31 protein-coding genes, 2 tRNA genes and 1 pseudogene (2 of these 34 running past the window's edge) are annotated in these 57,671 nt (G+C 66.0%); 20 read left to right on the top strand and 14 right to left on the bottom strand.

The features are described from left to right. Positions 1-5,746, bottom strand: a pseudogene (locus tag OHA42_RS12435) (non-ribosomal peptide synthase/polyketide synthase); its annotated part reaches 18,524 nt to the left of the window's first position; the annotation flags it as partial. A 1,228-nt stretch (positions 5,747-6,974) separates the two neighbouring features. On the opposite strand from OHA42_RS12435, the gene OHA42_RS12430 reads away from it, so the two are divergent. Continuing rightward, positions 6,975-7,241, top strand: coding sequence for an MbtH family protein (locus tag OHA42_RS12430; RefSeq protein WP_406236915.1), 267 nt, complete (start codon positions 6,975-6,977; stop codon positions 7,239-7,241). 53 nt (positions 7,242-7,294) lie between these two features. After that, positions 7,295-7,822, top strand: a complete 528-nt coding sequence (locus tag OHA42_RS12425; RefSeq protein ID WP_406236913.1) for an acyl-CoA dehydrogenase family protein — start codon at positions 7,295-7,297, stop codon at positions 7,820-7,822. 728 nt (positions 7,823-8,550) lie between these two features. On the opposite strand, the gene OHA42_RS12420 is transcribed toward OHA42_RS12425, so the two are convergent. Next, a complete protein-coding gene (locus tag OHA42_RS12420; protein WP_406236911.1) occupies positions 8,551-10,209 on the bottom strand; it encodes a cutinase family protein in 1,659 nt (552 codons plus the stop codon). A 955-nt stretch (positions 10,210-11,164) separates the two neighbouring features. On the opposite strand from OHA42_RS12420, the gene OHA42_RS12415 reads away from it, so the two are divergent. From OHA42_RS12415 to OHA42_RS12400, 4 genes are all read left to right on the top strand, one after another. Further along, positions 11,165-12,376 (top strand): ice-binding family protein, encoded by a 1,212-nt coding sequence (locus OHA42_RS12415; protein WP_406236909.1) that lies wholly within the window; start codon positions 11,165-11,167, stop codon positions 12,374-12,376. Positions 12,377-14,540: 2,164 nt separating this feature from the next. Beyond that, positions 14,541-15,056, top strand: a complete 516-nt coding sequence (locus OHA42_RS12410) for a class F sortase (RefSeq protein WP_406236907.1) — start codon at positions 14,541-14,543, stop codon at positions 15,054-15,056. 1,565 nt (positions 15,057-16,621) lie between these two features. Further along, positions 16,622-17,458, top strand: a complete 837-nt coding sequence (locus OHA42_RS12405) for an alpha/beta fold hydrolase (RefSeq protein WP_406236905.1) — start codon at positions 16,622-16,624, stop codon at positions 17,456-17,458. Positions 17,459-17,708: 250 nt separating this feature from the next. Then, the gene (locus OHA42_RS12400; RefSeq protein WP_406236903.1) at positions 17,709-17,858 is read left to right on the top strand and encodes a hypothetical protein; all 150 of its coding nucleotides are present in this window, start codon (positions 17,709-17,711) and stop codon (positions 17,856-17,858) included. Positions 17,859-18,139: 281 nt separating this feature from the next. Here the strand turns inward: OHA42_RS12400 and OHA42_RS12395 are convergent, their stop codons facing one another. The 3 genes from OHA42_RS12395 to OHA42_RS12385 are packed head-to-tail and all read right to left on the bottom strand — an operon-like array spanning position 18,140 to position 28,955. Then, complete coding sequence (locus tag OHA42_RS12395) at positions 18,140-26,233, bottom strand: SDR family NAD(P)-dependent oxidoreductase (protein WP_406236901.1); 8,094 nt, start codon at positions 26,231-26,233, stop codon at positions 18,140-18,142. Between the two features lie 32 nt (positions 26,234-26,265). Beyond that, the gene (locus OHA42_RS12390) at positions 26,266-27,822 is read right to left on the bottom strand and encodes an AMP-binding protein (protein WP_406236899.1); all 1,557 of its coding nucleotides are present in this window, start codon (positions 27,820-27,822) and stop codon (positions 26,266-26,268) included. Then, complete coding sequence (locus OHA42_RS12385; RefSeq protein ID WP_406236897.1) at positions 27,819-28,955, bottom strand: 3-oxoacyl-[acyl-carrier-protein] synthase III C-terminal domain-containing protein; 1,137 nt, start codon at positions 28,953-28,955, stop codon at positions 27,819-27,821. The genes OHA42_RS12390 and OHA42_RS12385 overlap by 4 nt, the downstream gene beginning before the upstream one ends. Before the next feature lie 351 nt (positions 28,956-29,306). On the opposite strand from OHA42_RS12385, the gene OHA42_RS12380 reads away from it, so the two are divergent. From OHA42_RS12380 to OHA42_RS12370, 3 genes are all read left to right on the top strand, one after another. Continuing rightward, complete coding sequence (locus OHA42_RS12380; protein ID WP_406236895.1) at positions 29,307-31,061, top strand: 3-deoxy-7-phosphoheptulonate synthase; 1,755 nt, start codon at positions 29,307-29,309, stop codon at positions 31,059-31,061. Between the two features lie 24 nt (positions 31,062-31,085). After that, entirely contained in the window at positions 31,086-31,460 is a 375-nt protein-coding gene (locus OHA42_RS12375) for a MoaF-related domain-containing protein (protein ID WP_406236893.1), read from the top strand. 173 nt (positions 31,461-31,633) lie between these two features. After that, on the top strand, positions 31,634-31,939 hold the full coding sequence (locus OHA42_RS12370) for a hypothetical protein (RefSeq protein ID WP_406236891.1): 306 nt from the start codon (positions 31,634-31,636) through the stop codon (positions 31,937-31,939). Between the two features lie 29 nt (positions 31,940-31,968). On the opposite strand, the gene OHA42_RS12365 is transcribed toward OHA42_RS12370, so the two are convergent. Then, a complete protein-coding gene (locus OHA42_RS12365) occupies positions 31,969-33,180 on the bottom strand; it encodes an Ig-like domain-containing protein (protein ID WP_406236889.1) in 1,212 nt (403 codons plus the stop codon). A 307-nt stretch (positions 33,181-33,487) separates the two neighbouring features. Here OHA42_RS12365 and OHA42_RS12360 point away from each other — a divergent pair. Both OHA42_RS12360 and OHA42_RS12355 read left to right on the top strand, forming a co-directional pair. Continuing rightward, positions 33,488-33,560: transfer RNA gene (locus tag OHA42_RS12360), tRNA-Lys, on the top strand. A gap of 507 nt (positions 33,561-34,067) precedes the next feature. Next, positions 34,068-34,355 carry an antibiotic biosynthesis monooxygenase gene (locus tag OHA42_RS12355; protein WP_328410234.1) on the top strand — a complete coding sequence of 96 codons (288 nt, stop codon included), beginning with the start codon at positions 34,068-34,070 and terminating at the stop codon, positions 34,353-34,355. A gap of 71 nt (positions 34,356-34,426) precedes the next feature. Here the strand turns inward: OHA42_RS12355 and OHA42_RS12350 are convergent, their stop codons facing one another. Further along, positions 34,427-34,801, bottom strand: coding sequence for a cupin domain-containing protein (locus OHA42_RS12350; protein ID WP_406236886.1), 375 nt, complete (start codon positions 34,799-34,801; stop codon positions 34,427-34,429). A gap of 76 nt (positions 34,802-34,877) precedes the next feature. On the opposite strand from OHA42_RS12350, the gene OHA42_RS12345 reads away from it, so the two are divergent. The 3 genes from OHA42_RS12345 (at position 34,878) to OHA42_RS12335 (ending at position 36,913) form a co-directional block, all read left to right on the top strand. Then, a complete protein-coding gene (locus OHA42_RS12345) occupies positions 34,878-35,348 on the top strand; it encodes a MarR family winged helix-turn-helix transcriptional regulator (protein WP_406236884.1) in 471 nt (156 codons plus the stop codon). A 533-nt stretch (positions 35,349-35,881) separates the two neighbouring features. After that, on the top strand, positions 35,882-36,499 hold the full coding sequence (locus tag OHA42_RS12340; protein ID WP_406236882.1) for a transglycosylase SLT domain-containing protein: 618 nt from the start codon (positions 35,882-35,884) through the stop codon (positions 36,497-36,499). A 102-nt stretch (positions 36,500-36,601) separates the two neighbouring features. Next, entirely contained in the window at positions 36,602-36,913 is a 312-nt protein-coding gene (locus OHA42_RS12335; protein ID WP_328410228.1) for a hypothetical protein, read from the top strand. 7 nt (positions 36,914-36,920) lie between these two features. Here the strand turns inward: OHA42_RS12335 and OHA42_RS12330 are convergent, their stop codons facing one another. Continuing rightward, on the bottom strand, positions 36,921-37,385 hold the full coding sequence (locus tag OHA42_RS12330) for a MarR family winged helix-turn-helix transcriptional regulator (RefSeq protein ID WP_406236881.1): 465 nt from the start codon (positions 37,383-37,385) through the stop codon (positions 36,921-36,923). Positions 37,386-37,444: 59 nt separating this feature from the next. On the opposite strand from OHA42_RS12330, the gene OHA42_RS12325 reads away from it, so the two are divergent. Together OHA42_RS12325 and OHA42_RS12320 are read left to right on the top strand one after the other, a co-directional pair. Beyond that, positions 37,445-38,422, top strand: a complete 978-nt coding sequence (locus tag OHA42_RS12325; protein ID WP_406236880.1) for a pirin family protein — start codon at positions 37,445-37,447, stop codon at positions 38,420-38,422. Between the two features lie 126 nt (positions 38,423-38,548). Beyond that, positions 38,549-38,842 (top strand): excalibur calcium-binding domain-containing protein, encoded by a 294-nt coding sequence (locus OHA42_RS12320; protein ID WP_328410226.1) that lies wholly within the window; start codon positions 38,549-38,551, stop codon positions 38,840-38,842. A gap of 58 nt (positions 38,843-38,900) precedes the next feature. Here OHA42_RS12320 and OHA42_RS12315 read toward each other — a convergent pair whose 3' ends face one another. Next, on the bottom strand, positions 38,901-39,122 hold the full coding sequence (locus OHA42_RS12315) for a DUF3618 domain-containing protein (protein ID WP_406236879.1): 222 nt from the start codon (positions 39,120-39,122) through the stop codon (positions 38,901-38,903). 79 nt (positions 39,123-39,201) lie between these two features. Here OHA42_RS12315 and bcp point away from each other — a divergent pair, with 79 nt between their 5' ends. Continuing rightward, positions 39,202-39,681 carry a thioredoxin-dependent thiol peroxidase gene (gene bcp, locus OHA42_RS12310; RefSeq protein WP_406236878.1) on the top strand — a complete coding sequence of 160 codons (480 nt, stop codon included), beginning with the start codon at positions 39,202-39,204 and terminating at the stop codon, positions 39,679-39,681. A gap of 278 nt (positions 39,682-39,959) precedes the next feature. On the opposite strand, the gene OHA42_RS12305 is transcribed toward bcp, so the two are convergent. From OHA42_RS12305 to OHA42_RS12295, 3 genes are all read right to left on the bottom strand, one after another. Beyond that, positions 39,960-40,901 (bottom strand): helix-turn-helix domain-containing protein, encoded by a 942-nt coding sequence (locus OHA42_RS12305; protein ID WP_406236877.1) that lies wholly within the window; start codon positions 40,899-40,901, stop codon positions 39,960-39,962. A 96-nt stretch (positions 40,902-40,997) separates the two neighbouring features. Further along, complete coding sequence (locus OHA42_RS12300; RefSeq protein WP_406236876.1) at positions 40,998-42,203, bottom strand: cytochrome P450; 1,206 nt, start codon at positions 42,201-42,203, stop codon at positions 40,998-41,000. 305 nt (positions 42,204-42,508) lie between these two features. Beyond that, on the bottom strand, positions 42,509-43,678 hold the full coding sequence (locus OHA42_RS12295) for a hypothetical protein (protein WP_406236875.1): 1,170 nt from the start codon (positions 43,676-43,678) through the stop codon (positions 42,509-42,511). A gap of 408 nt (positions 43,679-44,086) precedes the next feature. On the opposite strand from OHA42_RS12295, the gene OHA42_RS12290 reads away from it, so the two are divergent. After that, positions 44,087-44,707: a TetR/AcrR family transcriptional regulator gene (locus OHA42_RS12290; protein WP_328412790.1), complete on the top strand. Its 621-nt coding sequence runs from the start codon at positions 44,087-44,089 to the stop codon at positions 44,705-44,707. An 18-nt stretch (positions 44,708-44,725) separates the two neighbouring features. Here the strand turns inward: OHA42_RS12290 and OHA42_RS12285 are convergent, their stop codons facing one another. Beyond that, positions 44,726-45,163, bottom strand: a complete 438-nt coding sequence (locus OHA42_RS12285; protein WP_328410217.1) for a holo-ACP synthase — start codon at positions 45,161-45,163, stop codon at positions 44,726-44,728. A gap of 11 nt (positions 45,164-45,174) precedes the next feature. Next, entirely contained in the window at positions 45,175-54,534 is a 9,360-nt protein-coding gene (locus OHA42_RS12280; RefSeq protein ID WP_406236874.1) for a fatty acid synthase subunit beta domain-containing protein, read from the bottom strand. A 388-nt stretch (positions 54,535-54,922) separates the two neighbouring features. On the opposite strand from OHA42_RS12280, the gene OHA42_RS12275 reads away from it, so the two are divergent. Next, positions 54,923-55,007 (top strand) — tRNA-Leu (locus OHA42_RS12275). A gap of 778 nt (positions 55,008-55,785) precedes the next feature. Continuing rightward, positions 55,786-57,671 carry the 5' portion of a hypothetical protein gene (locus OHA42_RS12270; protein WP_406236873.1) on the top strand. Its footprint extends 313 nt past the window's final position, so 1,886 of the gene's 2,199 nt are visible here — the first part of the coding sequence; it begins with the start codon at positions 55,786-55,788; its stop codon lies beyond the right edge, outside the window.

The raw sequence follows: 57,671 nt of genomic DNA, 5'->3' as shown, positions 1-57,671 counted from the left end.
CGATGCGTTGACCGCGGATTTTGACTTGGAAGTCGGTGCGTCCGAGGTATTCGAGGGTGCGATCGGGCGTCCAGCGGGCCAGGTCGCCGACACGGTACATGCGTGAGCCTGCCGGACCGTACGGATTTGCCACGAATGTGGTGGCTGTGGTGGCGGGTTGGTTGAGGTATCCGCGGGCCAGTTGCACACCTGCGACGTACAACTCTCCTTTCCCCCCGACCGGCAGCGGGCGCAGCCAGGCATCCAGCACGAGGGCCTCGACGCCACGGATCGGGCCACCGATTGTGACCGGGGCACCGGTCTGCAGCGGGTCGCTGATCGCGACCATGATCGTGGTCTCGGTCGGTCCGTACCCGTTGAACAACTTTCGGCCCGGCGCCCACACCGCCACGGTTTCCGGTGACACCGCTTCGCCACCGGCTATCAGCACCTGCAACGAATCCAATTCGGCAGGCGACATCGTCGCCAACACACTGGGTGTCAGGAACGCGTGCGACACCTCATGCGTCCGAATCAGTTTCGCCAACTCCACACCGGCGAACACCTCTGGTGGCGATACCACCAGTACCGCGCCATTGGCATGCGCGAGCAACAGCTCCAGCACCACCGCGTCGAAACCCGGAGCGGCTACCTGCAACACCCGTGACCGCGAATCGACCCGGTAACGTTCACACTGCTCAGCCGCGAAGTTCGCCAACCCTTCATGCGTGACCGCCACACCCTTCGGCGTCCCGGTCGACCCCGAGGTGTAGACAACATACGCCGTATCTGCGACACGACAAGTACGCACCCGATCCGCATCCGTCACAACCGCGGCCGATCGCGACATGATCGACACCTCGGTGTCCGGATCATCGAGAACCAACAAGCACACCTCACCAGGAAGCAAGCCCCGCGACGCCCCGACCGTGATCGCGACCCGCACATCGGAATCCGCGACCATATGCGCGACCCGCTCGATCGGATTCCGCGGATCGACCGGCACAAACGCGGCGCCCGCCTTCGCCACCGCCCACACCCCCACCGCGAATTCCACCGACCGCGCCATCACCAACGCGACCTGATCACCCGGACCCACACCCCATCCGATCAACTCACGCGCAACACGATTCGACCACTCATCCAATTGCGCGTAGGACACCACCAACTCACCCGACACCACCGCGACCGCAGCCGGATCCCCCATCACGCCGGCAGACAACAACTCCGCCAGCACCCGCGGCACCTCGGCACTACCACCCGAAGCCGGCACCAACTCCATCCGCTCGACCCCCGACAACAACTCCACACCACCCACGCGCATCTGCGGGTCCGACACGAACGCATCGAGGATCCGATTCAATCGCGCGGCAAGCTCCTCGATCGTCCCCCGGTCGAACAGGTCAGTCGCGTAATTGATCCGCAGTGCGACATCGCCGCCCGCGGCCGAGCTTTCGGCGACGGTGACGATGATGTCCACCTTCGCCGGTTCCGGCCCCGAATCCAGGACCTCGACGGTGAGGTCGGGCAGTTCCAAACTCGCACGGTCCATGTTCTCGAAGGCGAGATAGACCTGGCACAGCGGTGCATACGCCATCGACCGTGCGGGATCGAGTTCCTCGACGACGCGTTCGTACGGCACGTCGCTGCAGGCGAAGGCATCGACATCGATGTCTTTGACTCGCGCCAGGAATGCGGTGAACGATTCGTCATCACGCACCTCGGTGCGCAGCGGCACAGTGTTGACGAACATCCCGATGAGCGGTTCGAGCGCGCGCTCACCCCGACCCGCGACCGGCGTCCCGACGGTGATGTCGGAGGAGCCCGACAGCCGGGCGAGCAGCACGGCTAGCGCGGCATGGACGACCATGAATGTCGTGACGTTCGCGGCACGCGCCAACCGCTCGATTTCGGCGAAGGTCTCGGCCGGGATCACCGTGCTCGCGACGTCGCCGCGCATGGACTGGCGGCCAGGACGTGGACGATCGGCAGGAAGCTCCAGCACCGGCGGCATCCCCGCCAATTGCTCTGTCCAATAACCCAACTGGTGTGCGGCCAGCGAGTTCGGATCGTTCTCGTCGCCGAGCAGTCCGTGGTGCCAGATGCTGTAGTCGGCGTACTGCACCGTCAAAGGCTGCCAGTCCGGAGTTTTTCCTTCCGACCTCGCACCGTAGGCGACTGCCACATCGGCCGCGAGTGGTCGAAGAGATGAGCCGTCGCAGCAGATGTGGTGCAAGACAAGGACCAGTACGTGGCATCGGCGGTCGCCGGTCTCGAGCAGCGCGCCCCGGATCGGCGTGCGTTCGCGCACGTCGGTCCCGATCGACGCGAGCTCACGAATCCGGTTCGCGATCTCGTCGGGGTCGGTCGGCTGCGGGGTCAGATCGAGCTCCGCGACGACCTGCTCGGCCGACAGAATGACCTGTGTCCCCGCACCGTCCACAGCAGGGTAGAAGGTACGCAGCGACTCGTGCCGATCGATCACGTCCGTCAGCGACGCACGCAGTGCCGCGGTGTTGAGACGTCCGGTCAGCTGCACCACGAGCGGAATGTTGTACGCCGCGGACGCCGGGTCGGCCTGATTGACCAGCCACATCCTGTTCTGCGCAGGCGACAATGGGATCGGCTCGGTCCGCCGCGCCGTGCTCAGCGCCGGCCGACTGGCGCGGTGCCCGTCATCGATATGCGCGGCGAGTTCAGCGACGGTCGGTTTACCGAACAGGTCGCGGACCGACACGTCGCATCGGGTTATCTCAGCGATGCGCACGGCGGCGCTGATCGCGGTGAGCGAATTGCCGCCGAGTTCGAAGAAGCTGTCCAGCACGCCTACTCGCTCCGTGTCGAGAACCTCGGCGAAGACGTCTGCGATCAACTCCTCGACAACCGTGCGGGGCGCGACGTACGCTGCGGCCGAATCGAATACCGGCTCGGGCAGCGCACGGTGGTCCACCTTGCCGTTGACCGTCAGCGGCAACGCCGCCAACACGACGATCCCCACCGGGACCATGTATTCCGGCAGTCGCGCACCAACGTGCGCGCGAAGGGAATCGGCCTCACAGATGGCGTCGCCGGCGGGCACGACGTATCCGACGAGCCGGGCCGCGTCCGTGCCGGGAAAATGCACAACGACGACGGCCGCCGAGACAGTGCTATGGCTCAACAGCGCGTTGCGGATCTCGTCCAGCTCGATCCGGAACCCGCGCAACTGCACCTGCTGGTCGGCTCGGCCGCGGTATTCCAACTCGCCCTTGTGATTCCATCGTGCCACGTCGCCGCTGCGATACAGGCGTTCGCCCGACTTCCCGAACGGATCAGCAACGAAGCGTCCCGCGGTCAACGCAGGTCGGTTCAAATAGCCGCGTGCGAGTTGGGCTCCCGCGACATAGATCTCGCCCCACGCTCCCAGCGGAACCGGACGCAACCGCTCGTCCAGGACAAACGTCCGCAAACCCGGCAACGCCGGTCCGATTGCGCTCGGCGCGCCCGGCACGGCGATGTCTGGTGTCAGGCCGAGGTAGGTGACGAAGACCGTGGTCTCGGTGATCCCGTAGCTATTGGCAAGCACGGGCAAGTTCGGGTTGTGTTCATACCAGTCCGCCAACCCCGCCGGATGCAGAGCCTCACCCGAGAGAATGACCAGTCGAAGGGAAAGCTCACCGTGCGGCGCAGCTGCGATCGCGTATCGCTGTTGCGCGGCCGCGAACTGGAAGAACGCCGACGGCGTCTGGTTGAAAATGGTCACCTTCTCGCGTACCGCAAGTCGCACGACATCGTCCGGCGAACGCGTGGTGAGGCTGTCCACGACGACGACACGGCCACCGGTGACCAGCGCGCCGAATATTTCCCATACCGAGTAGTCGAACGCGATCGAGTGGAAGAAGGTCCAGACGTCCTCGGACCGGACTCCGATCTCGGCACACGCGTTCACCAAGTAGGTGGCGACGGCGCGATGGCTTATCGACACGCCCTTCGGTCGACCGGTCGATCCGGACGTGTAGATGACATAGGCGACGTGGTCGGAACACAGCGAGCCCCTCCGATCGGCATCGGTGATCGGATCCGAAGCATCGTCACGGGCAGCACCGGGAACGTCGTCGAACAGCACGACGCGGCCGGGATCACCCGGAACGTGCTCGCGCATACTCCGGTTCGTCACGACAATGATCGGATCGGCATCGCTCAGTACGTATTCGAGCCGCTCGGTCGGGTGGGCCACGTCCAACGGCAGATACCCGGCGCCCGACTTCAGCACGGCCAGCAGAACGACGATCAGATCGGCATCCCGTGGCATCGCGATGGCCACCAGTGATTCCGGCCCCGCACCGAGGGCGATAAGCCTGCGAGCGAACCGGTTGGACAGCTCGTCGAGCTCGCGGTAAGTGAGGGTGGTCTCACTCGACGTGACGGCCACCGCGGACGGCGTCGCGGCAGCCTGTCGCGCCAGCAGATCCACCAGTGTCGCGGAGGGCGATTCGCCGTCGCCGCCCGCGAGTTCACCGACGATTCGCAGCTCCTCGGCGGGGTCGACGAGCGGGATGTCGACAACGGGGGTGCCGGGAGGCGAATCGATCAGCCGATGCAGGAACTCGATGAACCGATGTGCGTGCGATTCGAGTTCATCCTGGCCATACAGGTTCGCGTTGCCGTGCAGTTCGATGAGCAGCGGCGCATCGGCCCCGGAACGGTACATGTTGAGCTGCAGGTCGTCGAGCACCCCCGAGGTCAGTGCGCGGTATCGGCCGACGGCTGACCCGAGGCGAATCTCGGAGTCGAAGAACAGGATGTTGACGATCGGACCGAACGAGTTCGCGGCCGCGTCCAGCGCGTTCGAGTCGCGGCGCAGATCCTCGAATCGGTAGAGCTGGTGCCGCATCGCCGAGACGAGTTCGGACACCGACGCACCGACCAACTCTTCCACGGTGGTCGTCGCGTCCATGGTGAATCGAATCGGCACCATGTTCGCCAACATCGCGGCGGCATTGCGCAGCCGCATCGTGACACGCCCGCTGACCGGCATCGACAACACCACATCGTCGGTGCGTGTCATCCGGCTGAGGAACGCGCCGAATGCGGCGATCACCACCTGCGCGGGCGAGGCTTTCAGGTTATCGGCGAAGCGATCGAGCATGTCGGACAACCGCAACGGAAGGTTCAGGCCGGCTACGCGGTCGTCTGCGCTCCACCGTGCGGTGCGACCGGACAGACTCGCCGGCGTCGGAAGGTCGGCAACCTTGTCGAGCCAGTATGCCTTGTCGTTCTCGAACCGCGAGCTGGCGCGATAAGCGTGCTCCGCCTCGACGATGTCGCGCAACTTGGCCGCCACCACCCGTGCGGGCGGCCTGTTTTCGAGAATGGCGTTGTAGTGCTCGGCGATTCGGGTGATGGCGTTGAACGCGCCGTAACCGTCGATCACGAGATGATGAGCGCGCCCGTACCAGAGATACCGGTCTTCGCCGAGTCGGATGAGCCGAGTCGCGGTGAGCCGGTCACGGCTCATGTCGACAGCCTTGGTGTGGTAGTCGCGGCGCATCCATTCCATCGCCGCCGCGAACGGATCGTCCTCATCACTGACATCCAGCACGGGCTCGTCGAAGGTGATGCTGCGGTCGACGAATTGATATGGGCGACCGTCGAACTCGATCACCCGTACCACCAGAGACTCGGTTTCCTGCGTGGCGCGGGTCACCGCCTGAGCGAACACATCCGCGTCTATCGGGCCTTCGATCTCGACGTACTGTGCGATGTTGACAGGCGGGCCGCCGGGCATGCTGTCTGCGAACCACATACCGTACTGCGCCCTGGACAGCGGAATCAGACCCAGATCGCCGTCGGCAGTTCCTGCTGACTTCGGATTCATTCTGTAACCCCTCGCTCAGACTCGCCGGCACCGCGGCGCGACGGAACCACGCCGTGCCACCTGTCCGAAATTTCCCCTTGTATTTACTTTTTCCAATTTCGAACCGGCACTACCCTGCTCCCGAATGCGCCGATCGCATACGGCGTGTAGCTCGCTACGCCCCTCGCTCCCAAAACAAAAACCGAAGCCAAATGTAATTCCACGCGTGCAGCAGCAGTACGGTCCTTTTCCTGCGGATCGGACCACCGGTACCCGAACAGCGCAATAGGTGACTCGAGGGCGACAGGGAGCAGTTCCGCCGCACCGGAACCTCACATTGAGGGAACTAGCGACGGGTCACGCTGGCGAGCGGACTAGCCACCAATATGCCGACAAGATTCAGCAGCATTCGATCTCCTTGCGTTGTCTATGGATTCCCCATTGTCGGTCGCTTGCCAGTCGATCAGCAGGCGGCACCAGCCCGGCCGGACCGAGAAGCACGGCCGCGATAGCGCACTCACACGGACCGCCTGCCCGTCGGTGTCACCGCCCGCGATATGGCATCACGACCTATTCGAAGCCGCGGAGATCGCGGATCGGAACAACTTTCGTAGTCTCGTTTGCCATTGCGTGCACGGTATGAGGCAAATCGGCGATTCGTCCGATTCGTGTCGAACAGGTTCCGACCCGCACACCTCGGTACTGCCGAGTAGTACTTGATGACTTCTTGTTTCACGGCGGGAGGTAGCATTTCGCTCCCATCCGCACGTCGTGCTGCCTCGAATACCGTGCAGTTCGTAACCTGCACTTGCCAGGAACGGTCGGCCACAGCATGAAGGAGAACTCGAAAGTGTTGCAGCGTATCGGTCATCTGGTCGAAGAAATCGCCGATGTGCTCGAGACTCTGCTCACCGCGTGATCGCGAATCCCCAATCCCTCGGTTGCGTGCCACCGATACAGATACACCCGGGGATTCTTCTGCTCGCTATTTCCTGCTCGTGGTGAACAAGGTCCGGTTTTTCTTCCGAGCCGAGGTAACCACCCTTTTGCAACGGTTCATTGCCAGGCCGATGCAACGCTCGGGGGATCCGATCCGGATGAGACGGACTACGAGCGCTGCCTGTCCGTGCACAATGCCAGTTTTATCCAGTGAGGTGAAATGAGCACCAATCCCTTCGACGACGAACACGGCCGGTTCTTGGTTCTGGTCAACGACGAGGAGCAGCATTCCGTCTGGCCAACCTTTGCCGAGATCCCGGACGGGTGGAGAGTCGTGTTCGGCGAAGACAGCCGGGCCGCCTGCATCGAGTACATCGACAAGAACTGGACAGATATGCGGCCGAAGAGTCTGCGCGATGAAATGGCCGCCGACAACGCGGCACGCAAGGCCGCCAGGCCCAGGTCCTTAACCGGCGATAGCAGATAGTGCGCAGCGACGGTTCGGCCTGAGATACGGCTGTGTGACGCCGCCGGCGTCACATGGCCGCCCGCACCCGCCCGCTCATTTCGGCAGCACGCTCTCCAATAAACTGCTCCCTGTCGCCCTCGAGCCACCTGTTGCTGCAAATGATCGCGACCATCGTCGGCCAGACCGACGTGCTGACACTAACTGCCGAACAAGTGCGCACCCGATATCAACTCGGGCAGCCCCCCGCACAGTTTCAGGCGATGTCCCAGCAGATCGCCGATATCTGCATCACCTCTCGCGTCTTGCACTCGATCACACTGTCGGCGAATTGGGCGCTGGCGCAGGAGGACGACAGCGCAGCGCATCGCGAGCGCGTCGACACCGACCTCGACGTGCTGGCCTATTGGGTCGCCTCGGCGCTGCCGGAAGCCATGCAGAAGTGCTATCGCATCAACAGCGACATCGGCACCGAGATCGCATATCCGCTGCACCGCTATTACTCACAAGTCGAGGACATCGCCCGCATGCTCGGCGGCACGTCGTTCCGACTGGATTGTCTCGGGGCCAGATGTCCTTCGGCTCAACTTCAATACCAGTGACTTAGCCTCGATCCGTGAACTGACGTTGGTGGTGGTGTCGCGGCCGGATTCGGCCGTGACGCGATGTTGGTGGGCTGGTTGGGGCAGGGAGTAGCCGCTGGTCTGCCCAGCTTTTCCACTTCGGTGTAGGTTCGACCCCGCGTTCGGCTTCGATATAGCCGGCGATTTCCCCGTCCACTCCGGCCGTGCATGCGCCCCTGTTGGTCCGCACCCGATCCCACGCCACCAGAAGGAACGCGGGATCGGCGACGAGATTGAACAGATCATCGAACCTGCGACGAGGATCATCACCTGCCCAACGGTGCAGCTTGGTTTGGATCCCCAGTACCCGACGCTCGGCTCTTGCGAGCTCGAACGCCAGCTCGTCGGTATTCACCAACGGCCTCCCGGCATTCCAATCTCCTCCCTGCCGACTTGCTGGCCCCCCATTCGCCATGCACGCGACTCTCGCGCGCTCGGACTACTGCAGGGCGCCGCCGCCTCGCCCCACCTCTTCGACGAACGACGCGTCTATCCTGCCCGCCCGGATGGGTCCCGGGCCGTGGGGACGGCAGCACGATCATCGGCCACCATCAACACACGGCCCGCGACCGGACCCCAACCCGGCCCCATGTTCATGCCTAACCGGGGGTCCTTCAGGCTGGCAGGCAACAGATGATTTGCCGGCCTCCTCTATAGGAGCTCGCGCACCGACACCGCGATAACCGACATGGCTCCGACTGCTGCGGCTATCGGCGGCGCACTCTTATACCCCACCAGCCGGCGCTGTTCGAGGCTGAGTTTGTGGACCCGGCAAGAAAGCTGGATCCGGCACCGGCGTCAGCGCCAGCGGTGAGCCGATGTCGAAGCAGTCGACGCAAAACCACGAACATCAGGAGCATCCAAAGGCAATCCCACATAATGATGTTGGCTGGGTCGCTAAGGGCGTTTCCGCTGTCTTTCCGCAGTGCGTGCCGTGCGGGAGCAGCCTCGGGCGCAGATTTGGCCGTAGCTGGTTGGGCGCCCTGGCTCTCCGGTGGAGACGCATCGCCTCGCGCTACAGCTTGATCTGGATCCATTGGCCGACTAGGAGCATTCGGTGCAGCGGAAGCCTTGGCGGCGGTGCCTGTCCGGGTGGCGAGACTGCGCGCCAGCGCCGCAAACCAGCCCGCGACGAATTGGGTAGACGTCTGGCCGGTTTCTGTGACGGATTCCCATACATAGGCGCCATGGCGTGCGACAACATCCTGATATCTCGCCCACGTTGCGGGTTCGAGGAGCACGGCGTTGTCTGCGACGGCAAAGGCGACCGCGTCGAACGCTTGTATCACCAGGTTCCCGGCGGCTTCGATCGGCACCGATGGGAATCGCGGGCCAGCAATCTTTTCCGTAAGGAGGGCAATGCCGTCCATAGGTTGATTCTCACCCACGCTGAGAATGTCGGCGACTTCGCTCGGTTCGAGTGTCACGCCTACTACGGCGAGCAAAATATTGAGCGCGACTGTAGCCACTTTGAGCAACGCCGCCTGCGCGTCGGGACCATGAACCGGCACCCGAGGGTCCGAGGCTTCCGCAAGGCGCTGACTGAGCGTCCTTTCGGAAGTCAGCGTCAGTGTTCCGACCGTGTTGCCGACCACATCATTGCTTACGACGGCGGCGGCGGTCTTCACAGTTGTCGCGACAACGGCTTGAATGATAGAGGACAGTACGGTAATTGGGTCGAGCGGGGACAGCAGCGCCTGGCCGATGATGTTCGTCAACGCGTGCAGTATCGGTGCGCCGGTGGGTGCGTCGCAGGCGAGGTCTTCTGCAATGCACAACGAAGCCACGCGTCCGGTGAGCGCGCCGAAGTCTGCGGCAATGTCTTGTTGCGGTCCGATGCCACCGCCCGCTGGCATCGTCTGTGCAACTGGTGGCAGCCCCGCTAATGCTGTTCGGTCGGTGCCGGGTGCGGGGGCGGGTGTGCGCTGTCCCGGCGCGCCAGGGAACACTGGCGCCCCCGGGTCACGGGTCGGGTCGGCGAAGAGGGCGGCGCCGGCTATCTTGTCCGGTGCCACCACGCCGTATCCGAGCCCTACTTCGCGAAGGAACAACGAAACAACGTGCGCCCCTTGTGAATACCCCAGCAAAGCCAGGCTGGTGTTCTCGCATCTACTTGTGATCGCGCGGGTCATGCTCCGCAGCTCGTCGAGTCCGGCGAAGACGGATTGTGCGTACGGCGGCGTGGCAGCGCCGGGCACGATCCCGCCGAACGCCGCGGGATAGGGCACGTATGCGCGATCGACCGCTCCGGGCTTCGAAACGCTGGCCAGCAATGGCGCGAAAACGCCCGACAGCATGCCGGTGTCGACGGTGGGCGATGCGCTGAGGGAGGACTGCCCTGTGCCCTGAACGCCGAGGGTGTACAAAGCCGGGCAGTCGGTCGGATCGAATTCCGGAGCGGCGGTAGAGGGTTGGGCTACGACGGCGCCTGTGGCTGCGATGACGGCACACGCGCCGGTTACGGCGACTGCTCGAGCTAGCTTCCTCGACACAACGATCCGACCTCTCTGCGACTCGAGCTTTACTTGGACTTGCCGCACTTCACGTTCATCCCGCTGGGGTTGTCATAGCCCCTAGAGCAGGCCGCCGGTCAGAAAATGGATTGTGTTTCCCGCGACGGCGAGAAGTCCTGTGACGAGGTCGATTACGGGCTGGAGGATCATTCGGACAGCCTTTCGGTTGATCGTCTTTGTATCGGTTCGGCGTAGTGAATTGTTTGCGGCCCGACCCCCGACGGACTGTTTTGAGATGTCGGGGGTCGGGCCGCAAACCAAGCATTCGTGTCAGAGCAGCGAGTGGACCAGAACGCTGACGACACCGGTGAGAAGGTTGCCTACGACCGGCAGCAGACCGCTGAGAAGACCGCCCATGTTTCTTTAACCTCTTCTTGTTTGGTGAGTGGTGGTGCCCCCGGGGACCGTCCTCGAGAGGACCGTCCTCGGGGGCGCTTGCTTGGTCGCCCGCCAGAAGAGGGATCGCCCACTAGTTGCGAACCGCTGCTACTTCCGTGGCGAGACTCGACCGTGACACCGCATGCCGCTGCAGCGGCCAACGTTGTTTGCCGCTGCAGCGGCAAACAACGCGCGCGAGCATGTCGCACCAGTCGTTTACTGCTGCAGCAGCAAACAACGCGCGCGAGCATGTCGCGCCAGTTAGATCGGCATCGGAAGGTACTTCGTAGGCCGCGCAGACCTGGATGGGTTAATTTCTGGCTTCGGACTGTCGTTGGGCTCGAGCCGGTTTGGAGTGCGGCCAAGGGGCGGATGAAATTCGCGTCTGGATCGACCCATCCACTCCTACCGATTGGATCGAAGACGGACAGTGACATTCATACGTGTGCCGTTCAACGGCGAAGGGAAACCAGTGACATTTCCGTCCAACTCGCCCCGGCGGCGTCCGATCAAACGATTGATCGTCGCCGGGGCGACGGTTGTGACCGCCACGGTCCTGCTGATATTCAATGGGGTAGCGTCAGCGGCCCAGCCCCCGGTCGGGTTAGGGACGGCCACATCGTTCGCGGTGTTGGCGGGCCAGACGGTCACGAACACGGGACCTTCGATTATCACCGGTGATCTGGGGGTCAGCCCGGGTTCCGCGGTCACCGGCTTTCCGCCGGGATCAGTGGTCGGAACCATTCACGCTGCCGACGCGGTGGCGTTGCAAGCGCAATCAGATCTGACTACGGCATATAACGATGCTGCGGGTCGCGGTCCTGCCACCGCTGCTCCCCCTGATCTCGGCGGCCTCACACTGGTTGCGGGGGTGTACAACACGGCGGGCCCCATGGGCCTAACCGGGACAGTCACCCTCGATGCACAGGGCGATCCCAACGCGGTCTGGATCTTCCAAGCGGGATCTACGTTGATCACGGCATCGAGCAGCACGGTCAGCCTCATCAACGGGGCCTCACCGTGCAACGTCTTCTGGCAGGTGGGTAGCTCCGCGACACTGGGCACCAACTCCACCTTCGTCGGAACCATCATGGCGTTGACCTCGATCTCGGTGCAGACCGGAACCATCGTGGAGGGACGGGTACTGGCACGCAACGGCCAGGTCAGCCTGGACAATAACAGGATCACCCGACCCAACTGCACTATTCCACCGACGTCCACGACGACAGCGCCGCCGACAACGACAACGACGACAGCGCCGCCGACAACGACGACAGGCCCGCCGACAACGACGACAGGCCCGCCGACAACGACGACAGGGCCGCCGACAACGTTGCCGACCATCCCCATCCCCCCTGGCGGAGTCATCCCCGGCGGCATCCCCGGCGGCGGCATCCCCGGCGGTGGCATCCCCGGCGGTGGTGGCGGAGTCGGAGTTCTCCCCATCCCGATCCCCATTCCCATTCCCATTCCGATTCCCCCTGGCGTTATTCCTGGTGGTCCCGGTGGTCCGGGTGGACCGGGCGAGCAAGGGCCCGGCGAGCAAGGGCCCGGCGAGGAAGGACCCGGCGAGGAAGGACCGGGCGGTGGCGGGGACGTGCCCGAGGGGTCTCCGGAAACGGGTGGCGGTGGTACTGCCTAGCCCGGACAATTCACCGTTTTCCGGCATTGTGTACCGGTAGAGAGCGAAAGGTGCTCTAGCAGGCGGCCGGGAGGGTTCACCTCCCGGCCCTCTCAGAGCCGTGTGTGACAGTCTCCCGTCACACGGCTCCCATCATCGAGCGTTCACGGTTGCGGGGGTTCCCGATTGCCCAGTCGGAGAAGAATTTCGGGTAGGCCTCCGCGGCCTTCGGAAGCGCTTCACGTGCTCGTTTCCAACGGCCCCGGAACCGCCTACCTTTCTGCACGAGCCACCGCACCAGGTAGTCATTGATCCGCTCGACGACCAATGGGCATACCTGTCCAGCATCGCGCGACTATCCCGAAACAGGTTGCCGCACTGGCCACCTCGCTGTAGAAAGCCGGGTGCTGGGCATTCCATGGACCGGCGACCGGCTGATAGCCGTCCACGAAGACGGCGCACCCTCCGACCCGAGTGGTGCAGCGACGAGTTCCAGCGGCTCCGTACACGGGCCGCCCTTCGGCGGATCCCCGTTGAGCATCTTCGCAATACCTCGGTGTCCCTCATGCTCGCGCGGCATTCCCCCGCACGTCGCCGCCGCCTGGCACGGCCACGACCCCGCAGTCTCACTGTCCACTCCTCGAGTCGCCGGTTCACCAGGCGCAAGGATCGGTGGGCGAACCCGGTTCAGGCGGGATGTCTCGACCGCACGGTTCAGGCAAGACCTTTCGCCTACGTGTCGCCCGCTGGGGCAGCTGGCCATCTCGCGCACAGCGGCAGTCGACTCTAGGGCTTCACCAGTGGAAACGTAAGCCCATCAGGGGTGGTTTTTAGTACTTGTCGGCCTCGAGTACGCGACCGGCCCCATATTGGTATCGGGCCCTGACGAGCCGGAATCTCACATCAGTTCGTAAGAACGGCCCATTTCGACCCGGTCATACGGCACGACTACTTCCAGAGCCCGTGCTTTATCGACCGCGCCCGCGCGGAGTTGGACTGCATTGGATGTAGGACGGGCTCCTGCTTCTCGAAGACCTCCGGGGTCTGCGTCAACCGTCCCCGCCATGCCGGATTCGGCGACCCCGTTCTGGGCCCCCTATGCCAGGAGGTCGACCGGTCGCGTCGCTCGACTTCCTTACACTGAACTATCCCGCGAAAAGTGTTGTGCCACGGGCTTGATGAGCCACGTAGTTGTGGGTGAAAAGTTGGGAGCCCGGAGGAGGAAAAGAAGAAGGAACCGGTAACCCAAAGAAATAGCCAACGAAAAATTGTCGAGCTTCAGGTGATGATTGACGTTTTGGCTTCACGGGATGTTTGACGTCACCAATTCCCGGTGGGCGGATCGGCCGCACCCGACGTCACCACCAGAAGTCCCTGATCTCGGCCCTACTCGGCTCTCTAAAACCGACCGGTCGCCTGGTCTAATGCGAGCCTGACAGAGCGGGGCCTAGCCACTTTCCCCCGATCCCCCACCCATGGCTGCTACGGCAGCCTAATAGATTCATTACATTTAGTTTCGGTACAACACTCAAACTCAAAGTTTAATTAGGAGACATAGTCTTGAAGCGTAATATCGCAGTAACACGTGTTGAGTTCAATAAGCACTTCGTTGGCTACCGAGGCAATAGACCGATCCGCTCGCATTCACGATTGCATGTGAGCCTTGTGGACGAATTCTATGTGTCGAGGAGTTCCTATGAGGTCGTCATTTTGTGCTGTGCCGGTCATTCCAGGGGTGCCCGGCGGTCCCGGCCCACCGATTCCGGAATCACCACCGCAAGACCCCGGCGGTTCAGGTGGACCCGGTGGTGGTCAGGGCGGCGCCGATACGCCCGAGACAGCACCGCCTGTGACGCCTGGCCCCGGAGTTCCGCCAAAGGGTCCGCCAGGTACCGGCGAGGGCGGCACCGCCGATAGTCCGCACCCAGTTGATGACCTTGGGTGTGCCGGCGGTACCCGGACTCAGCCTCCCGCTCGAGCGGACCACTCGCCGACGTCAGGGAGCGACCACACCGCGGGCGGAACAGCACGAGCGCGCACTCCGCGCAGTACAGAACGCAGCAGTTCACCGGTGTCGTCGAAGCACCTACGATTAGCGGCGAGCATTCTGCTATTTCTTGCGGCACTGAGCCCGATCGCTCGACTGTGCCCGGGTGGGAACCTGGTCCCGGCCACCGATGCCGCCGTGACCGCGTTCGATAGCGTGGCCCCGGCCGCGCTTCCAGAATCGCTCCCTGTGGAACTACACATCCCAGCTATCGCGGTGGATGGACCACTCTCCGAGCTCGGCCTGAATCCTGATCGCACCGTAGAACTTCCGACGGACTTTCAGGTGGCGGGCTGGTACCGAAACGGCCCCCCACCCGGAGACATGGGCTCCGCGGTCATCCTGGGACACGTAGACTCCTACACCGGACCTGCGGTCTTCTACCGACTATCGTCACTGCGCCCCGGGGACCAGGTCGACGTGACAAGAGCGGACCGATCGGTTGCTCACTTCCTCGTTCAGGAAGTAGCCACCTATCTGAAGTCAGAGTTCCCAACTCATGAGGTCTACGACTCGCGCGGATACAGCGCGCTGCAACTGGTGACGTGTGGTGGCGAATTCGACCACACCATAAGAAGCTATCTGTCCAACGTGGTGGCCTACACCGTGCTCGTGGGCATCACCCCGCAGCCTGCTGGCACACCATGGCCCTGAAGAGACCCGGGCTCGCAGCATCAACCTCGGTCGATGAGGGCGGTTTGACCGCGAATACTGCCCGCCAGGTTGTCGCGAGAGCGGGAGACGGTGTTGATCTTGTCGTGGTGGGCCCACTTTGCGCGACGGCACGCATTACGCGGATGAAAACCGCTCACATTTACCGCCTCGACGCCGACCAGCCAATGACATTCCAACAGCCCCTCACGAGCCGCTCACCGTAGAGCCGCTCACTGCTACACCCGTGACTGCCGCCGACGAGGTGGGGGTGGCGGTAGGTGTCGAATCCGTTCCAGTAGTGCGAGTGTTCAGCTCCCGCCCAGTGCACGCGGCCAACGGAACATCGCGCCAACACCCCAACACGATCTCAAATCACGTCCGGGCCGACACCCACTCGGATGGCGGATGCGAATCGGTTCCACAGATCGCGCCGGTGACTACTCCGATCGGCGCCGTGGCCGCCGCGCCGATGAGGCGGCCGACGATCAGCAACGAGCGAAAGGCCCGCAGGCCTTCCGAGTCGCCAGGCGTGGATCGTGATGACGTACCCATCGGGGTCCCGGAGCGGGCGTACAGTGGCCAGGCGCAAACGGGAGATCTGTTCTGCTGCATCATGATTCGCGCCTGGTCTGCGCCGATAGCGGGAGGGACCGCCTGGGCAGGTATTCCAGGCCGCCGAGTTCGACGTCGTGTTCCTGAGCGCGGAGATGAGTCCACGTAATCGCATCGCATCGCAGGGAAACCTGCGATGCGTTCCGTCACAGCAACGGCACCGCCCGCTCACAGCGGGTAATCGGCTGCGATCACCAACCGCCCACCCGAAACCCGCAGGTCGTCTGCATTCCCATGTTCGATGTGCCCCGCCGAAGTCACGAACCTGCGACCGGCGAACAGCGAACAAGGGATGCGCTCGGCTTCAGCATCTGACGCAACAATTGGCGCTGAACAGTCCCAACCGTCCGGATCACGATTTCCCGCCCGCTGACCAGGATTTCGCGGTTCGTATGCCGGGACGTCGGGGACCGATGTCATAGTGTGCGAACCACCCCCGGGGTGGTTCGCACACTATGACCAAACAACTCTTCGCCATCGATCGTGTCGTCCCCCGGGGTCCGGAAGACCGGCCAGCCAGTTCGAGGCAGTGACCGGTAGCCGGACTGCCAACTCCTCGATCAGTGCCTTCGTTTCATTGGGGGTCCAGCGTGAATTGAGTCGAAGAACTCTCGGCGACGATTAGTCCGATATTCTGCCAAGCCATCGTGAGCAGCCTGCTCGACCTCGACCCGGCGCGAGGTAATCAGCCGGTACGCAAAATACGTCAGGCGAAATACCGTCGGCGTACAGCGCCTCATCGAGGTCGCCGAATATCTCGAGCAATGTGTCATCCATTTCTTGCAGGCAGCTCTTCCCAGGTCTGGTCACATAAGAGCAGACCTCCCGCGATGCCTCGATGCAGACATGTCACCACGAAAGCGACTTCCCAGCCGAGGCAATAGGGAGATCGGAAACCCGAATACGCTGCCACCACATCCGAGGTCGCGCAGACCACTGCCACCTCGAGCCAAATGACCGGAAAGGACTCGGCGCATATGCTGCTCGCCCATGAAGGGGTGGACCTTTCCTACGACGTGCGCGGATCCGGAGAACCGTTGCTGCTGATCCACGGGTCCGGCGCACCGGCCGCGATCTGGGGTCGGACGGTCGATGACCTGGCGGCGGACGGGCACCGCGTCATCGCCTACGATCGCCGCGGCTACGGCGCGTCGACGCACTCGCCGGTGCGCGACTACCGCCGCCACGTGGCCGATGCGATATTCATGCTCGAGCGGGTGGCCTCGAGACCGGCCACCGTTGTCGGCTGGAGTTCGGGCGCCAATGTCGCACTGGCGCTGACCGCCGACCGTCCCGATTTGGTGCAGCGCCTGATTGTGGTGGAGCCGCCGCTGCACGGTCTGCGGCATCCGACGGCCGGTTCACTGCGCATGATCGGAAGGGCCAAATGGGCCCAGCTACGCGGGAGGCCCGAAAAGAGCGCCGAGATCTTCTTTCGCTTCGTCGCTGGAGATGAGTCGTTCCAGGCGCTGCCCGAGCACGAACAGAACATGATCTGTGCCCACGCGAGCAACATCTTGGCCGAACTCGACCCACACCCGTTCGGTGCGATGTTCGAGCACTTCCCGATCCGCAGGATCAGCGACATCGAGGTTCCCATCACCTTCCTGATCGGCGCGAACAGCGACGTCTTCTTTCATGAGGTGCATCAGCGGATCACCCTTGCCGTGCCGTCGATCCACACCGAGGTGATTTCCGATGCGGGCCACCTGGTACACATCGAGGCCCCGGATGCCTTCGCCGCCGCGATCCGCACTGCGATGTCGGATCACCACAACGGTCGGCGATAGCCAGGACCAATAATTCCCGAGGCAGGTACACCACCGCTGCAATTCCCGATCCTCGGTGCGATCTCTCTTGTTTCCAGGTGGTTTCGGACGGCACCTGAGCCATGCTCACGGCGCCGTACGCGACTCGTCGTCAACTTCGCTTTTCCCTGCCCGTGGTGGCCGCATTGGCATCGGGCACCGACGCTGCTGTGGAGTTGGCCCAGCTGTGCGACTCCGAATCCCGATGAGCCCTGCGAATATCGGTCGAGCGATGGAGTTGGTCAAGGCAGCGAATGGACGGCGCTCGGCGCAGCAGTACGCCGACCAGAAGATGGCGGAGGCGATCGGCGTACTGCGCGATCGGGGGCGCGCCGGCGATCTGATCGCATTGGCCGACGTTGTGGCACACCGGAATCGGTGAACCGGACTCGAGACCCTCAGGATGGCGTGATCCAGGCTATTGGCGCTGAACAGTCCCAACCGTCCGGATCACGATTTCCCGCCCGCTGACCAGGATTTCGTGGTTCGTATGCCGGGACGTCGGGGACCCGCTACGGGCCAGGTCAGAGCGGAAATGTTTCTGACCTGGCCCTTTTTGTCGACTCGCGAGCAACCATGGCAAGTATTCAGCCCCGCAGGCGGCGGGGCGATAGGCACATAATCATCGAGCACGTCCGTCTTATCCGGCACCTCAGCCGTCGGTCACAGACGCTCGTCGAGCCATTCGCGGACGACCTGCGCAGTGTGCTCGGAATCCCGGCCGACCAGACCGAAATGATCCGATCGCACGGTCCGGAGATCGTGGGTGTCGTGGAACGGCCGCGTCTGCCAGCGGGCCGGGTCCCCGACACCGGGGGCGAACGGCTCCGTGGCCCGAACGAACAACACCGGCACCTCGACCGGGGCGAAGTCCATGCCGGACATCACCACGAGCCAGCGGCCCATGGCCGAGAGCCGGTCACCGGTGGGTCCGGCGATACCGGTCTCGTCCACGAACATCTCGCGCAGAATCGTCTCGATCGGGACCGCCGGGTCATCGATCGGGAAGGTGTCGATCATCACCAGCGCGGCCAGCCGAGCCCCGGGGCTGCGTTCCAGACGACGCGCGGCGGCATACGCCAGCGCACCGCCCGACGAGTAGCCGAGCAGCACGAAGGGCTCGTCCGCTGCGGCACCGAGCACACCGTCCATGACCGCGGTGAGAGCGGCTTCAGCGGAAGCAGGCAGTTTCTCGCCGGACGCAAAGCCGGGCAACGGCACTGCCGAGAAACGCACTGCGTCCCGGAAATGCGCGGCGAGCCGAGCATGCTGGTGGACACCGCCATTGGCCATCGGCGAGCTGAGGGCGATGAGCCGGGTGCGATGCGGTCCCTCGGTCAAGGTAGTAGCCGCAGGTAGCGGGCCACGATCGGCGCTGTCGGTGAAGGATGTCCGCAGGTCCGCGGCCGCGCGCATCACGCTGAGGGCCGCATCCGGGTTGCCTGCGGCGACTGCGTGCTGAACGACCGCTCGGACCGACTCCTCGTATCGCGATACTGTCGCGACCGGCTCGGTCTCCGGTGTGCGCGGCGACCCGATCAGCTCATTCCACACTCGCATCGCGAGCGCACCGGAGGTCTCGGCATCGAACACGGCCATGAGCGGTAAGCGGAGGCCGGTCGCCTTGTTCACGGCGTCGTGCAACTCCTTCGCCGACAGCGAGTCGAAGCCGATCTCCAGGAACTTGCGATCCAGTGCCACCGCCGCCGCGTTTCGGTAACCGAGCAAGGCCGCGACGCGCTCCCTGACCAGGTCCTCGATGAGCCGAACCTGGTCTGCGGTGTCGAGTCCGGTGAGTTGGCGGCGAAGCGAGTCCGATGGTGTGGCGGCAGTCGCCACGGACCGGGTCGCCGGGACGGAAGACTCCGGCACGGGACGGACGAGCTCGCGCCAGATCGGCGCCGTCGGTGTCGAGCCGATCGCGGCGAGATCGACGCGCATCGCTGCCAACAGCGCCGGTCCGGCGGTGAGTGCGGCATCGAACAGCGCGAGACCGTCCGAGTCGGAGAGTGCGAGGATGCCGTTGCGCGACATTCTGGCGTGATCGGCGGGGGTCAGCGTGCTCGTCATCCCGGTGGCCTGCGGCCACAGACCCCAGGCCACCGAAACCGCGGGGAGACCCCGCGCCCGGCGATGTGCTGCCAATCCGTCCAGATAGGCGTTCGCGGCACCATAATTGGCCTGGCCGGGATTGCCGAGCAGACCGGCAATCGAGGAGAACAAGACGAATACTCGGACCGGAAAGTCCCGGGTTAGCTCGTGCAGATGCCGCGCCGCATCGGCTTTCGACCACAGCACCTTCTCGATTCGATCCGCGTTCAGCGCGCCGAGCACCCCGTCGTCGACGATCCCCGCCGCGTGTACGACACCGGTCAGCGGGTGTTGTGGATCGATGCCTGCCACTACTTCCGCGAGGGCGGCACGGTCGCCCACGTCGCAAGCAACGATGCGCACGTCGGCACCGAGATCCGCCAGTTCGGCACGCAGCGCCTGCGCACCGGGGGCATCGGATCCGTTTCGTGAGATCAACAGCAGATGCCGCACGCGGTGCCGCTCGGCCAGGTGCCTGGCCATCCGCCGCCCGAGGCCACCGGTTCCGCCGGTCACGAGGACGGTGCCATCGGTCGTGAGCAGAGCGTCATCGGTGACAAACGCGGCGCCGTCGGTCACAAGCACAACATCATCAGTCACCGACGCAATACCGGTCACCAACGCAGCGCCGCCGGCATTCGCGGCCTTCTGCGTTCGGACTGCTCGCTGCCTGATCAGGCGAGGGACGAGAACCGAGTCGGCGCGAACCGCGAACTCGTTTTCCCCCACAGGCACTGCCCGCTCGAATGCGGCCGGGTTGTCGGTGTCGGCGAGGACGAACAGGCCCGGATGCTCCCGCTGGGCGGAGCGAACCAGGCCCCATACGGCGGCCTGCACGGGATCGGTGTCCTCGAAATCCGCCGTGGCCACGGCATTCCTGGTCAGCACGAGCAATCCGGCTTGTTCGACTGCCTTGCCCTGCAGAGCGGTCAGCACGAGATTCAGCGCGGTTCGGAGGTCGGGCACGGCGCTGACGTCGAGCAGCTCACGGTCGTCGCCGGACCGTTGGCCCGCGTGCTTCCAGCCGATCCGGAACAGCGTGTTCGGCGCGATGGCGCTACCTGGTGGCATGCCGTCGGTGCGGCGGCAGATCAGCGACTCCACTCGTGCGACAGGTCTGCCGAGGTCGTCGGCGATATCCAGGGCGATCCCGCCTTGTCGATCGACCGCGGGACGCAACCGCACTCGCAACGCCGTCGCCCCTGTCGCGAAGAGGCTCACACCCCGCCAGGCGAACGGCAGCATTGGTCGTGGGCCAGGAGCCGGCTCGCCCGGTCCACGAGCGACACCCGCTCCTGGCCACTGCACCGCGGTATCGGTGTGGTCCTGCGTCACCGCGATCGGATGCAACGCCGCGTCGAGCAGAGCCGGATGCAACAGGAAAGACCCGGCCGAAAGGTCATCGGGCAGTACGACTTCGGCGAAGAGTTCGGTGCCGCGCCGCCACAGTGCACCCAGCCCACGGAATGCCGGGCCGTGCGCGACACCCGCCTCGACGAGCGACTCGTACACGGTGTCGACATCGATGCGCTGCGCTCCCAGCGGCGGCCAGGTGGCAGACCCGAACCCGGACACCGCGGTGTCCGTTTCCGGCACGAGCGCACCGGTCAGGTGCTCGGTCCAGGATTCCTGTCCGGTGATCCTCGAGTGCACCGTAACGACGACGCGCTTGTCCTCTTCTTCTGTCATCCGCACCTGGAGTCGGACGCTGCCGTCCTCCGGCACCACCAGCGGGGCAGGCATGACCAGCTCGTCGACCTGGTGGCAGCCGAACCGTTGGCCGAGGTGGACGGCCAGCTCGACCAAGGCCGTTCCCGGCACCACAACCGCGCCGTGCACCCGATGATCGGTCAGCCAGGGCTGCTCGACCAGCGAGATCAGGCCCGTGCAGGTCACACCATGCTGGCCGGGGTGCTCGACGAGTGCCGCCACCAGCGGATGCGTGATGTCCTGTTGGCCGAGCCCGGCCGCGCTCGACTGTCTCGTTCGACCGACCCAGTAGTGGCCGCGCTGGAACGGATAGGTGGGCAGATCGATGCGTCGGGCATCGCTGCCGTCGAAGAATCTCGTCCAATCGACCGGCAGCCCACGGACATACGCCTGGGCGAGCGAAGCGGCGAAGCGGCGCAGGCCGCCATGGCCGCGACGTAAGGTACCGACTGCCAGGCCGCCCTCCCCGACCGTCTCCTGCATCGCGGTGGTCAGCACCGGGTGGGGCCCGACCTCGATGAAATGGTTGAACCCCGCGGCCGCAAGCGATTCCACGGTCGCGGCGAATTGCACCGGGCGACGCAGGTTGTCATACCAGTAGCCTGCGTCGGCATCGCGGCCGGTCATCGGTTGGCCGGTAACCGTCGAATACCAGGGAATGTGCGCCGACTGCGGGCTCAGTTCGGCCAGGTCTGCCAGCAGCCGGTCACGGATGGGCTCGACATACGCCGAGTGCGACGCGTAGCCGATCGGCACAACGTGGGCCGGCTTGCCCGCATCGCGGTAATCCTTCGCCAGTGCGGTGAGAGATTCGGCATCTCCCGCCAGCACGGTCGAGGAGAGACTGTTGCGCGCGGCGATGCTCACCGCCGGGTAAGCGGCAAGATAGGGCTCGACGTCCTCGACCGATCCGACCGACAGCATCATGCCGCTCAACGCGGTGCACAGTTCGCCACGGCGGACGACGGCTCGGATCGCGTCACGCAAGGACAGGACGCCCGCGATGTGCGCGGCGGCGATCTCGCCCTGAGAATGACCGATCACGGCGGCAGGCTCGACGCCGTGGTGCTGCCACAGCCGGGCCAGCGAAACCGTGACCGCGAACAGCACCGGTTGCACGACTTCGGTTCGGCGCAAGGCTGATTCGTCGGCGATGACCTCGGTCAACGACCAGTCGACGAACTCCGACAGCGCGTCCTCGCACTCGGCCATCGCGGCCGCGAAGACCGGGGCCGAACCGAGCAGTTCGGCCCCCATCCCGGCCCATTGGGCCCCGTGCCCTGGGAAAACGAACACCGCTCCCCCATTGAGGTCGGCACGCCCGGTGACCGCAGCGCCGGCAGTCCCCGACATCAGCGCGGCCAGGTCGTCACGATCGGCGTCGAGCACGACCGCCCGCTGCTCGAACGTCGCACGGGTAGTGGTCAGGGAGTAGCCGACATCCGTTGGTACCGCGCCCCCGCTCAGGAGGGCATCGAGCCGTCCCGCCAGAGCTGCCAGAGCCGCTGTTGTCGATGCCGAGAAGACCAGCGGCACAACCGGCTTCGGCGGGCACGCGAAGCGATCATTCGTTCTGCTGCCCCGCTCGGTGCTGTGATGTCCACGATCGTCCCGTCGGGTGGCACCCTGTCCGGTGCTGTCCGAGCCCGGGTCGCGCTGTCCAGCGCCACTCGGATCACGGTCGCCGCGTCCGGTGCCGCGCCGTCCGGTGTCACCCCCTCCGGGCCCGTCCCCCTCGGTGCCGCGCTGTCCGGTGTCACCCCCTCCGGGGCCGTCCCCTTCGGCGCCGTCCCGTCCCTGCCCGTCCCGTTCGAACGGAGCTTGTTCGAGGATGACGTGTGCGTTCGTGCCGCTGATCCCGAATGCGGAAACGCCCGCGCGGCGCGGTCTTCCGGTCTCCGGCCACGGCACCGCGTCGATGACGAGGCGTACCGCGCCGGCCGCCCAGTCCACGTGCGGGGAGGGCTCGTCCACGTGCAATGTCTCGGGCACCAGGCCGTTGCGCATTGCCAGGATCATCTTGATCACGCCGACAATGCCTGCGGCGGCCTGTGCGTGCCCGAGGTTCGATTTCATCGAACCGAGCAGCAGCGGCCGCTCGCGGTCCTGCCCATAGGTCGCCAGGATCGCCTGGGCTTCGATCGGGTCACCGAGCGTGGTGCCGGTGCCGTGCGCTTCGACCGCGTCTACATCGGACGGATCCAGCTCGGCGTCGGCCAGTGCCCGACGGATAACTCGTTGCTGCGCATGGCCGTTCGGTGCGGTCAACCCATTGGAGGTGCCATCGGAGTTCACGGCGCTGCCGCGGATGACGCCGAGCACGCGATGGCCGGCCCGGCGCGCATCGGAGAGCCGTTCGAGGACGAGGACGCCGACCGCTTCACCCCAGCCCGTCCCGTCGGCCGCGGCGGCAAAGGACTTGCATCTCCCGTCGGCCGCGAGGGCGCCCTGTCGAGCGAACTCCGCGAACGTGGCCTGCGTCGACATCACCGTCGCACCGCCGACCAACGCCATCGAGCATTCCCCGGCCCGCAGCGATCGGGCCGCGAGATGGAGCGCGACGAGGGAGGAGGAGCATGCCGTGTCCACGGTGAGCGCCGGGCCGCGTAGCCCGAGCACATAGGAGATCCGACCGGAGGCGACGCCGCCCGCATTGCCGGTCATCGCGCCCACGTCGGAATTCGTGATCGACTCATAGGTGCGTGGCAGGTAGTCCGAGGCCATGGCACCGACGAAGACACCGGTCTCGGTGTCCCGCAACGAGTTCGGGTCGATCCCGGCGTGTTCCAGTGCCTCCCATGTCGTTTCCAGCAGGAGTCGTTGCTGCGGGTCCATCGTCATGGCTTCGCGCGGTGAGATCCCGAAGAAGGCGGGGTCGAACCAGGCAGCGTCGCGCAGAAAGCTGCCCCGCCGGGTGAAGGTGGCGTCCGGGTCGAAACCCCAGCCGCGATCGGTGGGGAACTCGCCGAGTGTCTCCCGTCCCGCCACCAGCAGTTCCCAGAACTCATCGGGAGACGTGGTGTCGCCGGGCAACCGGCATCCCATGCCCACGACAACCACCGGGTCCTGGGCGGCCGGTCGTGCGTGGTTCGAGGTGGCCGGGGTGCCGACCGGCGACTTTTCGGCCAGTAGCTCACAGAGGTGCCGAGCGAGCAGGTTCGGGGTCGGTAGGTCGTAGGCGGTGGTCGCGGGCAGGGCGAATCCGGTGGCCTCGGACAAGGCGGCGCGCAATCGCACCGCGGTCAGGGACTTCATGCCGAAATCGGTGAAAACCTGGTCGGGCCCGATCGATCCGGGATCTCCCAGCACCAGACGCACCTGTTCACGAACCAGGTCGAGGGCGTGCCGCAGCCGTTCGGACGGCGGTAGCGCCAGCATGCGGCGCACCCAGACCGACTGCGCGCGTGAAACATCACTGTCCAGCATTGCGGCGAGTCTGCGCCTGGCGATCTTGCCGGTCGGCGTGCACGGTATCTCCTCCTGCACGATCAGCTCGGCCGGAATCTTGTACTCCGCAACACCTTTGGCCGCCAAATGCGCGGTGACCTCACGCAACGTCAGCGCCGCGCCCGCGCGTAAAGTCACTACGAGACAGGGGTATTCGCCGAGACGGTCGTCCGGGCGCCCGACCACAGCGAGCAGCCGCGGCCCCGGCAGGTCATCGAGCAGCATCTCGATCTCGGACGCGCTGAACTTCACACCACCGACGTTGATCACTTCGGCGTCCCGGCCGCGGAAGGCGACCGTGCCGTCCTCGTTCAGGACGGCACGGTCTCCGGTGCGCAGCCATCCGTCGACGGTCAGCGCGTTCCTCGTCAGTTCCGGTTCCTCGAAATATTCGGTGAACATCGAGGGGCCACGGAATTGAAGCTCTCCGGTTTCGCCTGTACCGCAGGGATTTCCGTCTTCGTCGACGACCCGAACCTGGCCACCGGATACCGGCCGGCCGACCCCGCTGGTCGCCGCATGCAGGGGATCATCGGGCCGCGTGCACAGGCCGGCACCCACCTCGGACATGCCCCAGTGCGAAATCACGCGTGCACCGAGCAGCCGCCGGGCGTCTTCGACGAGCGTGGCGGGGATGGCCGCGCCACTGGCCCGCACCTCCGTCAGCCGAATCCCACCGTCGTCGCCGGACGCTCCCAGCCGGGACACGATGTCTCGGATCTGCGCCGGAACCGCGTAGAGCACCCCCGCCTCGCTCGCGGCTGCCAGCCGCAGCAATTCCCGCACGTCCCAGCCGCGCAGCAAGGCCTGGCGCCCACGGGTCACGAGGCTGACGTGCACCGAGAGCAGCCCGAACAGATGCGTGAAGAGGCTGGCGCTGATGATCGTGTCGGTACCGCGAGCACGACCGTCGGCAGCCACCGCGACGGCGTTCGATATGAGGGCGTCATGGGTGTGCACACAAATCTTCTGGCGCAACGAGGTCGTACCGGACGACGGGAGCAGCACGAAGGGGTCGTCCGGGCCGACCTGCACCGGCAGCGGGGTCGCCCCCGCCCACCGCCGCGCCATATCCTCCAGTGCCAGAACATCATTCGGTGCGAAGTCCGCGTCACCGACAACCAGCACGTGCCGCAGCGCCGGGGATCCCGCACGTAACTCGGCGAGCAGTCCGCGCATGCGATCGGCGGTGCCGACCAAGGTGGCTGCCCGAGTCCTGGCGAGCAGCGCGCGCAGTTCGTTGCCCCCGAGGCCCATGTGCAGCGGAAGCATGGTCGCGCCCGCGGCGGCGACGGCGACATGAACGGTGAGGAACTCCCAGCAGTTGGGCAGGTGCACGGCGACCACGTCGCCCTTACCGATGCCGAGATCCTGCAATCCACGCGCCAGCGCATGGGCCTCGGCGCGCCACTGCGCCCAGGACCGGTAGCCGCCGTCCACGAAGACCGCCGGTTGCGCACCCCCGGCATCGGCGGCGGCTTCGAACAGCGACGGAAGTGTGTGACGCATGGGTACTCCCGATGAGATCGGTGCGGCGGTGATCAGTGCCCGAGGCTGCCGCGCAGCGGCTTGCCCATGGCGGACCGAGGAATCGTGGTGAGCGCCTCGATGCGGCGGATCTTCTTGTACGGCGCCACCCGCTCGGCGACGTAGGCCGACACGTCATCGAGCGGGACATCGGCGCTCAAAACCACGTAGGCCACCGGGATCTCCCCGGCGATCTCGTCCGGCACTCCTACCACCACCGCGTCGGCGACGTTCGGATGACCGAGCAGGATCGCTTCGAGCTCGGCGGGCGCAACCTGATGCCCCTTGTACTTGATGAGCTGCTTGGCCCGACCGGTGATCGTGACGTATCCCCTGGCATCACGGCGACCGATGTCGCCGGTGTGCAGCCAGCCGTCCTCGTCGGTGACCGGAACGATCTCGCCGTCGCCCTGCACGAAGCCCGGCGAAACCTGCGGACCGCGGATCCAGATCTCGCCGGGGTCGGCTTCGTCGACATCGAGGCCGGTGTCGGGATCGACGAATCGGGTCTGCGTTCCCGGCACCGGCAGACCGATCGATCCCGCCGGGCCGGGATCGATGTCGGGCGGGGCGTAGGTGCAGCAGGCTTCGGTCATGCCGTAACCCTGCACAACCGGGGCTCCCAGGATTCGTGCGCAAGTCGCCGCGACTTCGAGGGGCAGTGGCGCACCGCCCGAGTAGACCAGCCGCACGCTGCTGGTGTCGTAGCGTTCGACGTCGGGGAACCTGGCAAGTTCGGCGAGCACGCTCGGCACCAGGTACGCGACGGTGATGCGCCGACGTTGGATGGTGTCGAGCAGGTCCGCGGCGGTGAACGGAGTGGCCACCGTGACAACCGTCGCCCGGACCCGCAGCGTGCTGTTCAGCGGATGGAGCATCCCGTACACATGCCGGAACGGAGTGAGACCGAGCACGACGTCCTGGGCCGTCAGCCGGTGCGCGAGATCGATCTGCACGAGATTCGCGGCGATATTGCGGTGGGTCAGCACGATCTGCTTGGGCTCGCCCTGGGTCCCGCTCGACGCGATCAGCGTCGCCGCATGGTCACCGCCGACGGCCGCGGGAACGGTCGTCGTGGCCTCGGCGAGCATCGCGTCCCACCCGACCGCGTCGGCGGTCCGCTGCGCCGGGACCGTGCCGTCGTCGTCGATCACCACCACGTGCTCGAAACGCTCCGCCAAGCGCTCTCGCGCGAGCATATGCCACACCGCGCCGGTCACGACGGCGAAGCCGGCCGGCGTACGGGTGAGCGCGGCCTCCCATTCGTCGGTGGCACCCAACGGATCCAGCGCAAGAACCACACCGCCGACGAGCAACGAGCCGTAGTACGCGGCGATGAACTCGGCGCCGTTAGGGCAGATCACCGCCACATTGGCACCGGGGTGCAGCCCACGCTGAACCAGCGCGGCCGCGAATCGCCTTGCGGCGAAGATGAGTTCGCGATGGCGGTAGGTCCGGCCGGTCGAGTGTTCGATCAGCGCGACCCCGTCCCGGTCACCGGCTCCCCACACGAATTCGGCGAGGTTGCGCTGCCCGACGGCAGCGGCGACATCGAAATCCGTTGCGTTCACTGGGGATTCCATCCGCCTTCGGGGACCGTCATCGTGAACGCACCGCAACTGAAGCTCAGTCCGAAAGCCACGAGCAGGCCCTGTCCGGCCGGGCGGTGCACCGGCTCGGCCACCATGAGTGGAACCGAACATCCGAGGGTGTTGCCGTGGTCGCGCAGCACTCGATACGACGAGGCGACAACCTCGCTGTCCTTGTCGACGCCGAACTCGGCGCACAGTGCGTCGACAATGCGCATGCTGCCGGTATGCAAGAGCAGCGCCGAGGCGTCGGCGGGCTTCGACAGCTCGCAGGAGTCGTCCTCCAGTGTCATGCGCACCGTCTCACTGGCGTAGTGGGCGCCACGCGGTGTGACATCGGGACTCAGCGTGTAGATGCGACGCCCGTACACCACCGGGATGTCCGAGCCGCCGTCCGGAACGGTGCCGAGCTCGGCGTCCGACGCCAGCTCGTTGGTCAGGTTGGCCACCGGGCCGAACGATGGCCCGTCGCCCTCCGCGCCGAACACCATGGCCACGGCCGCGTCCGCGAACAGAAACCCGTGCATGACGTCCACGGTGCCCTGACGCTGCTGCGGTCCCACTTCCGAGAAATGTGAGTAGAAGCCGGGAAGCACCGGAGACAACGGCGTGATCGCTTCCATGAAGCAGACCAGGACCCGCTTCTCCGGATTGCACGTGAGGAACCACCTCGCCGTCTCGACGGCCTTCGCCATCGCCGAACAGCCCATATATTCGATGCTCAGATTCGGTGCGGTCCGCGGCAGTTCCGGCATCCGCGCGAATATGTCGCAAACCAGGCTCGGTAGCAGTCGCCCCGGAGTACTGCTCACGCCGAGCACGAGGCCGATCGAGTCGGGCGAAACGTCAGCTTTGGCAAGGCATTTGCGAGCCGCCCGGACCGCGAGATCGGCCGCGGCGATGTCCAGCTGCGGTTCGGCGCCCCCGAACAGCACATCCGGATAGTTGGCGAGCACCGAGTGCCGCTGCTCGATGCCGAGGCTCCCGAGCATTGCTCCGAGCTTGTCGGACAAATGCCCGCGACTGGCGGCGAGTAACTCCTCGGTCGAATATTGATGAGGGGGAACCTCAGTGGCGATAGCAACGAGGTATGGGTCAATTACGGCCGCGGTCATGCCTTTTCACCTATGCCTTTGAACAGACGTAGCGAAGTGTTTGACGAATACCCGATCGTCGAACGTGTGGGATCTGATAATCACCCTCCAGTGCGACACTGTCAACCAACAGAACACGACGATAAACCCACTCAATCGTGATGTCCGACACATGGATTCGCGTACGTACGCATACCGATATCTTTGATAACCAAAAGTTAACGATACGTATTAGATATGACCAATTCTTTGCGCACCTAGAAGTCGATTCTGCCGCTATCTCGAGTAGACAGATCAAAGAAATAGGTGCAGGATGATGCCGCAAGGGGCGAATCATCAAAAAGATAAACGGGTTTGGGTCCAATGCATGAGATGGAAGCCGCGACCGCGTTTCCCCGCGAGAAGAATCCCATCGGCGCGGCGCGGTGCCGACCGCGTCTCGGCCAGCCCGAGTTGGCGGCACCGACGGGCGGAGCACGGTTCGCCGATCCGACCACTCGAATGCTCGTCACCAACACGAACCTGACCACACCGGCGCTGGAAGCAGCGCTCGGCACCACACTGCGGGTGCGGGTGCTGCGCCAGGACATCATGTCCGCCGAACGGCTGCCCGACACCGTTCGAGCACCGTTGCAGTTACCGTCCGGCACCGAGGTGATGGTCCGGCGATCATGCCTGCTCAACCCGGATTCGATTCCGGTATCGGTCAATTACGTCGTCAGCGCCGTAGGTGTGGGCGCGGAGCACAAGCTCGACAGTGTCGACACCGCCATCGGACACAGCCTGCAGGCCCGACAGGTCGCCCAACGCCGCGAGTTGCTGCGGGCGGGCTTGGCACGATGGCCCGATCAGCGGGTGTGCGCATCGCGGTCCTACATCATGCGGGTCGACGCAGGCCCACTGTGCTACATCCGGGAGAGCTTCAATCCTGGCCTGATCTCACCCGAACTCCTCGTCGAATATCCCGAGCTGCCATGGGATGACGAGCCGGTATCGCCGTCGCGCTGGACCGGCGAACCGACCACAGCGCCGCTATGGCTGGACACCGCCCGTGCCGATGCCGATCAGCTGCGCGAACTGCCCCCGCTCGTCAGTGCCGACGAATGCGACGCTCTCACATCCGAACTCGCCATGGTGACGACCGGACAAGCGTTCGCATTGCATGTGGGCGACTCTGTCGAAACACCCGCCAACGGCCGCGCAGGCACGCTCATTGCCGGCCAGGCGATGGCGGCGGCCGCCGCCGCGGTCCTGGCATTCGGATCGGGTCGGCGCATCGTGACGATCAGCCGGATCGCCGATCAGCGCGCACGGCCATGGTCTGCGCCCAACCCCGATCCTCAGGAGATGCTGTCGACGTATCTCCATGCGGCAGCGACGCTCAATCACCTTCGGACCCATCCGGTGGCGCCACCGGCACCGGCGGTCGCGCTGTTGGATCACGCTGCCGACGCCGGCCCGAATCCGTTGTCGGCGGAACTATTGCGCAACGTTGCCGACATGTTCGCGGGCGCCACCACCGCACCGCCCGGCGGCCGCCAGCTGCACAGCCTGGTGCCACGGCTGTGGACCTCACACGAGGCACTGCTGCCCTACGCACACGCGCTGACGCGCCGCCATGACGACGGCAGCTGGTGGGCAGGCTCCGCCCACCTACTGTGGGTCGGCGACCACACCGGCAACGAGGCTCAGCTGCGGCTCGCGGCCGCGATCGACAACCCGATCGCGGTCACCGTCGGACCGACGGCCGAGCCGGACGACATAGCCGCGCTGTGCCTGCGGCTCAATCCCGACAAGATCCCCGGCAGACTCACGCTGATCGCCCGCCTCGACACCGCGCTGCTGCTGCCGCTGCTGGCGGCCGCCACGGCCACCGGAGTGCCGGTCGCCTGGGTCTGCGATCCGATGCCCGCCGTCGCTCACCGCACCGGCCGTGGACTCGAGACCACCGACTTCGAGGCGATCGCCCTCGAAATACACGGTTTCTTCGACGCATGTCGCCGCGCGGGCGTGATCCCCGGCGGTCTGCGCCTAGCGGCGTCGGGGCGGCTGAACCCCGCCCAGGCGCTGCACTGCGTCACCATCGCGCACCACGAGCTCCACTCCCTTCCCAGCATCGCGTCCTGAAGCCCTTTTCGATGGAGAGAGAAAATGACCGACCTAGCGCAAGCGACCGCAGGCCACCCCGATCTGATCGGCGGTCCGTCCACCACCGAGCTGGCCGGAACGGTGATCGAGTACCGATACACGACCGGCAACCACTACCGCATGACATTCACCGCAGACAACCTCGGCTTCGTCCTGCTCAGCGACCCCAACCGGCACGCGGTCGACGCAATTGCCTACCGTGCGCGCAAGCTGCGCGAGGACTTCTACCTGGTCTGCTGGACCCTGAAGCCGGGCATCCATGTGGCACTGCTGCTGGATTTCGAGCAGCGGCAGGTCCACGTCACCGCGATGATGCCGCCCAACCAATGGGAATTCTTCGATATCGGCGAGATCCTGCAGGCCGAGCGCGCGTCCTGAGCGCTGACCACCCTGCGCGACAGGCAGTTTCGCTGTCCCGCAGCCCCCTCGTCGTTCGAGAACAATGACTTCGCCGATTGTCTGACAGATCTCCGTTTCACTCCGTAGACTGCGGCTCGAGGGGAGGTGTCGCCAGGCATCGCCCTGGTTGACAAGAAAGACAACAGTTCGTGATGCGTGCCACAGTTATCGCGACCCTCGTCGGCGCAACATTGCTGACCGGAGCCACCGGAACGGCCGCCGCGGATCTCGGAACACCGATGGAGTCGACCGGACTGGAGTCCTCGACCGGATCGGGCAGCACCGGATCGGCGGGCGGGGTGACCACAACCGGGTCCTCGGGCACCGGATCCTCGGGCGCGGCCTTGGCCGCCTTCGAAAAGCTCCTCTTCGGCGGCCCGTTGCTGTGCGCCGCGTTGGGCAGCGCGATCAACGCGAATCTCACCTGCCCGGGCACGCCAGGACCTGTCATCCCCTGATTTCCGCCCGCCCCGGGCCTTCTCCTTCGTCACCGGACGTCGGCGTTGCCCGCCTTCCATTCCGGCCACGCAATGTTCCAGTCACCGAGGCCGTCGACACCCGACAGGGTGCCGCCCACCGTGTTCTTGACGATGGTGATGTCGCCGCGCTTGGCGTTCTGATAGACCCACTGGGCGTTGGCCGGACTCAGGTTCAGACAGCCGTGGCTGGTGTTCGAATACCCCTGCTGACCGACCGACCACGGCGCGGAATGGAAGAAGATGCCGCTGTAGGAGAGGCGGGTCGCGTAGTCGACCGGAGTCTTGTAGCCATCGGACGAACCCACCGGAACGCCGTAGGTCGAGGAGTCCATGATGATCTTCTCGAACCGGTCGCTCACGATGTAGACGCCGTTGTCGGTGGGCGTGCTCGACTTGCCCATCGAGGTCGGCATGGTCCGCACGACCTGGCCGTTCTGCTCGACGGTCACCTGCTTGGTGTTGTCGTCGGCGGTGAAGACCACCGCGTCACCGACGGTGAAGAAAGAGTGGATGTTGTCCTGGCCGAACAGGCCGTTGCCCAGATTCTTGCCGTAGACATTCACCTCGACGGTGACCTTGGTGCCCGGCGCCCAGAAGTGCTCGGGCCGCCACCGGACCTCACGGTTGTTCACCCAGTAGAACGCGCCTTCTACCGCGGGCTCGGTAGTGATCTTTATCGCATTCTGGGCGGCCTTGCGGTCGGGGATGTTCTCGTCGAACTGCACCGCGACCGGCTGCCCGATGCCGACCACCTCACCCTCACCCGGCAGCAGGTAGGGATGGGTCTGGCTGTCCGGCGAGCTGGTGGTGAAGCTCAAGGTGGTGGAGTTCGCCCCGCCGAGGCCGATGGCGTCGGCGCGCAGCCGGTAGGCCTTGCCGTAGCCGAGCACCTCGGTGGTCTCCCAGGACCGGCCGTCGGCGGCCAGCTTGCCGCTCACCGACTCACCCTGCGGGTTGAGCAATGTCACTGCGGTGAACTTGCCGTCGTCGGCTTTGAAGACCATCGGCATACCCGGCGAAACCCCCACGTCACCGTCCTTGACCGGGGACAACAGCTTCGGCTTGATCAGTTCGGTGATGGGGTTGCGGTCGATGGCAACCTGCGAGCTGTCGGCGCTGCCCGACGAGCACGCCGATAAGACCAGCGCGAACACAGCGAACACAACCAGAGGTGCAGTGACTTTCCCCATCGTCCGATGTCGACCCTGCGCAACGCTCATCTCAACCCCGTTTCAAGTCCCGGTGCGCCCAAGAAGCGCACCGATGGCTTCGGATCCAACCGATTGCTAGCTCAACCCACCGCGCCGGCGGGATCGGTCGAGACCACGCCCGATATTCTGCCAGCTCCGCAAGCCCGAACCAACGCGAACGTAGCGCCGACGCAGGCGAGTTCACCGGTTAGATCCCGACTACCCCACCGGGCGTTAACACCCCTCGCGAACTCGACCGACGCCCCCGGTCGGATATCGATTTCACTTCTGCGCCCTCGGCCTGTTAATGTCTGTCCCGCACCGGAACACGGAGCAAGCGCCATTAGCTCAATTGGCAGAGCAGCTGACTCTTAATCAGCGGGTTCGGGGTTCGAGTCCCTGATGGCGCACAGCAAAACCAAATCCCTCCTCGACACCATGTCGACGGGGGATTTTTTGTTGCCAACAATCAGATCACGCCGGGTGTGTCCTTCGCCACGCGCGACACCGTCGGGTGTGATCGGCTCGGGAGTGGGACCGCGCGCGGACCGGATCTCGATATCACCGCGTGGAGACGACCGATTGGTTCGAGCACGATCGCCACTCTCCACCGCCAACGACCGCGAGACATCGACATCGTTACCACCGCAGTCGATTTCGGAGGCGGAGCTGGAGCCCCACACGACCATGCCGTGGCATCGGATGAATCTGTTCTACGAGGCCGTCACGCACTGCGTAGAAGAAGCGGTGCTGAATGCGCTCCTGGTGAACCGACCAGGACATGACCGGCCGCGATCACCACCTCTCACCCGCCTTGCCCCACGATCCCCTGCTCGAGCTCATCGGCCGCTGAACACCCGCGGAACAGTTCGGCCGCGGCCAGGGTTGAGCACCGTTGCTACGACAAGGAGGCAGTAATGGCAGTGACGGTAGAGCTGACCCGTTTCACGGTGGCGCCGGACAAGGTCGAGGAGATGCTGGCCGCCAGGCCGGGGATGGTCGCGGATTTCGATGCCGACCGCGAGGGGTTCCTCGGAGCCCGGCTGGTTCGCCTGCCGAATGACGAGTGGCTCGACGTGGTGGAGTGGCGCTCCGAGGCGGATTTCACCGCCTCCCGCGCCAAGGGCCCGAACCTGCCCGGCATCGCCGCATTCTTCGCAACGATCTCCGGCCTGGTGAGCGACGAGCTCGGCACCCTGGCCTGATTACCTCGGCGGCCTGGCAATCCAGGTGCTGGATTGCCAGGCCGCCACAACCCTGCTCGTGCCGACGGGCCTCAGCTCGCCCATGGCGGGGTCAGGCGGGTGCCATCGGCGAGCTCTGCAGCGAATCCGACCGGAACGGTCACCACCAGCGCCGCGGGCTCCGATCCGGTGTTGTCCAGGCTGATGGTCGAGCCCGCGGGCGCGATGGCCGCGTCACCGGGTTCCAGCGCCGACGCCTCACCATCGATGTGCAGCGTCACCGCGCCCCTGATGACGACAAAAGCCTCCTCACGCAGGATCTTGTGGCCTACTCCCACCGTGCCCGGATCGATTCCGGTCTGCCAGACACACAGTTCGGTGCTGCCCGTCTCAGGACGGATGTAGGAGGTGAAGCGGGCGTTGTGCATTTCGTGGACCTGGGCTTCGGCGGCACGGATCACAGGCATGTCTTGCTCCTTCATTTAGTCAATTAGATTGACTAGATAGTCAAGCATGTTGACCATATGTGTCAAGATGGAATTCATGACGGACCTGAAGCCCGCTTCGACACTGCGCCAGGGGCAGGATCTCGCCCTGCTGCTGCTCGCGGCGGGCGCGACGGCGACGGATGTGATCCACGGCGGCGTCCAAGCGGCCGGATTCGACGATGTACGACCCGCCCACGGGTTCGCGTTCGTGCGGATGGCACCGAATGGCGCGACCGTCGGCGAGCTCGCGGAGCACCTCGCGGTGACCAAGCAGGCGGCAAGTCAACTGGTGGACGAATTGGTGCGTAAGGGATACGCCGAACGCAATCCGCATCCCGACGACGCCCGCGCGCGACTGATCACATTGACCGAACGAGGATGGGCCTGCACGCGTGCGGCCGATGCCGCTGCCGCGAATTTCGCCGCACAATGGACGGCCGTTCTTGGCGATTCCAAGATCACCGAATTACGTAACACATTGGCTCGCGTCGTGGCCCCCGGAAGGGTGCGTCCGGCGTCTTGGTAGGGCACAAAACGATAAAGGTGTCGTGCGTTACCGTTATATTTACGTGACCTGCATCACATTGAGTTTAGGGGCAAACTCCCCGCATACATAGGGTGTCGACCTGCATGATCTTGGTAATCCAAGATCGAGAAATCCCCCGATTCATCTTTCGTTTACCTTCCGTTAACCGGTCGTGACCATCCTGATATCAGGTCCAGAACAGACCGGCAGTTTGGTTAGGCCGCGGAGTAATCCACGGACATTCGGAAAACGACCGCAACAGCAAGATGTTCACTCGCGGTCACTGGAGTACCGCGCGGCACCGAAGGGTACCGCAATACTCCCTTTCGATGACAGCGGCACCCGTGGGGCGATTGCCCCGGGTACCTGAGCCGCCCGCACGGGGAACCGAATCCCCGTCTTTCACAACAAAATCCGAAAACCGCATAAAAACCGAATTCGGCGAGCACCCACACCTGACGCCCGCCATGGATCCGTGTTGCCAGGCATGCCCGGATCGAACCCCAGTCCCCGAACAAGGAACCGATTTCGCAATGCATGACAGACGCTTCTTCTCCTTCCACCGTCCCTCACTCCGCGAAGGCTTCACCTTCGCGATCGCCGCAGCGGGCATCATCGCCGTCGCCGCTTCTTCCGCAGTGTCCGTGGCAGACGACAGCGTCCCGTCTCGCGTCGCCATGGTCGCCGAGGAGCAGGCCGCCCCGGTAGCCGCCGCCCCGGTGGCCGATGCAGCGGCACTGCCCGCGCTGCCCGAGCTTCCTGCCATGCCCGCGCTGCCTGCCCTGCCTCCGATGCCCGAAGTGCTCCCGCCGCCGCCCGCTCCGGTCTACGAGAACAACCTCAACGGCTGGATCCTGCAGTCCCTCGACATCATGCGCGCCAAGGGCATCCCCGGCAGCTACGACGGCATCCACCGCAACATCATGCGCGAGTCCGGCGGCGACCCGCAGGCCATCAACCTGTGGGACTCCAACGCCGCCGCGGGCATCCCCTCCAAGGGCCTGCTGCAGGTCATCGACCCGACCTTCGCCGCCTACCACGTCGACGGCACCCCCTTCGACATCTGGGACCCGGTCGCCAACATCACCGCAGCCTGCAACTACGCGGCCAACCGGTACGGCTCGATGGACAACGTGAACTCGGCCTACTGATCCGACAGCACGCAAGAACAACGCCTCCCCGGCGATCGCCGGGGAGGCGTTGTCGTCCGCTAGGGTCGACCGGGACCAACCACCACCGATGCGGAATGCGCCATGACCGATTACGCCCACTCCGACTCCGCGTCGAAGAGCCGCGCCGAGAAGGCGCGACGGCTCGCGGGCTATATCTGGGATCGCGGAATCACCGGAGCCGAACTGCTGGCCATGCCTGCGGCGCTGCGGCGCAAGCTCGCGCGTGCCGCGGCAACGAATCCGCCGAGCACCGACGAGACCTGGGCGGCCGTCGCCCGACTCCTCGACGACAAGGACGCCTGGGCCGGGCACCATCCGAATCATGCTGCGGCACAGCGCAACCACACCGACGAGAAGCTGATGTGGGTGAAGCCGCCGATCACACCGTGGTGACGGGCGCTCAGAGGTTGAGGCCGGTGCTGCATTCCGCCTCGGCCACCACCTTGTCCGCGAGCGAGCGCAGCGCCCTCGCCTCCGCGGGTGTCAGCACGTCGATGAACAGGCGACGGACCAGATCGACATGGTTCGGTGCGGCACGTTCGAGCGCTTCCCGCCCGGCCGCGGTGAGTTCCACCAGGATGCCGCGGGCGTCTTCCTGCGCGGGGCGGCGTTCGACGAGCCCGCGGGCAGCCATGCGAGCCAGATGCTTGGAGAGCCTGCTCTTCTCCCAGCAGATCTCCGCGCCGAGCTCCTTGGCGCGTAGGCAGCCGTCCGGCGCGGCCGACAGCGGCACCAAGATTTCGTAGTCGGCCGGCGACAAGCCGTCCTGGGCGAAGCCCGCGGCCAGCGCCGCGTCCATTCGCTGGCGCAGCCGGATGAAGGCTTGCCAGGTCGTTTGCTCGTCATCGCTCAACCATCGGACCACGGGAATTATCCTAGCCAGCCTTTGGTTGACATGGACACCAAACCTGCCAGGAGGTGCCCGTGCCCGCCATCACCGTCCCCGACATCATGGTTCTGCCCCGCCTGCCCAGGCCGACCGAGCCGACGCGCGAGCGTCCGGTGCGCAGCATCAGCACCGCGCAAAAGCAGCGCGAAGGCGCGGGCTTCGAAGTCCGGCGGCCGTTCCCGAGCATGGACCTGCGCTCGGCCGACCCGTTCATCCTGCTCGACCAGATGGGTCCGGTGGCTTATGAGCCGCACGAGGCCAAAGGCGCGCCGTGGCATCCACACCGCGGCTTCGAGACCGTCACCTACATGCTCGACGGCACCATGGTGCACCACGACTCCAACGGCGGGGGCGGCGTCATCAGCGAGGGCGACACCCAGTGGATGACCGCGGGTTCCGGCATCCTGCACGACGAGGTGCCGCCGGAAGAGCTGGTCGCCTCCGGCGGCTGGTTCCACGGCGTCCAACTGTGGGTGAACCTGCCGCGTGCGTTGAAGATGGCCGCACCGCGCTACCAGGATCTGCGCGGTTCCGAGCTGACATTGGTGAGCTCCCACGACGGCGGCGCGCTCGTACGACTGATCGCCGGCGAGATCGGCGGATTCGCGGGCCCAGGCTCGACCTACACCCCCATCGCATACGCGCACGCCTCCCTCAGCGCCGGCGGACAGCTGGAAACACGATGGCCGCAACAATTTACGGCGATGGCATACGTGTTGTCCGGCAGCGGCACCGTCGGCGCGGAACGCAGGCCGATCGGCGAGGGCCAGCTCGCAGTCTTCGGTCGCGGCGACTCCATCACCGTCTCGGCCGATGCCCGACAGCACGATCACACCGGCGATCTCGAGGTGTTGCTACTCGGCGGCCGGCCCATCAATGAGCCCGTCGTCCAATACGGCCCCTTCGTGATGAACAGCCGCGCCGAAATCATCCGAGCCGTCGAGGATTTCCAAGCCGGACGAATGGGAAATATCCCGGCCGAACACGTGGCGGGAAAGCACCTCGGCGCGTAATTGCGGCGTTGCGCGCACAACATTCGCATGTAGCCCGGTTGACAACCGAGCGGCCCGTCACAACAGTGGATGCGGCGCCTCCCTCCTTCGGCGCCAATCCACCGCAGCAAACACATAGAGGAATACATGAACGTTCGCCGGCTCACCGTCAGCGCTGCCGTCGCGGGTCTGACCTTCCTTGCGGCGCCCGCCGCCATGGCCGCTCCCACCGGTTCCGCAGGAACAGGATCGTCCGCCATCGACACCGGCTCGGCCGCGACCGGCTCGGCAGGCATGTCGCAGACCGGCTCGGCGGGTGGCGCCTTCGCCAACTGCGACGCGGCCCGTGCTGCCGGTCGGGCGCCGATCTTCCGTGGCGAACCCGGTTACGGCCCGCACCTGGACCCCGACGGCGATGGATTCGCCTGCCCGACGGTCTAACAGCCCGAAAAAACGAAACACCCGGTGTGGCAGACCACACCGGGTGTTTCGTTTTCCGTCAGCGGAAGATCTTGAGCAGCACCAGCCCGACGACGACAACGCCCGCACCGATCAGGCTGTACTTCACCTTCGGCTCGTTCAGCTTGGCAAGCACGATGTGCTTGGTTTCGTCCGCGATTCGCTGCGGATCCGCCCGCACGGCAAGTTCGTCGAGCGTGCCCGCGAGCTGTGTTCGCGCGGCCTCGATCTCCCGCTCGATCTGCTCGGTATCCCTAGCCACGTATCTCCTCCTGTGTCTGATTGCCACGAGTCTAGCCATCATCTACGCACTGTCATGGCCTTCGGTTACCGTGCAAGGCGTGACCGACAACCAACGACTCTCCCCCGGTGATACCGCCCCCGATTTCACGCTCCCCGATGCCGACGGCAAAGACGTGGCGCTGTCGGATTACCGCGGCCGCAAGGTGATCGTCTACTTCTACCCCGCCGCGAGCACACCCGGCTGCACCAAGCAGGCCTGCGATTTCCGCGACAACCTCGCCGAACTGGCGGGTGCGGGGATCGAGGTCATCGGCATCTCGCCGGACAAGCCCGCGAAGCTGGTCAAGTTCCGCGACGCCGAAAAGCTCACCTTCCCGTTGCTTTCGGATCCCGACCGCACCGTGCTCACCGCTTGGGGCGCGTTCGGCGAGAAGATGATGTACGGCAAGACGGTGACCGGGGTCATCCGCTCCACCTTCCTGGTGGACGAGGCGGGCAAGATCGAGGTCGCCCAGTACAACGTCAAGGCCGCACATACGACAACAAAGATCGAAAGAATCCTGGGAAAACGAAAGTAGTGGCCTCGGCAACCAGACGGAGCGCTCCGCATCCATGCTGACCTGCGACTTCCAGGTATCTCCCGCATGACAGGTGGCTCAGAAACGAATCAGGCCCCGCACCTCACCTCGGTTTCACACGGTCGCCCCGACCCCTCACATCGAGAGTGTGTTGCGACGACCGCGTGAACCCAAGATCCAAGCACGAGGTGCTGGGCTTTTTCTTGACGGGTCCTCAGTTGCCGTGTCGTCGTCGGCATCGACGAAGTCGCGAACGGTGTCGGCCGCGGCACGACGGATCAGGGACCGGGTGGTGTCACGGCGAGTTGATCGGACCGGCGGCGGCGCCGAAAATCTCTCGGCGTTTCGCCGTATTCGGATTTGAACGCCGTCGAGAATCCGGCGTTGGTGAATCCGGAGCGTGCGGCCACCTCCCCGATGGAAAGCGGGCCAGGGCAGGCCAGCAGATCGCGTGCGGTGCGCAGTGCTTCGGTCCGCCGGAGCTCCCGATAGGTGATGCCGGTCTGGTGCAATACCGACCGCAGTTGGCGGGGCGACCAGCCGAGCGCACGAGCCACCGCGGGCAGCCGCACGTCACCAGACCCGATGTTCGCACGCACGAATGCTCTGATGGCATCGACGGTTTCGGCCACATGGGCCTGCTGTGGCCCGACGTCGCCGATGAACATCAGGCACAACAGTTCGGTGATGCGGTCACAGACGGCGTCGAATTCCAGCGTCGTCAGGTTCGATTGCCCGGCATGTGTGGTGGCGAGCATGCTCGCCACGACCCGGCCGAGACCCGATGACATATCGAGCACCGTCTGCGATACGCCGCGGGTGGGCAGCCGTTGATTGAACTGCGCGCGGGGGAGCCGGAGCGCGTAGGCCGTCGATCCGGGTAGCAGCACTCGGCAGATTCGGTCCAGCTCGAGGACGAACCCACGATGTGGCGGTACCCGGGTGAGCCGGTCCGGCTGCTGGATGACGTATTCGCCCCGTTTCGGGAACACGATCCAGCAGTGATCGGTCGGACCACCCCGGATATGTGAGCGGCTGCGGTTCATCAGGTGGTCGCCGCGTTGCTGTGTGCGCAGCAGGGTGTAGCCCGAGGATTCCTGAACCGTGATCCGGGCCCACCAGTTAGCCGGGTCACGGTAGCGGTGGTCCGCCGTCAGGAAATGGTCGGTGACCTCGGTCCACACCGTTGCGCTCGCGACGGTCAGCTCGGAATACTGCATGACGGTTGCTCTGTCGGTCTGATGCTCATCTCCACTATTCACTCGGTGGGGTTCCGACATAAGTCTGACAGCTTCCCGCCCGGAGGGCGTGCCCGATCAGTCGAGGGTGTGGAGCTGCACCGGCACAGAGAGTGGGCCGTTGGTCATGAACTGCGGTGCGTAAGGGATCTCGGCCGGATCACACGCGAGCCGCAACTGCGGGAACCGGCCGAACAGGGTGGCCAGTGCGATGCGAGATTCCAGCCGGGCCAGATGCGCGCCGAGGCAGAAGTGCGGACCGCGACCGAATGCCAGCTGATCAGAATTATCGCGGTCGATATCGAAGACGTCGGCATCCGTATGCTTCTGCGGATCGCGTCCGACACCCGCGTACCAGCCCACGATCGCACCCGCGGGGATATCGACACCGGCGATCTGGACATCACTCAAGGCGTACCGGTTGAACATGGCGCAGGCCGCGTTCCGGTAGCGCAAGGTCTCCTCGACGACGTCGGACCAACGGTCCCCGTCCTTGGCCGCTGCGAGCTGGTCAGGATTGGCGGACAGAGCCACCACCGCATTGCCGAGCAGATGCATCGTGGTCTCGTGACCGGCCACGATGATGATCCACAGCATTTCGACCAGCTCGGCGTCGGCGAGTCCGTGTTCGGTCTGGGCCCGCACCAGGTCCGAGGTCAGGTCGTCACCGGGATTGGCGTGCTTGTCGCTGACCAGCCCTGTCAGGTAGCCGGCCATTTCCTGCATGGCGGCCTGGGTCTGCTCACCGGTGCTGGTGTGCGATACCAGCGTGGCGGTCCATCCGCGGAACTTCGACTGATCACCGGCCGGTACGCCGAATAACTCGCAGATCACCCCGACGGGCAGCGGCATTGTGAAGTGCTCGACGAGATCGACCTCCGGCAGGTCGGCGAATCTGTCGATCAGGTCGTCTGTGAGCCGCTGGATGCGCGGTTGGAGTTGGGCAACCCGGACGGGGGTGAATGCGCGGGCGATGGCCCGCCGCATCCGCATGTGGTCGGCGCCATCCTTGTTGAGCAGGTGATCGGCGTCGGTCAGGACGCGTAACGGCCAGTCTGCCGGGACGGTCCCGTCGTGCATCACGGGGCAGTTCTTCGCGTTCTTGCTGAAAAGCGTGCCGTCACCGGCAAGGACCTCGCTGACCGCCTGATGGCTGACCGCCATCCAGGCCCGAACTCCGCCCGGCAGCTCGTAGGGAACGATGGGCCCGGTCCGGATCATCCGGTCGAAGGTGTCGATAACAGATTCTCCAGCGGTGGGCAGCTGAATGAGTGACTCGGTCATGCAGGTCTCCGGTGGCGTAATCGGCCTCTGACGGCGCGTTTCGATGCGTGCTCGACGATTGTGCTGCCGGACGGGTGATCGCATCGACTCGAGCGAAATTCTCTGCCTCGCAGCGAAATCCGCTGGCGCGAATCCAAAATGTCAGCGCACCCTTGGGCGCGAACCTGACTAGAAGGCATCGCGCTGGCCGGGTTCATCGCGGCAGGCGTTCTGTTCCGGCCGCCGCACCGCGGACTGAACAAGCGAAAGGTCCGACGCTGGCAGCGCCGGACCTTTCGTGGTTTCCGCTTGCGGTGCGATGCCGCCTAGGTGGACAGCAACTGCTGCGACGCCCACTGCAGCATCAGGCGGAAGTGGTTGTCCCACCAGTGATAGGACTCGGGTGTGAACGCCGCGGGCGGCGGACTCTCACCCGGGAACAACATCGTGCCGTTCGGTGCGCCGACCTTCGTGGTGGAGCCCGGAATGCCCGTCCCGGGCAGCAGCTGCGGCGCGGACTCGGTCTCGGCGACCGAGTCCCACGGTGTGAACGACAGCAGACGATCCTGCTGGCCGCTGCCCCATCGCTGCGCCGAGTACTCCGGGAGATCCCCCACGACCGTGGTCGGCTCCGGGCCGAGTTCGCCGGTCATGGATCCCCGGCCTCTGCCCGCCGAATCACGAGAGTCGTGCACGCCGGGGTCTACCGCAGAGCCCGCATTCGATCCGATCTCGCCGCCGACCACACGCGTATCCGCGGCTACCCGCGCATCCGCGACGACAGCGCCGGTAGCCGACCGCGAGAAACCGCCCGCCGCGTAGATGCCGCCGACAGCCAGTCCACCCGCAAGCACACTGGCTGCCGCGAACAGCGCAACGGTGACACGGCCGTTGTGTACCCGCTCCACTGTTGCGTCGGACTCCTCCACGTCGACTATCGCGGACAGCGCCGCACCCACCGCGGACGCGGATGCCGCGATCTTGCACGGAATCACCGGCGCACCGAATCCGTCCGCCGCGGCGACGACCACCGCAGCACGCGCAAGCGATCCGATCAGCACCACGGCATCCGGTCGTACCTCGGCCGCTTCGAATTGATCCCCGGCCGCTGTCACAGCCGCGCCCATCGACTCGGCTGTCGCCGAGCCTCCGGTTTGGCTGTTGGCCGCAAGGACCCTGCTGCGCTTGCGATCGATCAGCGTGAACGCCTGATGGCCGGGAACGACATCGCAGATCAGCAGATTGTCGAATTCGTTCAGCCACGTCATGGCGCCTGCCACGTTGAGGTGCGCGGCCTTCGCCGACACCAACGAGGCCGAGTGCCACTGCCCGGACGCCAGCCGGGTGACGATGGCCCGGCGTTCGGCGGCATCGCGGTAAGTGACAGCCGCACCGCCGATCTCCTGCTCCGGGCCGAGTTCGGCGGCCAGTACATCCATTGCTATCGCGACGGCGTCGGCCAATTCCGCCTTGCCGTCGCCGTCGGTCTTTACCACCCGATGAAGCAGCACGCGCTCAGGCAGTCTCTCGCTGGAATCGGAGAGAGCTACCGCGTGAACAGCGCCGCGTTCGGTGGAAACGCCTAGGGTTACCACAGATCGAGCCACCACAGATCACGCCTTCCCAATGTTTTGCCGAGCTCACGAACGGGTTCTTCCCCGCTTGCGCGAGGACGCACTGCGCGGTAACGCGGTCAAGATGCACGCAGGCTCGCTTATGTGTTCGCGGCCACATCCGGCTTTGGATGGGTGGTGAAATGTGACAGTCCTCAACACACAGGCGCCGTGCGCGTGTCGCGCGTGTGTCCCTACCGCTAGCCTGGATGCGTGGATGTACGCACGGAGGCCAGGTCTAAGCGACGTCTGGACCCTGCGCTGGACCTGCAGGACGACCCACAGGAGCTCATGCCGCGGCGTCGACCGACCCAGGAACGCAGCAAACGCAAGTTCGACGCACTGTTGCAGGCGTCTCGCGAACTGCTCGTCGAGGTCGGGTTCGAGTCGTTCACCTGTGAAGAGGTGGCGGCGCGGGCGGAGGTGCCGATCGGCACGCTGTATCAGTTCTTCGCCAACAAATATGTCATCGTCTGCGAGCTGAATCGCCAAGACCTCGTTGCCGTTTCCCAGGAACTAGCCGACTTCCACGGCGAGATTCCGTCGCTGGACTGGTTGCGGCACATGAACCAGTTCGTCGACCATTTGGCCAACCTGTGGATGACCGACCCGTCGCGGCGCGAGGTCTGGCTCGCCATGCAGTCGACACCGTCGACGCGGGCCACCGGTGCGATTCACGAGAAAGAATTCGCCGAAGTCATCTCCCGGATGCTGCGGCCATTGACCCCGCGCACCCCGCGGTCGCGACGCTCCATGATGGCCGAGGTGCTCGTGCACGTCGTGTACTCGATGCTGAACTTCTCCGTTCAGGACGAGCAAAGCCATGCCGAGGCCGTCTCCGAGCTCAAGCGGCTGATGGTCGCCTACCTGCTCGTCGCCGAAAAAGAATCCCGCTCCGCCAGCGAACGCTAGCGGAGCGGGACATCGCGACTAGCCGCTCGCTTCGCGGCCATCGATGAGATCGGCCAGTTCACCCGGATCTTCCAGGACGACCATGGCGGCGGCGGTGTCGCCGTCGTGGGTCAACGACAGGTGAACCCTTACACGGGGCAGGAATTCGGCGGCGAGGCCGTGCAGCTTGATGCTCGGCCTGCCCCACGCGTCGTTGACCACTTCGATCAGGGGGTACGGGTTGTCACCGATCTGCGGGCGGCGGGCGAACCGAGACGATGCCCATGCCTTGAGCACCGCCTCTTTCGCCGCCCACCGTGCTGCGTAACTGCGAGCGGGGTCGGTTCCCTTGCTCTGGCAGTAGCGCCGCTCACCCGCGGTGAAACTCTCCCGGAGCATGGTGGTTCCGGACCTTTGTAGCTGTTCGGAGAACTCGGAGATGGTTACCAAGTCCAGGCCGATACCGAGGATCGTCACAGGGGCGAAGCCTACGACTCCGCGCGCCCGGCCGCGCGCGAATCATCCGCGACCCGGCCGGTATTGCAGCCCCAGCCGTCGGCACGGTAGGTGCCGTCGGCCGCGAGGCGTGCATCCGCGGACAGCAGCACATCGGCCTCCAGCTGCCGAATCTGCTTGGCGGGCGTGCCATCTGCGCCGAGGCGCCGATCTGCGGGCCGCTCGTACAGTGCGGCGCCACCGCACATGGCCTCGGTGATCCGCTGCCGTCCCGCGAGCTGCCGCTCCTGCGCCCGACGCTGGTACTCCGCACGCTGTTCCGGCTCGATCGCTTGGACGAAGGCCTCGGGATGCACCACCGCGAGCAGACCCGACACATGTCCGAAGCCGAGCGAGGTGACAAGACCGGCCTTGAGCGGGTACCGGTCGCCGAAGCGCAGCGGTTCGCGCGCCCACACCAGGTGCGGGTAAGCCTGCATCTTGTCGTCGACGCAGTCCAGGCTGCGGTTCGGCGGAATGACACCCTGCTCGAGCACCTGGCACAGGCCGATGAGCTGGAAGGCCGCCGCGCCGCCCTTGGCGTGCCCGGTCAGGCTCTTCTGCGAGACGACGAACAGCGGTGCGCCCGCCGAACGACCGATCGCATCGGCAAGCCGCTCGTGCAACTCGGACTCGTTGGGATCGTTGGCCGCGGTCGAGGTGTCGTGCTTGGAGATCACCGCGATGTCGTCCGGACCGACGCCGAGCTTGCGCAGCTCGGTGGCGAACCGGGATTCCCGGCCACCGCGGCCCGCGCCGAGCGCGCCGAGGCCAGGTGCCGGAATCGAGGTGTGCACACCGTCGCCGAAGGACTGTGCCCAGGCCACCACGCCGAGGACCGGAAGGCCCATTTCCACCGCCACGTCACCGCGGGCGAGCAGCACGGTGCCACCACCCTGCGATTCCACGAACCCGCCGCGACGACGGTCGTTGGCGCGGGAGAAGTACCGGTCGCTGATGCCCTTGGCGCTCATGGCCGCCGAGTCGGCGGTCGCGGACATGTCACCGAAGCCCTTGATGCCCTCGATGCCGAGATCGTCGAACCCGCCGGCCACCACCAGTTCGGCCTTGCCGAGCCGGATCTTGTCGACGCCTTCCTCGACCGACACTGCGGCGGTCGCGCAGGCCGCCACCGGGTGCACCATCGCGCCGTAGCTGCCGACGTAGGACTGAACCACGTGCGCCAGTGCCACATTCGGCAGGGCTTCCTGCAGTATGTCGTTCGGCGTCGGCTCGCCGAGCAGCGAGTCTATGTACAGCGAGCGCATCGCGGACATGCCACCCATACCGGTGCCCTGGGTGTTGGCCACCATCGACGGGTGCACCCAACGCATCAGTTCGACCGGGCTGAACCCCGAACTGATGAACGCATCGACGGTGGTGACGATGTTCCACAGCGCCACCCGGTCCACCGAGCTCGCCATATCGGCCGAGATGCCCCAGATGGTCGGATCCCAGCCGGTGGGGATCTGACCGCCGACGGTCCGCGAGATCTTCGCCCGGCGCGGCACCCGGATCTCGGTGCCTGCCTTGCGGGTAACCGTCCAGTCGCCGGATTCCGGCACGGGCACGATCACCGTGTGCTCGGGGTCGGCGGCATGGAAGGAGCGGGCCTCGGCCTCGCCGCCGACGGTGAACGACAGGTCCTGGTCGAGGAACACCGATGTCATCAGCGGCGAGGTGTTGTCGATCATGGCGCCGTCGTCGCCGTAGCGGCGCACGCCGCAGCGCGCGACCACCGCGTCGTGGTACTTCTCGGCCAGCTCGGATTCGGGCACGTAGTCACCGGATTCGGCGTCGTACCAGCCGGGCTTGGGATCGTTCTCCCAGCTGACCATGCCGGTGGTCCAGGCCAGCTCCAGCACGCCCGCGGCCGAGAGCTCGTCTTCGACCTCCATCTCGAACCGGGTGCGCGAGGACCCGTACGGGCCGAGCTCACCGGCGCCGACGATGACCACCATGTCTGCGAGATCGGCGGTGACAGTTCCCCATTCGGGCACCGGCAGGGCCGAAGTCATAGTCGGCGGCGCAGGCAAGGCGGCGACGGTCGCGGTCGAGTCGACCTCGTCGGTCGATGCGTCAGCGGCCTCCTGCGCCTGCTTGGCCAGCGCGGGCAGGTCGAGCTTGGCCCGCGCGAGTCCGCCGGTCAGGTCGATCTGCTGGGGGCCTGTAGCAGTCACCTGACGGGCCCGCGAGGTGCACCACTTGAGCAGTTCGTCGGCCATCTCCGCGGTGGACCAGGTTTGCACGCCGGCCTTTTCGACCGCCTCGACCATCGGATCGTTGTGGCCCATCAGCCCGGTGCCGCGCACCCAGCCGATCAGCGCATGCACCAGGGTGACGCGCGCCGACCAGGACTTCTCAGCCCGCCACTTGGCGACAACCGCGTCGAGCGCCGCCTTGGACTCGCCGTAGGCGCCGTCGCCGCCGAACATGCCGCGGTTGGGCGAACCCGGAAGCACCACATGCAGTTTCGCGTCGACGTCGTGGTCGGCACCGAGCTTGGACAGCCCACCGATGAGCTTCTCTACCGACCAGAGCAGGACACGCATTTCCATTTCGGCGCGGGCGCCCGCGTCGACGAGGTCACCGGCCACCCGCGGCGCCGCGAACGGCAGCAGCAGGGTCGGCGTCATGGCGTCCTTGGTCTTGATCTTCGCGCCGCCCGCGTTGTCGACCTGCTCGGTGCCGACCCAGTCGATCAGTGCGTCGATGTCCTGGTAGGAGGCCATGTTCGCCGGGACGACCCACAGAGCTGCGCCGTGCCTGGCGTTCTCGCGGTAGAGCTTCCGGTAGAAGCCGAGCCGCTCGTCGTTCAGGCCGGAGGTGGTGACGACGACGGTCGCGCCGCCACCGAGCAGCCGTCCCGCGACCGAGGCCGCGATGGATCCCTTGCTCGCACCGGTGATCACGGCGATGTCCGACGACCACAGGCCGGCCTCTTCGGTGCTCAGCGCGGCCTCGGCGATGCGCTCGTAGAGCCGGGCGAGCACCGAGCGCGCCTCGTGCTTGGCCCGCTCACGCCACCAGTTCGCCTGTGCGGCAACAGCTTCGCCCGCGCCGAGGAAGCCGACGACCGGACCCTCGCCCGAGCCGGCGTCATCGAGCAGCCACAGCTTCGCCAGGTCCTCGCGTGCGGTGGCCCAGCGGTCGTCGATCAGTACCGCCTTGCGCGCGTCGAAGGCCGGGGCGACCAGTCGCGGCCAGTCCGAACCGAGTTCCGCCGAGACCAGGTCGACCAGCGAATCGTCGCTCGCCTCCGGTGCCGAGACCTGCTCGGTCAGGCCGAGCTGCTCGAGCACCACCCGAGCGGCTGTCGCCAGTACTCCGTCGCGCCCGGTGATCTGCTCGGTGAACTCGCCGAGTGCGGCCGCGTCGACCGTGGCACCGCCACCGCCGCCCGCGCTGGGCAGCGACACCGCGACACCGCGCCGGGCCGCGACGGCCTGGACCGCGGCGTCGATCGCCGCGTCGACCGACGCCGCGTCGCTCAGTGCGCCGGACACCAGCCCGCCGAGCTCACCGCCGCGCACGCTGGCACCCTCGCGGGTGCCGAGCGACACCTCGGCGGTCACATGGTTGGCCCAGCCGTCGCCGAGCTCCCAGACCTTCTTGACGCGCTCGGCGATCGCGGCGGGCCGCTTGCCGGACGGGCCGAACACCTTGCGCAGGTGGTCGCCGATGGAATCCGACAGCACCGAGCCGAACGGCTTGTAGGTGCGGGCCAAGCGCTCGACGGTCGCGGACAGCGCACCCATATCGGCGTCCGCCGCGCCGTCGATGGCGCCGAGCGACAGCTCCGAGCCGAGGTCGACGAGCAGCTGGTTACGCCGGGAGGAGACACCGTCGCACAGACCCTCGATGGTGTCGACCGGGCCGATCTGGTCCAGCCGCAGCTTCGTCCACAGCGCGATCAGCACGCGAGTGGCGTCGGCCGCGCTGAAGGCGATGTCGTCCGGACGCGGGCCACCCGAGCTCGGCGCGGGCGCGGCGGCCGGCGCGGCGGCGGCAGCAGTGGCCACCGGCGCGGATGCGGTCGGCTCGTCGGCAGGTTCATCGACGGGCGCGGGATCGGTGTCGGTCGAGTAGACGACGCCGGCCTCGCGCTCGATGTTGAGCACCTCCACCGTCGCGGTGGCGAAGGCGGGCAGCTTCAGTGTCTGACTGGCCAGGTTCGCCACCGTCGGGGTGGCGCCGAGGCCGATCTCGACGAAGCGCTCCACACCGAGACCACCGTGTGCGGCGTCGGTGAACAGCAGGTCCTGGGTTTCGATCCAGCGGACCGGGCTGGCGAACTGCCACGCGAGCAGCTCGATCAGCACCACTCGGCAGAGCTCGGTCGGCCGCGCAGCCCAGCTGTCGAAGTCGGCGAGCACCGCGGCGAGCGGCTCGGAGGGCACCAGATCCGCGATCTCCTGGATGAAGGCCTGCTCCAGCGAGAAGGGCTTGGGCACCAGGTTCGGAATGTAGCGCCCGAGCAGGATTTCCGGGTGCAGATCCTCCGGCAGCAGCTGCTCGAGCTTCTGCCGGAACTCGGGAACGCCCTCACGCAGCACGGTGGAGTGGAACGGCACATCGATGCCGGGCACCAGGATGAACGCGCGCTTCCCACCGAATTCCGCACGGCGCCGGTCGATCTCGGTCTCGAGGGCTTCGAGACCTGCGACGGTGCCCGCGATCGCGTACTGCGAGCCGCGCAGGTTCAGGTTGACGACCTCGAGGAACTCACCGGTCTGTGCACCGATGCCGGAGACGAAACCGACGACCTCGTCGTCGGGCAGCCCGATCTGCGAGGGCCGGATGGCGGCCATCCGGTAGTCGCTGCGGCCCTGCGCATCACGCGGCACCAGTTCGTGCATGGCGGAACCGCGCTGGAAGACGACCTCCAGCACCGCCTCCAGCGGCAGCACGCCCGCGACCGCCGCGAGGGCGTTGTACTCGCCGACCGAATGTCCGGCCAGCATGGCGCCTTCGACGTAGGCCCCCGCCTCGCGCAGCTCGGCGACCTGGGCGACACCGAGCACCGCCATCGCGACCTGTGTGAACTGGGTCAGGTGCAGCACACCGTCCGGGTGGCGGTGTTCGACACCGCGCGCCTTGAGGTAGGTCGGGTTGTCGCGCACGACCGCGAGGATCGAGAAGCCGAGCGCCGCACGGGTGTGCTTATCAGCGCGCTCCCAGATGTCCTTGGCGGCCTTGGAGCGGGCGCGGGCATCCAGGCCCATGCCCTTGCGCTGAATGCCCTGGCCCGGGAAGGCATAGACGGTCTTGGGCGCCACGGTGCGACCGGTCGCGGTCATCACCAGGTCGCCGTCGGTCCGGCAGGACACCTCGACGATCTCGCTGCCCGCGTCGACCGCGATCCGCTCGACCCGCACGTCGATCTCTGCACCGGGACGCACCATGCCGAGGAACCGGGTGGTCCACGCCGTCAGCGTCCTGGCAGGCACGGTGGCCGACGGGTCGAGCGCCGACACCGCGTGCTGCGCGGCGGCCGAGAGCCACATGCCGTGCACGATCGGGCTGCCGAGGCCGGCGAGCTTGGCGGCGGCGATGCTGGTGTGGATGGGGTTGTGGTCGCCGGAGACCGCCGCGAAGGCGTGCATGGCGCGCGGCGCCACCATCGTGACGTCGCGGCGGCGCCTGCGCGGAGTGTCGGTGGCCGCGTCGGACAACGTGCCCGCGGCGCGCGGCGGGTCGGTCAGCTCGCCCGCGCCGTTGCGGCCGCGGATGGCGAAGCGTTCGGTGAGCGTCGCGAGCGTCGGCATGGACATCCCGGTTTCGGGCTTGTCGAGCATGCCGGTGATCTTCACGTGCACCTCGACCACGCGGCCGAGGTCGGTGTCGATGGTCTCGCCCGCCTCGGCGCGGACCACGAGAACGCTGGTTTCGGTGGGCAATTCACCGATCAGCGCGACCTGGTGGTCGAGATGGACCAGGTCGAGCATGCCCTCGATAACGCTGTCGTCGGACGCGCTGCGCGCCGCGCCGAGCACCGCGAATACGGCGGGCCAGCAGGCGCCGACGAGGACGTCGGGAACGGTACGGCCGAGCGTGCTCAGGGTTGCGGGCAGGCCGGAGCCGGTGACACCCGCATGATCGGCGATGAGGTCGGGGGTCCACGCCACATTCAGGTGTGCAACCTTGCTCTTCACCTCCGGCAGCGACCGCCCCGCAGCGACCGCGAGCAACGCGGACATGGCGGCGTCGGCGTCGGCCTCGGTGACGACAGGAGCGCCGCCGTTGAAGGTGGTGACCGGCACGGTGATCCGGATGCGCACAGCGTCGCGCCCCAGCAGCGGCACGCTGAGCTCCAGGTAGGAGTCCTCGACATCCGGCCCTGTCGTCTCGACGAGGGTCGCGCCGGTCGGCGGGTGCAGCGCGCCCTGGCCGTCGACGGTCCATTCGGCGATATCGCCGAGCCGGTGCACCGGGTTGATGGTGGTGCGGCCGGACCATTCGACATCTGGAGCCGCGAGCACCGTGTCGATGGCCCCGGAGGTCACGCCTGCGGTGCGGCGGCCGTCGATCGCGACCGGCACCACACCTGCACGGACGAGCGAGTAGGCGGTGTCCTTCTCGAATCGGTCGAGCAGCTCGCCGACCGGCTCGTCGACCCGGGTGATGCCCGCGACGGCCACCGTGCCGGGGATGACGCAGACCTGGTCGGCCGAGTAGCGCGGATCATGCGCCTGCCACAGCGAATCCGAGCGCCACCAGCGACGCACGTCGCCGTCGACGACCGGGACGAAGTTGACCGGCTTGCCCGGCGTCTTGCACAGCGAGATGAAGAACGGCACATCGGCCGGGTGCAGCAGGGTCTGCTCGGCGGCGGGGTAGCGCTGCTTCAGCGTGCACAGCGCCTCGACCGGGCTCTCGAAGGCGTCGTCGCCGGCGAACAGCGTCTCGATCTCGCCGCGATCTGCCGGGTTGAGCCGAGATTCGGTGCGGCGCACCATGTCCGCGAACCGATCACGCCAGGTGATGTCCAGCCACACCGAGCGGGTGGCCTCGAGGAAGGCGTCACCGAGGTCGCTGCCGCAGTCGAAGTCCTTGCGCCGGTCGAGGCCGATGGCGAGCTCTACGTAACGCTCGAGCCATTCGAGGTAGGTCATCGTGGTCAGGTCGCCGAAGTACGGCTTGGCCGTGGCGTTCAGTGCCGCGATGATCTCGTCGCGGCGCTCGGCGACCGCGTCGGCATCGCCCGCGACCTCGTCGAGCAGGCGGCCGGTGCGCGAGGCCGCATTGTCGATCTCGTGGATGTCGGCACCCAGTTGGCTACGGCCCGACGCCATGCCGCCGTTGGCGGTGCCCGCACCGACCCAGTCCGGGGTGCCGGGGGTGTCGACCAGCAGCTGCTTCACCTCGGGCGCGGTGGTGGCCTCCAGAGTTGCCATCGCCGCGGTGCCGACCAGCACGCCGTCCAGCGGCATCACCGGATAGCCGTGCGGCACCGCCCATTCGCCGGTGAGGTACTCGGTGGCGCGCTCCGGCGTACCGATGCCGCCGCCGACACAGATCACCACATTGTCGCGGTTGCGCAGCTCGGCGTAGGTCGCGAGCAGCAGGTCGTCCAGGTCTTCCCAGGAGTGGTGTCCGCCGGCGCGGCCGCCCTCGATGTGCATGATCACCGGGTAGTTCGGCACCTCGTCGGCGATGCGAAGGACGGCGCGGATCTGGGCCACCGTGCCCGGCTTGAGGGCCACGTGGGAGATGCCGACCTCGGTCAGCTCCTCGATGAGCGCGACGGCTTCCTCGAGCTCGGGGATGCCCGCGGTGACGATGACGCCGTCGAAGGGCGCACCCGCCACGCGGGCCTTCTGCACCAGGCGCTTGCCACCCAGCTGCAGCTTCCACAGGTACGGGTCGAGGAACAGCGAGTTGAACTGCACCGACCGCCCCGGGTGCAGCAGCGTCTTCAGCTCGGCAACCCGGTCGGCGAAGATCTGCTCGGTCACCTGGCCGCCACCGGCGAGCTCCGCCCAGTGGCCCGCATTCGCCGCCGCCGCAACGATTTTGGCGTCGACCGTGGTCGGTGTCATGCCGGCGAGCAGGATCGGCGAGCGGCCGGTCAGCTTGGTGAACGCGGTCTCGACGACGATGCGCCCGTTGGGCAGTCGCACCGGCCGCGGTGCGAACGACGTCCACGGCGCGGCCACCTGGGGTGCGGCGCCGGGCGTCAGCAGTTCACGCTGACCCGCGCGCGTCGCGGCCGCGACGGTGCCGACACCGGTGCCCTTGAGCGAGCCGCCGGTGAGCCTGCTGAGCAGATCGCCGGGGCCGAGGTCCAGAATCCATTGCGCGCCCGCGGCTACCACGCCGTCCACGGTCTCGACCCAATCGATCGGGTCGACCAGGATCTGCTGTGCCAGTGCACCGGCAAGTTCCGCGTCGATGCCGCACTGGGTTGCCCAGCCTGCCACCAGCTCCACCGTGTCGGCCAGCGCCGGGTGATGGAACGCAACGTCGACGGCGATGTCCTCGAAGACCGGCGCGAACACCGCGCCACCGCGTGTCTTCGCGTCACGCTCGCGGGCCTGTTCATCGTGGATCTGCGCGCAACGCTGCCGCACCCGCTCCAGTTGGGTCGGGGTACCGGACAGCACCGCCCTGCGCCGCCCGTTGCGGATCGAAACCACCGCTGCCGCAGCAGGATCCACACCTTCGGACACCTCGGCGACCACTGCGCGCAGCTGCTCGGGGTCCACATTCGACACCGCGACCATGGGCGAGCGCTCGCCGACCGGCATCAGACCACGCCGCCGTGCGACCAAACCCGCTGCGGCGCCGATCAATTGCGCCATCGCCAGCAGTTCGGCGTCGCGCTGCCCGCCGGTCTCCACCGCCGTCGCGGCGAGGCGACCCTGCGAATGGCCGATGACGGCCACCGGAGCATTCTCGACCGGATCGAGCCCCTGGAGGCGCAGCGCCCGCATCGCCGCGAGCTGCGTCAGCAACACGCCCGGCATGGACACCACGGCCGAGCGCAACACCTGTTCGGAGGGCGCTGCGGAGGCCTCTCCCTCGTCACCGTCGGCGAGCTCCTCCTCGAGCATCCAGCCGACCGGATCGAAACCGACCGGTCGCACCACGAGCAGTTGTGCCGCAACCGGTTCCAGCAGCGCGGCCGCCTCGTTGACCAACGCGGTCAGCTCTGGCTCCAGCGCGCTGTCGCGCCCGATCTCCTCCAGCTCACGCAGCCACTGTGCGCCCTGGCCGCCGAAGGCCAAAGCGTAGGGGGTGCCGCCGAGCAAACGATCCAGCAGCGGGGACCGCGCCCCACCCGCCTTGGTCGCGGCGGCCACCGTCGCGCTCCGTGCAGTCCCGGCTTCGGTGCTCTCGTTGATCGTCAAGGCGCTTCGACTTCCTTCTCCTGGCGACATGCCCTAGGCGGACACGCCGCTCCCTCCGGTGCGCAGGTGTTCCTCAACCAATGGGCTTGATAAGGGCGAGCTTGGCACAAAATCATGAGGAAATCCTCACGTTTGCTGCGCGCGCCCTCCTGTACCACCGAGTATTTATGCACTCTCGTACCAGAATGCTCAGGAACATGACCCTCCCTCACGTTTGAACCCGCTGGTCCACTCGGTTACTAACGCGTAGGAAACATGAGCGCTCCTCATGTTGTCCGTTACTTAATCGTTATAATCCCAGGTGGGGTTACCGACGAGTACGCCACGCCCGGGCAGAGCTTCGCGATCGCGGTCAAGCCCGGTAGTCTTTGGACGGTCGTACCATCACGCGCGAGTGGCGAAATTGGCAGACGCGCCAGATTTAGGTTCTGGTGTCCACGGACGTAGGGGTTCAAGTCCCCTCTCGCGCACCACCCACCGCCCCGGTGTCCACAACGGACATCGGGGTACATACCTCAGCGAGACCGCTCATCTAGGCGTGACGCACGCTAGAGCAATCCCGCACCCCGCACCCTGCGTTCGCCGAAATGCGTTCCGACACTCCGTACGAATCCGCCGGATCCCGATTCCGGCCGTGTTGCGCAGGCCGCGCTGCACGCGGCCCGCATGTGCGCCACGTAGTGGACCCCGCCGCGCTGGATATCGCAGGCCTCCCGGTTGAATACGTCGCCGGTGACCGAACACATGGACGGTTCCGCAAGGCCGTCAGGTAGGAGCCGCCTCTCGAGTTGCCCTGCCCACTACTCCGGCAGAAGATCGAGGCCGCAATCCGATCTGACACCAGGTTTCCGCGAAGGCGATAGTGGTGTACTGCTCGGGTTCGATGGCCTACGCATTCCTTTCACCGTCCACACGTTGATACCCCGTGCCAGGCACCCGCACGGCCCTGCCGCGCGGAGGTGACGACCACGCGCAGCCTGCCGACTCCCGGGAGCGGGCCGAAGAGGCTGGAGCTCAACTACTTTCCGACCAGCGTGACGCGTGCCCCGCTTCCGCCGAGCAGCGATCCTCGACAGGAAACCGGAGGCGTCGTCCGCACTCGGTCAGCCCTCCCCCACTCCCCACACCCGGCCATCTTTTCGACTTGCTCCGTTAACTCGATTCGAATACGGTCCGGCAATCGTGAGAGCTGGTGCGGTAATCGAATCGCGAAGAGAGTTACACCGGTGGGGCGCGGTTACCGTAGTAGGAGTGATCGCCGGGTATGCGGCGGTCCTGCTGGCCAACGTTCGGCACTTCTACACCGACGACACCGAAGCCCAATACGGCCCGATGTGGGTCATGCTCGGCACCCAACTGCGTGCGGGTCACTTCCCCCTGCTGGCGCCGTGGGAGTGGATGGCGGGCAACTACGCCCTGGAAGAGGCGGGGCTGTACAACCCACCGCAGTTGCTGGTCTATCTGCTCGCACCGTCGATGGACAACCTCGCCGTGTACGCCACGGCGGTGAAGCTGATTTTCTCGATCATCGCCGCGCTGGGGGTATTTCGGATCTGCCTGGTCTATGGCGCCCGAACGCCGTGGGCGGCGGTCGCGGGTGTCGCGTTCCCGTTGAGCGGCTGGTTCCTGTTCTTCGACGAGGCCAGCTGGGTGACCTCACACACCGCCACGGCGTGGCTGGTGCATGCCTGGGCATCGGCGGTGCACTACACGCGCGGCCGCAGTGGGCCGATCCCGGTCTTCGTCTTCCTCTACCTGGCGCTGACGGTCCAATATGCTTTCCCCGCGGTCGAATCCGGGTTGATGATCGTCACGATCGCCGCCGGTGAGGTCGTCTACCAGCGGCGCTGGGCCCCCTCGATGCGGCTGCTCGCGGCGGCCGGATGTGCTGCGCTGGCGGCAGCGGTGGCCAACCTGCCCGGGATCCTCTCCTCACAGGCGACCTGGCGCGGCAGCGCCGAGATCCACAACGATCCATTCCTGACGGTGCCGTGGTCGGAGTCGTTGAACGCGAGCCTGCCGAGCACGACGCCCGCATTCACTGCCTGGTGGGGGCATGTCCAGCCCTTGCCGATGGTCTACATAGCGTGGTTCCTGATTCCGGCGCTGGCGTTCGTCGGCTGGCATGCGGCGCGGCAGTCGGTGCGGGAATTCAGTGGGATTGCGTTCTTCGCGACGGCGGTGCTCATGTGGACCGCGGGCCCCGGCGCGATCGGTCCGCTGCGCTGGCCGGCCCGCGTGTTACCGATGGTCGCCTTGACACTGCTCGTGCTGGTGTGCGTATTACTCAGCCGCTATGGCACTTTCGCGTCGTCGCGCCGGCGCGCAATCGCCGCCGCTGTCCTGATCGGACTACTGTTCGTGCGTTCCTCCTCGGCCGCTCCGGAGCTCATCGTGCGGCATCTCGTCGCGGTCGCGGTGGTGGCCGCGATCGGCGCGGCGGTGGTGTGGCTCGCCCGTACCCGGGGACCGGCGCCTGCGTGTGTGCTGACCATCGTGGCGATGTTCCCGATTGCCTACGCCCAAGTGCAGGGCGCGCCGCCGACTCCGATGTCCTACAACTTCCCGGAACGACGTTCGGAGATGGTCGCCGCCTTCCCTGATTTCGACGGTGTCACACTGCAACTCGCCGACCGCGTGCTGGTGGGACCGGAGGACAAGAGTCTCGCGGGCGCCTACGGCTCACTGTCCATCGGCAGCTACGCAAAGAACCTCGGGCTCCACTATGTCAACGGCTACACCCCCATCGGCCACGCCGCGTTCAGCGACCTGGTGTGCATGGCCTGGGACGGCAGCACCTGTGCTGACGGGTTCCGCCGCGCCTTCGCCACCGAACCGTCCACCGGCAGAACGATTGTCGACCTGATGAAGGTCGACCGGGTGGTGCTGCAACGCGCTCAATATCCCGACGCACGCGACCACGCCGCGCCGTCCGGCTGGAAGTGGGTCGACTATCCGGGCCACGAACGCTATATCTGGGTATTGGAACGGGAAAGCGGCCGCATCTCCACCGTGAACGGCGTGATCGCCGATACCCACGACGTGACAGCCACGTCGATCTCGCAGGGCAGTTTCCGCAGCGATGTCCGTGTCACGTCGTCCGGCGGCGGTCGTGTGGTGTTTGCGCGGCTCGCCTG

Origin of the sequence: Nocardia sp. NBC_01009, from assembly GCF_045208035.1 — a bacterium.
Taxonomy (GTDB): domain Bacteria; phylum Actinomycetota; class Actinomycetes; order Mycobacteriales; family Mycobacteriaceae; genus Nocardia.
Note: the sequence above shows the minus strand (reverse complement) of the source record. Positions and strands in the feature narration are given on the sequence as shown.

Excerpts from the sequence above, each read along its gene's own strand:
- OHA42_RS12430 (WP_406236915.1), top strand. The coding sequence starts at position 6,975 with ATGAGCACCAATCCCTTCGACGACGAACACGGCCGGTTCTTGGTTCTG.
- OHA42_RS12425 (WP_406236913.1), top strand. The coding sequence starts at position 7,295 with ATGGCCGCCCGCACCCGCCCGCTCATTTCGGCAGCACGCTCTCCAATA.
- OHA42_RS12405 (WP_406236905.1), top strand. The coding sequence starts at position 16,622 with ATGACCGGAAAGGACTCGGCGCATATGCTGCTCGCCCATGAAGGGGTG.
- OHA42_RS12400 (WP_406236903.1), top strand. The coding sequence starts at position 17,709 with ATGGAGTTGGTCAAGGCAGCGAATGGACGGCGCTCGGCGCAGCAGTAC.
- OHA42_RS12395 (WP_406236901.1), bottom strand. The coding sequence starts at position 26,233 with ATGCGTCACACACTTCCGTCGCTGTTCGAAGCCGCCGCCGATGCCGGG.
- OHA42_RS12385 (WP_406236897.1), bottom strand. The coding sequence starts at position 28,955 with ATGACCGCGGCCGTAATTGACCCATACCTCGTTGCTATCGCCACTGAG.
- OHA42_RS12380 (WP_406236895.1), top strand. The coding sequence starts at position 29,307 with ATGGAAGCCGCGACCGCGTTTCCCCGCGAGAAGAATCCCATCGGCGCG.
- OHA42_RS12375 (WP_406236893.1), top strand. The coding sequence starts at position 31,086 with ATGACCGACCTAGCGCAAGCGACCGCAGGCCACCCCGATCTGATCGGC.
- OHA42_RS12370 (WP_406236891.1), top strand. The coding sequence starts at position 31,634 with ATGCGTGCCACAGTTATCGCGACCCTCGTCGGCGCAACATTGCTGACC.
- OHA42_RS12365 (WP_406236889.1), bottom strand. The coding sequence starts at position 33,180 with ATGAGCGTTGCGCAGGGTCGACATCGGACGATGGGGAAAGTCACTGCA.
- OHA42_RS12355 (WP_328410234.1), top strand. The coding sequence starts at position 34,068 with ATGGCAGTGACGGTAGAGCTGACCCGTTTCACGGTGGCGCCGGACAAG.
- OHA42_RS12350 (WP_406236886.1), bottom strand. The coding sequence starts at position 34,801 with ATGCCTGTGATCCGTGCCGCCGAAGCCCAGGTCCACGAAATGCACAAC.
- OHA42_RS12345 (WP_406236884.1), top strand. The coding sequence starts at position 34,878 with ATGACGGACCTGAAGCCCGCTTCGACACTGCGCCAGGGGCAGGATCTC.
- OHA42_RS12340 (WP_406236882.1), top strand. The coding sequence starts at position 35,882 with ATGCATGACAGACGCTTCTTCTCCTTCCACCGTCCCTCACTCCGCGAA.
- OHA42_RS12335 (WP_328410228.1), top strand. The coding sequence starts at position 36,602 with ATGACCGATTACGCCCACTCCGACTCCGCGTCGAAGAGCCGCGCCGAG.
- OHA42_RS12320 (WP_328410226.1), top strand. The coding sequence starts at position 38,549 with ATGAACGTTCGCCGGCTCACCGTCAGCGCTGCCGTCGCGGGTCTGACC.
- OHA42_RS12305 (WP_406236877.1), bottom strand. The coding sequence starts at position 40,901 with ATGCAGTATTCCGAGCTGACCGTCGCGAGCGCAACGGTGTGGACCGAG.
- OHA42_RS12300 (WP_406236876.1), bottom strand. The coding sequence starts at position 42,203 with ATGACCGAGTCACTCATTCAGCTGCCCACCGCTGGAGAATCTGTTATC.
- OHA42_RS12290 (WP_328412790.1), top strand. The coding sequence starts at position 44,087 with ATGCCGCGGCGTCGACCGACCCAGGAACGCAGCAAACGCAAGTTCGAC.